The sequence below is a fragment of the Kitasatospora kazusensis genome (genome assembly GCF_039529945.1).
Classification (GTDB): Bacteria; Actinomycetota; Actinomycetes; order Streptomycetales; family Streptomycetaceae; genus Kitasatospora; species Kitasatospora kazusensis.
Genome location: NZ_BAAANT010000026.1, coordinates 55941 through 98611, shown reverse-complemented (window position 1 = coordinate 98611; position 42671 = coordinate 55941). Strand labels below are relative to the sequence as shown.

Here is a 42671-nt window from a genome sequence, read left to right as displayed (position 1 = left end):
AGCCGAACTCAGCTCCACAAAGCGAATCCGGCCGCAATCCGATAAACGCACACGGCAAATCAGGCCCCATGCGGGACGAGAAGAGAAGTGGTGGTCCAGAGGATTGGCCGCTCCGGGACCGTCCGCGCCGATGCGTGTCCGGTGCTCCCTGCCGAGCGACTAGGGAACACTACGCCCGCCGGACGCCGGATGCAAACCGGGGTACGGCCACCGGACCGGCGCACGCCTGAGGGCTGCCCGGTCGGTACGGCGTGTACCGACCGGGCAGCCCTCAGGGTCGAACAGGAACAGGGTCGCGCAGCGGGGCGGGCTCAGGCGTTGGTGGGGAAGCCCAGGTTGATCCCGCCGTGCGACGGGTCGAGCCAGCGCTGCGTCACGGCCTTGCCGCGGGTGAAGAACTGGACACCGTCGGCGCCGTAGGCGTGGGCGTCACCGAAGAGCGAGGCCTTCCAGCCGCCGAAGGAGTAGTAGGCGACCGGCACCGGGATCGGCACGTTGATGCCGACCATGCCGACCTCGACCTCGTGCTGGAAGCGGCGGGCCGCCCCGCCGTCGTTGGTGAAGATCGCGGTGCCGTTGCCGTACGGGTTGGCGTTGATCAGCGCGAGGCCGTCGTCGTACGAGGCGACCCGGACGACCGAGAGGACCGGGCCGAAGATCTCGTCGTTGTAGACGGACATACCCGGCTTGACGTGGTCGAAGAGGGTCGGGCCGAGCCAGAAGCCGTCGCTGGTGGGGGCGCCCGAGGCGTCCTCCGTCGTGACCGGGTGCTTGCGGCCGTCGACCGCGAGCTCGGCGCCGTCCGCCAGGCCGGACTCGACGTACGAGGTGACCTTGTCACGGTGCTGGCCGGTGACCAGCGGGCCCATCTCGGAGTCACCGTTGCAACCGGGGCCCACCTTGAGGGGGGCCATCCGCTGCTTGATCTTCTCGACCAGCTCGTCGCCGATCGGGTCGACCGCGACCAGGACGGAGATCGCCATGCAGCGCTCACCGGCCGAGCCGAAACCGGCGTTGATGGCGGCGTCGGCGGCGAGGTCGAGGTCCGCGTCCGGGAGGACCAGCATGTGGTTCTTCGCGCCGCCGAGCGCCTGCACCCGCTTGCCGTACCGGGTGCCGGTCTCGTAGACGTAGCGGGCGATCGGGGTGGAGCCGACGAAGCTGACCGACTTGACGTCGGGGTGCTCCAGCAGGCGGTCCACTGCCACCTTGTCGCCGTGGACGACGTTGAAGACGCCGTCCGGGAGGCCCGCGTCCTTCCACATCTGCGCCATCAGGTTGGCGGCCGTCGGGTCCTTCTCCGAGGGCTTGAGCACCACGGTGTTGCCCGCCGCGATGGCGATCGGGAAGAACCAGAGCGGGACCATCGCCGGGAAGTTGAACGGCGAGATGATCGCGACCGGGCCGAGCGGCTGACGGATCGAGTACACGTCGATGCCGGTGGAGGCCTGCTCCGTGAAGCCGCCCTTGATCAGCTGCGGGATGCCGCAGGCGTACTCGATGACCTCCTGGCCGCGGCCGATCTCGCCGAGCGCGTCCGAGTGCACCTTGCCGTGCTCGGAGACGATGATCGCGGCGAGCTCGTCCTTGCGGGCGTTGAAGATCTCACGGAAGGCGAAGAGCACCTGGGTGCGCTTGGCGATCGAGGCGTGGCGCCAGGACGAGAAGGCCGAGGCGGCGGCCGCGACGGCCTGGTCGACCTCGGCGATGTCCGCGAAGTCAACCTGGCCGGTGATCTGACCGGTGGCCGGGTCGAAGATGTCGCCCCGGCGCGGCGCGGCGCCGGCGGTGGCTACGGCGGCACCGTTGATCCAGTGGGTGGTGTGCTTGGTCTCGATGGGCTTGCTCAAGATCGTCTGCCTCCGAAGTCCGTGCGGCACACCGGCCGCCGGTCCCTGTCTGCGGCGCCACCCGACAACGGCCGGGCGGCGGGATCACGGGGCTACCGCGCTCGACTCCAGTCTGCGGACGGGCCGGGCCCGCCTCAACGAGCAGCATGACGGGGATCGGAGATTCAGCCTTACAGGTCGTCGGGTGGGCCATCCGGCGGGTGCCGTCCGTCGAGCTCCCTCAGGTAGAGCGAGGCCGCCGCTTCGTGCAGCGCCAGCTCCAGCAGGACCGGTTCGATCAGCGCTCCCGACCCGTCCGGCGGGAGCAGCCAGCGCACGCCACGACCGCCGTCCGGGCCGGCGTCCCGGGTGCGGCCGGCCGGGTGCGGGATGACGACCCAGGTGCCGTAGCCCGCGCCGCGCACACCGGTACCGATCCACCGGGCGGCCGTTCCGACCGGAACCAGGAACCCGATGTTCTCGTCCCCGAAGTCGGCGAACACCGGTCCCCCGCCGCCGGGCAGCCCGGCCAGGGCGGCGAGCGTGAGGTGTCCCAGAGCACCGGGCACCAGCAGGACGTCCCAGAGCCGCCCGGCCGGCAGCAGCGTGACGCCGCAGCCGGTGCGTTCCCACTCGCGTCGGCACGCCTCTGGGTCGGCGGCGGCCGCAGCCAGCCAGTCCGCCGCGTCGGCGCGTGGGGTGCGCTCCATGACTCGTCCTCCGCTCGTGGGCCTTCTCCTCTGGAGAGGACGGCGGCGGCACTCTCTTACACACTTTCCGCGAAGGGGTACGACCGGCTCACACCTCCGGCCCGACCAGCCGGAAGGCGGCACGGCGGTAAGGCGGTAAGGCGGTGGGCGGGGGTGGCGGGAAAGGCCGAAGGGGTGCACCCCGTCACGGAGTGCACCCCCACCTGGACAACGCGGACCGCCGCTTACCCGGACGACCCGGAGTACCGCGGTACCCGCCGGCGGTCAGCTGTCGAAGCCGAGCCCTGCCCGGTCCAGCGTCCGCAGCCACAGGTTCCGCCGGCCGCCGTTGCGGTCGGAGCGGTCCAGCGACCATTTGGTCATCTCGATGCCCGCCCACCGCACCGGTTCCGGCGGGAACGGCATCGGCTTGCTGCGCACCATCTCCAGCGATGTGCGCTCGGTGACCTCGCCGGCCAGCAGGTCGAGCATGACCTCGGCCCCGAACCGGGTCGCGCCGACCCCGAGACCGGTGAAGCCGGCCGCGTAGGCGACGCGGCCCCGGTAGGCGGTGTCGAAGAACGCCGAGAAGCGGCTGCAGGTGTCGATCGCCCCGCCCCACGCGTTGGTGAAGCGCACCCCCTCCAACTGCGGGAAGGTCTGGAAGAACTGCCGGGCGAGCGTCTGGAAGGTCTCCGGCCGCTGGTCGTACTCGGCCCGGACCTGGCCGCCGAAGTGGTAGATCGTGTCGTAGCCGCCCCAGAGGATGCGGTTGTCTGCGGAGAGCCGGAAGTAGTGGAACTTGTTGGCGCTGTCGCTGAGCCCCTGCCGGCCGCTCCAGCCGATGGCGGCCAGTTGCTCGTCGGTGAGCGGCTCGGTCATCAGGGCGTAGTCGTACACCGGGACGACGTACGGTCGCACCCGCTTGACCAGCGACGGGAAGACGTTGGTGCCGAGTGCGACCCGGCGGGCGTAGACCCGGCCGTAGGAGGTGCGGACGGCCATGCCGCTGCCGTGCTCGGCCAGGTCGGTGGCCTGGGTGCGCTCGAAGATCCGGACGCCCTGCGCGAGGCAGGCGGCCCGCAGGCCCCAGGCCAGCTTGGCCGGGTGGAGCATGGCCACGCCGTCCTTGTCCCAGACCCCGCCGAGGAAGGTCGGCGAGTCGACCTGCTTGCGCAGCTGGTCGGCGTCCAGGACGGTCAGTTCGAGGCCGTACTCGGCGACCGCCTCGGCGACCTCGTGCAGTTCGGCCAGCTGGTGCGGCTGGGTGGCGATGTCGATCTCGCCCGTGCGCTCCCACTCGCAGTCGAGGTCGTAGCGCTCGACCGCGTCCTCGATGGCCTGCAGGTTGGCCTGGCCCTGGCGCTCCAGCTCGCCGAGCTCGCCCGGCCAGCGTTGCAGCCCGTTGCCGAAACCGTGGGTCAGGCTGGCGGCGCAGAACCCGCCGTTGCGCCCGGAGGCCGCCCACCCCACCTCGTGGCCCTCGATCAGGACGACGTCCAGCGAGGGGTCGCGCTCCTTGGCGATCAGCGCGGTCCACAGGCCGGAGTAGCCGCCGCCGACCACCAGCAGGTCGCACTTGGTGTCGCCGACCAGGGCGGGGAGGGCCTCCGGCCGCCCCGGGTCTTCGAGCCAGAAGGGGGTGGGCCGAGCATCACTGAGCGCACGGGCAGAGTCCATGCTGTATCAGCTACTTTCTGATCCTTGGTGGTGATTTGAGCGTAACAAGAGAGCCCGGTCGAGCACCGGGTTCACCCGCGGGCCCGGTCAGGCCCGCGCCTTGCGACGGTTGGCGAGCCACTGGCCGGCCACCGTGAAGACCACCGCGGCGATGAACATCCCGGTACCGATCACGTTGACCTGGACCGGGATGCCGCGCTGCGAGGCGCCCCAGACGAACATCGGGAAGGTGACCGTAGTCGGGCCCGAGTTGAACTGGGTGATGATGAAGTCGTCGAAGGAGAGCGCGAAGCTGAGCAGCGCGCCGGCGGCGATGCCGGGGGCGACCAGCGGGAGGGTGATCCGCAGGAAGGTCTGGGTCGGGGTGGCGTAGAGGTCCTGGGCGGCCTGTTCCAGCCGGGGGTCCATGCTCATCACGCGCGCCTTGACCGCCGTCACCACGAAGCTGAGGCAGAACATGATGTGCGCGATCAGGATGGTCAGGAAGCCGAACTGGATCCGCATGTTGAGGAAGAGCGTGCCCAGCGAGGCCGCCATGACAACCTCGGGCATCGCCATCGGCAGGAAGATCAGCGCGGTGGTCGCGGCCCGTCCGCGGAAGCGGTAGCGGGCGAGGGCGAAGGCGACCATGGTGCCGAGCACGGTGGCGCCGAGGGTGGCGAGCAGGGCGATCTGCAGGCTGAGCGAGAGCGAGCCGCACATGTCGGCGACGCCGCAGGGGTTGGTCCAGGCGTCGGTGGAGAACTGGGACCACTCGTAGTTGAACTTGCCCGCGGGCTTGTTGAACGAGAAGGCCAGCACCACCAGGTTCGGCAGCACCAGGTAGGCGAGGGCGAGGATGCCGGCCACCACCACCAGGTGCGCACGCACCCACTTCAGAAGTCGGGACATCAGACCAGCTCCTCCGTCCCGGCCTTGCGCATGTAGACCGTCACCATGCCCAGGATCAGGGCCATCAGGATGAAACTCAGCGCGGCCGCCGTCGGGTAGGCGAGCACGTTCAGGAACTGCTTCTGGATGCCGTTGCCGACCATCTGCTCGCTCGGCGAGCCGAGCAGCTGGGCGTTGATGTAGTCGCCGGAGGCCGGGATGAAGGTGAGCAGCGTGCCCGCCACCACGCCCGGCAGCGAGATCGGGAAGGTGACCGTGCGGAAGGTGGTGAACGGCCTTGCGTACAGGTCGTTCGCCGCCTCGTGCAGCCTGGGGTCGATCCGCTCCAGCGAGGTGTAGAGCGGCAGGATCATGAACGGCAGGAAGTTGTACGTCAGGCCGCAGACCACCGCGAGCGGCGTGGCCAGGACCCGGTGGCCCGAGGTCAGGCCGACCGCGTCGGTGAGGGCCAGCAGGTGCAGGTGGTTCAGCAGGCCGACCACCGGGCCGCCGTCCGAGAGGATGGTCTTCCAGGCGAGGGTGCGGATCAGGAAGCTGGTGAAGAAGGGGGCGATCACCAGGATCAGGATGACGTTGCGCCAGCGCTGGTTGGCCTTGAAGGCGATGGTGTACGCGAGCGGGTAGCCGATCGCCAGGCAGAGCACGGTGGCGATCGCGGCGTACGAGAACGAGCGGACGAAGTGCCACTTGTACTCGACCAGCGCGTCCCAGTAGGTGGCGAAGTGCCAGGTGAGCCGGAAGCCCTGCTCCAGCGAGCCGGTCTGCAGGGAGGTGGAGCCCTGGTAGACCATCGGGATCGCGAAGAAGACGACCAGCCAGGCGATGCCGGGGAGCAGCAGCCAGTACGCGGTGAGCTTGCGGCGCTTGCGGCGCGCCGTTTCGAGCGGCACGGCCTGGGGAGGCGCGGCCTCGGTCACGGTGGTCACGCGGCCGCCTCCCCGGTGCCGGCGTCGATCGCCTGGGCGGCGTCGAGGCCGAAGGAGTGGGCCGGGTTCCAGTGCAGGACGACGGGGGCGCCGGCGGCTATCCGGGTGTCGCGGTCCATGTTCTGCTCGAAGACGGCGATCTCCTGGCCGGCCGCGGAGCGGACCACGTACTGGGTGGAGACGCCGATGAAGCTGGAGTCGACCACGGTGCCGGTGAGCCGGTTGCGGCCCTCCGCGATGCCGGCGGCGGCGGAGGCGTGCGCGAGGGTGATCTTCTCGGGGCGGACGCCGAGGTAGACCTTCTTGGCCTCGGTGGCGCAGCGGGCCTTCGGGACGGCGAGCCGGACGCCGTCGGCGCTGAGCAGCAGGTCGCCGTCGGCGCTGCCGGTGACCTCGGCGGCGATCAGGTTGGACTGGCCGAGGAAGTTGGCGACGAAGGTGGTGCCCGGGTTCTCGTACAGGTCGGCGGGGGCGCCGAGCTGCTCGACCCGTCCGGCGTTCATCACCGCGATGGTGTCGGCCATGGTCATGGCCTCCTCCTGGTCGTGGGTGACGTGGACGAAGGTGATGCCGACCTCGGTCTGGATGCGCTTGAGCTCCAGCTGCATCTGGCGGCGCAGCTTGAGGTCGAGGGCGCCGAGCGGCTCGTCGAGCAGCAGCACCTGCGGGTGGTTGATCAGGGCGCGGGCGACGGCGACGCGCTGCTGCTGGCCGCCCGAGAGCTGGTGCGGCTTGCGGCGGGCGTACTGGCCGAGCTCGACGAGTTCGAGCATGTCCTCGACCTGCTTCTTGACGTCCTTCTTGCCCCGGCGGCGCAGGCCGAAGGCGACGTTCTCGAAGATGTCGAGGTGCGGGAAGAGCGCGTAGCTCTGGAAGACGGTGTTCACCGGGCGCTTGTACGGGGGGAGGTCGGTGACGTCCTGGCCGCCGATCAGGACGGTGCCGCTGGTGGGCTCCTCCAGGCCGGCGATCATGCGCAGGGTGGTGGTCTTGCCGCAGCCGGAGGCGCCGAGCAGGGCGAAGAACGAGCCCTGGGGCACCGTCAGGTCGAGCGGTTGGACGGCGGTGAAGTCGCCGTAGGTCTTGCCGATGCCGGTGAGGCGGACGTCTCCACCGGCGGTCGCCGCTTCGGGCTGCTGCTCAGTCATGGTGTCTCTCTGTCAATGGCCGTACAGGTACCAGGGCCGTACGTGGGGGAGGTCGGAGGGTCCGGCAGTACGGGGAGCGGCCCCCTGCCGGCGGCCCTCCCAGGCGCCGGTCGGCGGGGTCAGGCGCCGATCAGTCTGGAGAACTTCTCCTCGAAGTCGCTCTCCTCTGCCTCGGTCAGGCTCCGGAAGACGTGGACCTTGGCGGCCATCTCCGGGGTGGGGATGACCAGCGGGTTCGACGCCGCGTCAGGGGCGAGCTTGACGAGCTCGTCCTTGACGCCGGTGACCGGGGACACGTAGCCGATACCCGCCGTCAGTTCGGCCGCGATCTTCGGCTGATAGTAGAAGTTGATCAGCAGCTCGGCGTTCTTCTTGTGCTGGGCCTTCGCCGGGATCATCAGGTTGTCGGTGGAGGCGACGTAGCCCTGGTCCGGGATGACGAACTCGATGTCGGGGTTGTCGGCCTTGAGCTGGATCAGGTCGCCGCCCCAGGCGAGGCAGGCCGCGATGTCGCCGGAGGAGAGCTCCTGGCCGTAGTCGTTGCCGGTGAACTTGCGGATCTGCTTGCTGTCCACACCCCGTTGCAGCCGGGCGATGGCGGCGTTGTAGTCGTCGGCGGTGAACTTCGCCGGGTCCTTGCCCAGGTCCAGCAGGGTCATCCCGACGGTGTCGCGCATCTCGGAGAGGAAGGTGACCCGGCCCTTCAGGTCCGGGTCGTCGAGCAGCTGGGAGACGCTGCTGACGACCTTCCCCTTGGTCGCCTTCTTGTTGTAGGCGACCACGACCTGGATCCCGGCCCACGGGTAGCTGTAGAGCCGGCCCGGGTCCCAGTCGGGGGCCCGGAACCGGTCCTCCAGGTTGGTGATGGCGTTGGTGACGTTGGCCATCTCCAGCTTCTGCGCCCAGCCGAGCCGGATCAGCTTCCCGGCCATCCAGTCGGTCAGCACCATCAGGTCGCGGCCGGTGTCCTGGCCGGCCGCGAGCTGGGGCTTGACCTTGCCGAAGAACTCGACGTTGTCGTTGATGTCCTCGTTGTAGCGGACCTTCACACCCGTGGCGGCGGTGAACTCGTCCAGGCTGGGGTGCTTGTCCTTGTTCTTGTCGTCCACGTCGATGTAGAGCGGCCAGTTGGAGAAGTCGACCACCTTCTCCGTGTCGGAGAGGTCCTTGGCCGAGTTCGCCGGGGCGTCACCGGTCGCGGACACCGTCCTGGCCGGCGGGATGCCGCAGGCGGCGAGCGATCCCGCGCCGGCCAGCAGGGTGGTGGCGCGCAGCAGAGCGCGCCGGGTCATCGCGGCCCGGCCGCTGGTCAGACTGCGTTCCCACGCCTTGCGGACCGGCTCCGGCAGACCGCCGGCTATCTCGTGGAGCTCCATGCGGGGACACCCTCCTGGGGGAAGAGGCTGGGAGACGACGGGGGTTATCTGTCTCCGAAGATCGTGCGGTGCCAGTCCTTGCGGGCGACCGCCGTGGTGTCGAACATGACGTGCTTGACCTGCGTGTACTCGTCCAGCGAGTACTGCGACATGTCCTTGCCGTAGCCGGAGGACTTGTAGCCGCCGTGCGGCATCTCGCTGAGGATCGGGATGTGGTCGTTGACCCACACACAGCCGGCCGCGATCTCGCGGGTGGCGCGCAGCGAGCGGTGGATGTCCCGGGTCCAGGCGGAGGCGGCCAGGCCGTAGGGGGTGTCGTTGGCCAGCCGCAGGCCCTCGTCGTCGGAGTCGAAGGGCAGCGCGACGAGCACCGGGCCGAAGATCTCGCCCTGCACCACCTCGCTGTCCTGGGCGACCCCGGTGATCAGGGTGGGGAGGTAGTACGCGCCGCGGGTGAGGTCGGTGCCGTCGTGGCCCGTGCCGGGCGCCCGGCCGCCGGTCACGACGGTGGCGCCGTAGCCGCGGGCCCGCTCGACGAAGCCGGCCACCCGGTCCCGGTGGGTGTACGAGACCAGCGGGCCGAGGTCGGTCTGCGGGTTCACCGGATCGCCGAGGCGGATCGCGGCGAACAGCTCGGCGACGCCCGCGACGAACGCGTCGTACAGCGGGCGCTGGACGTACGCGCGGGTCGCGGCGGTGCAGTCCTGGCCGCTGTTGATCAGCGAGGCGGCGACCGCGCCGTGCACGGCGGCGTCCAGGTCCGCGTCGTCGAAGACCACGAACGGAGCCTTGCCGCCGAGTTCGAGGTGGGTGCGCTTGACGGTCGCGGTGGCGAGCTCGGCGACACGCTTGCCGACGGGGGTGGAGCCGGTGAAGGAGACCATCGCGACGTCGGGGTGCGAGACCAGGCGCTCGCCGGCGGTGCGTCCGGCGCCGGTGACGACGTTGACCACGCCGTCGGGGATGCCCGCCTCGGTGCAGGCCCGGGCGAACATCAGCGAGGTCAGCGGGGTGAGCTCCGCGGGCTTGAGCACGATGGTGTTGCCGGCCGCGATCGCCGGGAGGATCTTCCAGGCCGCCATCTGCAGCGGGTAGTTCCACGGCGAGATCGAACCGACCACGCCGATCGCCTCGCGGCGGACGTACGAGGTGTGGTCGCCGGAGTACTCCCCCGCCGCCTTGCCCTCCAGGTTGCGGGCCGCGCCGGCGAAGAACGCGGTGTTGTCGACGGTGCCGGGCACGTCGAACTCGGTCGAGAGCTTGATCGGCTTGCCGGTCTGCGCGGTCTCGACCCGGGCGAACTCCTCGGCCCGGTCGGCGAGGATGCCGGCCAGCTTGAGAAGCGCTGCCGAGCGGGCGCCGGGGGTGGCGGACGCCCACTCGGGCAGCGCCGACTTTGCGGCCGCGACGGCCGTGTCGACGTCGGCGGTGGAGGCCAGCAGGACCTGCTGGACCACGCTGCCGTCGGCGGGGTTGACGACCTGGAAGGGCTCGGTTCCGGTGCCTTCGGTCAGCCGGCCCGCGATGTACTGCGCGCCTGCGCTGAAGTCGGTCAGGTCCATCAGGTTTCCTCCATGTGCCCGGGTGGTCCGGTGCCTCTACCGCTGCCGAGTGCTGACGGCGGGGATGAATGCGAGGGTGACTGTTCGTCATGCTGCACGCATCGGTCGGCGTGACGGCGCACCGCGGGCGGTCGTCCTGGTTCGGGTCGCGGCGGTGCGGGCATCCGGCGGATAGCCGGGGTTTTGCGCGATCCTGGCAGCCTCAGGCGGGGCCCACAAGGGATTCCGCTGTTGCTTTCTGGTGACGCAACGAATTCCGACGGACACGCCCGCACTTCGCTGCGCCTGACTCGCTGACGATGCCCCGCGCGGCCTACAGGTGACAAGGGTCACTGCGGCAAGCCACCCGGCAAGGGCCTTACACAGTGCAAGGGGCCGGCGGAGGCGACAGACCGTCGCCACCAGGGATGATTCTCCTGACAGTCTGAACCCCCATGGAGGCCCGCCGTGCTCCCCACCGTCGCCCGTGTGCTCGAACTGGACGCGATGCGGCGCGGCCTGCCCCAGGTGGTGGCGGGCGCCGACCACCTGGAACGCCCGATCCGCTGGGTGCACGTCAGCGAGCTGCCCGACGTCGCCGGGATGCTGCAGGGCGGCGAGCTGGTGCTGACCACCGGCATCGCGCTGCCCGAGGACCGCGAAGGGCTGGCCCGCTACGTCCGGGAGCTGGACGAGATCGGCGTGGCCGGGCTGGTGGTGGAGTTCGGGCGGCGCTACTTCGACAACCTGCCCCGGGCCCTGGTGCACGCCGCCGAGCAGCGCGGGCTGCCCCTGATCGCGCTCCGCCGCGAGGTGCGCTTCGTCGCCGTCACCGAAGCCGTGCACGCGCTGGTGGTCAACGCGCAGCTGGAGCAGCTGCGCAGCTCGGAGGCGGTGCACCAGGTCTTCAACGAGCTGGCCGTGGAGGGCGCCGAACCGGGCGAGGTGGTCCGCCAGGTGGCGATGATGGCCGGTGCACCGGTGGTGCTGGAGAACCTGGCGCACCAGGTGCTCGCCCACGACTCCGCCGGCCGCCCGGAGGCCGAGCTGCTGGAGGGCTGGGAGCGCCGCTCACGCGGGGTCCGGCCGCCGGGGCGGACGGGCCACGACCCGCGCAGCGGCTGGCTGGTCACCACGGTGGGGGCGCGCGGCCAGGACTGGGGGCGCCTGGTACTCGTCCACGATCCCGGCCCGCTGCCGGCCGACACGCCCCACCCGCACGCGATGCTGCTGGAACGCGGCGCGGCCACCCTGGCGCTGAACCGGCTGGTGGTCCGCGACCGGGAGAGCCTGGAGCGGCAGACCCACCGGACCCTGCTCGCGGGCATCCTCACGCACGCGCTGACGGTCTCGGAGGTGGCGCTGCGGGCCCAGGCGCTCGGGGTCCCGCTGGAGAGCCGCCGCCTGGTCGGCGTGATGCTCCGGGAGCGCCGGGGGCCGATCCCGGCCGCGCTGGAGGCGCAGGCCCGGCTGCGCGACTTCACCGAGCTGGCCGCCACCGCGATCCGGACCTGCCGGCTCTCCGCGCTGGTCGGCGCGCTCGACGACGAGGGTGTCGGCCTGCTGATCGCGCTCGGCTCCCAGCAGGACGAGCACTCCGCGCTGGAGGCGTTCGCCGCGGCGCTGCGCAAGCTGGCCGCCGACAGCGCGCGGGGCGGCACGGCGGCGGAGCCGGTGATCGCGGTCGGCTCCTCCGTCGGCTCGGTCCGCGACGCCCGGCGCACCCTGCTGGAGGCGACCCAGGTCGCCGACGCGGCGTTGCACGACGCGCCCGGCGGCCGGGCCGCCGCGTACTACCGGCTGCCGGACGTCCGGCTGCGCGGACTGCTGCACCTGCTGCGGGACGACGCCCGGCTCCAGACGTACGTGGAGCGCGAACTGGGTCCGCTGCTCGCCTACGACGCCGAGCACGGCAGCCAGCTGGTGCAGATGCTGCGGGTCTACCTGGAACAGGGGCGGAACAAGTCGGCTGCGGCGGACGCGGCGCACCTGTCCCGGCCGTCCTTCTACGACCGGCTGCACAAGGTCGAGCGGATCCTCGCGGTGGACCTGGACCAGGTGGAGTCCTGCCTCTCGCTGCACGTCGCACTGCTCGCACTCGACGCGGTTCGCCGCTGAGCGGCAACCACAGCATGGGCGCGGGGAACTGCGCGCGCAACCGTGCACCTTCGTCGTGCCCTGGTCGCGCAGTTCCCCGCGCCCCTTGGGGGGAACCCGTCCTGAACGGTCACACTCCCGCGACCTGGCCCCAGATCTGGTGGAAGTCGGGGCGCTCGGCCGCCGTGACGTCGCGCATGGTCTGGAGCTTGGCGCGGATCTCGGCGGTGGGGAAGATCAGCGGTTCGTCGGCGAGTGCCGCGGTGTCGGCGTCGGTGCTCCGGGCGAGGACCTCGCGGGCGGCCGGCACCGGGCAGATGTACTGGACGAAGGCGGCGAGCTGGGCGGCCACCTCGGGCTGGTAGTAGTAGTCCATCAGCTTCTCGGCGTTGCTCTTGTGGTCGGCCCGGTTGGGGATCATCAGGCTCTCCGCCCAGAGTTCGGCGCCCTCCTCCGGCACGACGAACTCGATGTCGGGGTTCTGCGCCCGCAGCTGGATCACGTCGCCCGAGTACGCCTGGCACGCCACGGCCGCGCCCGAGGCCAGGTCGCTGGTGTAGTCGTTGCCGGTGAAACGGCGGATGTGCTTGGTGTCGACCAGCTTCTGCACCTGGTTCATCGCCTTGTGCGCGTCGTCGGCGGTGAACTTGGCGATGTCGGCGCCGTTGGCCAGCATCAGCAGCCCGAGTGCCTCGTCCATCCCGGCGAACAGCGTGATCCGGCCCTTGAGGTCGGGCGCCCAGAGGTCCGAGGTGCGCTTGATCTCGCGGCCGAGCGCCTTCCGGTTGTAGGCGATCCCGGTGATGCCGGACTGCCACGGCACGCTGTGCGAGCGGTCGGGGTCGAACGCGGGGTGGCTGAGCTGCGGGTCGAGGTACTTGGTGACGTTCGGCAGGTTCGCCTTGTCCAGCGTCTCCACCCACCCGAGCGCCACGTACCGGCCGGCCATCCAGTCACTGATCACCATCAGGTCCCGCCCCGGATCGCCACCCTGGGCGAGGACCGGGCTGATCTTGCCGAAGAACTCGTCGTTGTCGTTGATGTCCTCGGTGTACGTGACGGCTATCCCGGTGCGCTTCTGGAACTCCTCCAGGGTCGGGCGCTTGCCGGCCTTGTCCACGTCGATGTACTGCGTCCAGTTGGAGAACTGGAGCGACCTGTCCCGGTCCGACCGGTCGGCCGCCGTGCGCTGCTCCTCCGGTACGTACGCGGCGGGGATGCCGCAGGCGGACAGGCCGCCCAGGCCGAGCAGACCGAGGGCGCCGAGGGCGGAGCGGCGGGACAGCGGGGCACTGCGCATGGGGGATCGTCTCCGGGCACGGGAAGGAACGGCCCCGGGCGGCGGGTGCCCGGGGCCGTACATCGGATGGTCAGAGCGTCGGACGGTGTGCGCGTCGGACGGTGTGCTTGTCAGACGGTGTGCGCGTCCGCCAACGAGAGCACCTCGTCCAGGATCGCGAGGCCGGCCTTGGCGTCCTCCTCGGTGACGTTGCACGGCGGGACCACGTGGAGGCGGTTCATGTTGACGAACGGCCACAGCCCGCGCTGCTTGCAGGCGGCGGCCAGCTCGGCCATCGGCGCGTTGGCGGCGCCGGCGGCGTTGTACGGCACCAGCGGCTCCCGGGTCTCACGGTTCTTCACCAGGTCGAGGGCCCAGAAGACGCCGAGGCCGCGCACCTCCCCGATGACGGGGTGACGCTCCGCCAGCTCGCGCAGGCCGGGGCCGAGGACGGTCTCGCCGATGTGCTTGGCGTTCTCGACGATGCCCTCCTCGGCCATCGCATTGATGGTCGCCACGGCGGAGGCGCAGGCCAGCGGGTGGCCCGAGTAGGTGAGGCCGCCGGGGAACGGGCGCTCGGCGAAGGTCGCCGCGATCGCGTTGTTGATCGCCACGCCGCCCAGCGGCACGTACCCGGAGTTGACGCCCTTGGCGAAGGTCAGCAGGTCCGGGACGACACCCCAGTGGTCGGCGGCGAACCACTCGCCCGTACGGCCGAACCCGGCCATCACCTCGTCCAGGATGAAGACGATCCCGTAGCGGTCGCAGATCTCCCGGACCCCGGCGAGGTAGCCGGCCGGCGGAATCAGGATGCCGGCGGTGCCGACCACGCTTTCCAGGATGATCGCCGCGACGGTGCCGGGGCCCTCGAAGGCGACGGTCTCCTCCAGGTGGCGGAGCGCGCGCTCGCACTCCTGCGCCTCGTTCTCGGCGTGGAAGTTGGAGCGGTAGGCGTACGGGCCCCAGAAGTGCACGACGCCGGAGATGCCGATCTCGCTGGCCCAGCGGCGCGGGTCACCCGTGAGGGCGATCGCGTTGGCGGTGGCGCCGTGGTACGAGCGGTAGGTGGACATCACCTTCTGACGGCCGGTGTGCAGCCGGGCCATCCGGATCGCGTTCTCGACGGCCTCGGCGCCGCCGTTGGTGAAGAAGACCTTGTCCAGGTCACCGGGGGTCCGCTCGGCGATCAGCCGGGCGGCCTCGCTGCGGGACTCGACCGCGAAGCCGGGCGCCATGGTGCACATCTTCGCCGCCTGCTCCTGGATGGCGGCGACCACCTTCGGGTGCTGGTGCCCGATGTTGGTGTTGACCAGCTGGGAGGAGAAGTCGAGGTATCGGTTGCCGTCGTAGTCCCAGAAGTAGGAGCCCTCGGCGCCGGCCACCGCGAGGGGGTCGATCAGTGCCTGGGCGGACCACGAGTGGAAGACGTGCGCGCGGTCGGCGGCCTTGACTGCCTGCCCGGCGGCTGAGTCAGCGGTGGGGATGCTCATAGCCGTAAGGGTAGGGAACCGCCCGGCTGACGTGCAGTTGCATCTTGTCAGGCGGTCACCGCGTCGGCCGACACCCTGAAAGGGCCGCGGCAGCGCAGGACGGAACAAGCTCAGGGCAACCACAACAGGGACGCGTGGGAGTGACCCCCACGCGCCCCTGTGGGTTGCCCAGGTGCGTACGGCTACCCGCGCCCCTGGAGGGTCAGCCCGCTCAGATGGCCGTCATGACGTGCTTGACGCGGGTGTAGTCCTCGAAGCCGTACGAGGAGAGGTCCTTGCCGTAGCCGGACTTCTTGAAACCGCCGTGCGGCATCTCGGCGACCAGCGGGATGTGGGTGTTGATCCAGACGCAGCCGAAGTCGAGCCGACGGGACATCCGCATCGCGCGGGCGTGGTCCTTCGTCCAGACGGAGGAGGCCAGGGCGAACTCCACCCCGTTGGCGTAGTCGACGGCCTGGTCCTCGTCGGTGAACTTCTGCACGGTGATGACCGGGCCGAAGACCTCGTTCTGGATGATCTCGTCGTCCTGGTTCAGGCCCGAGACGACGGTCGGCGCGTAGAAGTAGCCGACCTCGCCGACCCGGTGGCCGCCGGCCTCGACCTTGGCGTGCGCGGGGAGGCGCTCGATGAAGCCGGCCACCTGCTTGAGCTGGTTGGCGTTGTTCAGCGGGCCGTAGAGGACGTCCTCGTCGTCGACGCCGCCGGTCTTGGTGTCGGCGGCGGCCTTGGCCAGCGCGGTCACGAAGTCGTCGTGGATGGACTCGTGCACCAGGACGCGGGTAGCGGCGGTGCAGTCCTGGCCGGCGTTGAAGAAGCCCGCCACCGAGATGCCCTCGACCGCCTCGGCGATGTCGGCGTCCTCGAAGACCACGACCGGGGCCTTGCCGCCCAGCTCCAGGTGGACGCGCTTGACGTCCTTGGAGGCGGACTCGGCGACCTGGATGCCGGCCCGGACGGAGCCGGTGATGGAGGCCATCGCCGGGGTGCGGTGCTCGACCATCAGCTTGCCGGTCTCGCGGTCGCCGCAGATCACGTTGAAGATGCCGGCCGGCAGCTCCAGGTCCGCCAGGATGCCGCCGATGATCTCGGCGAGCAGCACGGTGGAGGCCGGGGTGGTGTCGGAGGGCTTGAGGACGACGGCGTTGCCGGCGGCGATCGCCGGGGCGAACTTCCAGACGGCCATCATCATCGGGTAGTTCCACGGCGCGACCTGGGCGCAGACGCCGACCGGCTCGCGGCGGACGATCGAGGTCATGCCGTCCATGTACTCGCCCGCGGCCTTGCCCTCCAGCAGGCGGGCGGCGCCGGCGAAGAAGCGGATCTGGTCGGCCATCGGGCCGATCTCCTCGGACTTGGTCAGCCCGCGCGGCTTGCCGGTGTTGCGACACTCGGCGTCCACCAGCTCGTCGGCCCGCGCCTCGACCGCGTCCGCGATCTTCAGCAGCAGCTTCTGCCGGGTGCTCGGGGTGGAGTCGCGCCAGATCGGGAAGGCGGCGGCGGCCGAGGCCATGGCCGCGTCCACGTCGGCGGAGCCGGACAGCGGCGAGGTCGCGTACGCCTGGCCGGTGGTCGGGTCGACGATCTCCAGCGTGCGGCCGTCAGCCGCATCGACGAACTCACCGTTGATGTAGTTGCGCAGCGTACGAAGCTCGCTCACGGGTCTCTCCTCGGTCTGGGCCTGCCACGTTGCAGAACCGGCGCCAGGGTACCGGGCGCCGAGTGGCCGGGCCATGGAAGCCGCGGTCCACTGGTCTGGTGTGGACGCCTACACGTACACCTGGACAGGGTACCCCGCACCCTGTCGTTATCGACCGGTCCTCATTGGGAACTCAACGCAATCCGTATGCAATTTTCAAAACGACGACGAAATCAGCAGCCGAACGGCTTGCAACCGACAGGGCGATCAGGCACAGTGGCGTCGTGGCCAACCGCGACCGGAACGCCAGCGTTCCCCTTGATGCCGCCTCCAAGGCGATCATCGAGCAGCTCCAGGAGGACGGGCGCCGCCCGTACGCCGCCATCGGCAAGGCCGTCGGCCTGTCCGAGGCAGCCGTACGGCAGCGGGTCCAGAAGCTGCTCGACCAAGGCGTGATGCAGATCGTCGCCGTCACCGATCCCCTCACCGTCGGGTTCACCCGCCAGGCGATGGTGGGGATCCGGGTGGAAGGCGACATCGAGCCCGTCGCCGACGCACTGGCCGCCCTCGACGAGGTCGACTACGTCGTCTGCACCGCAGGCTCGTTCGACCTGCTGGCCGAGCTGGTCTGCGAGGACGACGAGCATCTGCTCGAAATGATCAACAAGCGCATCCGTGCCCTTCCCGGCGTGCGGAGCACCGAGAGCTTCGTTTACCTGAAGCTCCGGAAACAGACCTACACCTGGGGCACCCGATGACAGCCGACCCGGCGCAGAAGGACCTTTCCAAGACCGCCTACGACCACCTGTGGATGCACTTCACCCGCATGTCGTCGTACGAGAACTCCCCCGTGCCGACCATCGTCAAGGGCCAAGGCACCTACGTCTGGGACGACAAGGGGAAGAAGTACCTCGACGGCCTCGCCGGCCTGTTCGTCGTCCAGGCGGGCCACGGCCGCGAGGAGCTGGCCGAGGCCGCCGCCAAGCAGGCCAAGGAGCTCGCCTTCTTCCCGGTGTGGAGCTACGCCCACCCGAAGGCCATCGAGCTGGCCGAGCGCCTCGCCAACTACGCCCCCGGCGACCTGAACAAGGTCTTCTTCTCCACCGGTGGCGGCGAGGCCGTCGAGACCGCCTGGAAGCTCGCCAAGCAGTACTTCAAGCTGGTCGGCAAGCCGACCAAGTACAAGGTCATCTCGCGCGCGGTCGCCTACCACGGCACCCCGCAGGGCGCGCTCTCGATCACCGGCCTGCCGGGCCTGAAGGCCCCGTTCGAGCCCCTGGTGCCGGGCACCCACAAGGCTCCGAACACCAACATCTACCGCGCCCCCGCCTTCCTGGAGCGCGACGGTGTGATCGACCCCGAGGCCTACGGCCGCTGGTGCGCCGACGAGATCGAGCAGGCCATCCTGTTCGAGGGCGCCGACACCGTCGCCGCCGTCTTCGTCGAGCCGGTCCAGAACGCCGGCGGCTGCTTCCCGCCGCCGCCCGGGTACTTCCAGCGCCTGCGCGAGATCTGCGACCGCCACGACGTGCTGCTCGTGTCGGACGAGGTCATCTGCGCCTTCGGCCGCCTGGGCACCATGTTCGGCGCCGACAAGTTCGGCTACCAGCCCGACATGATCACCTGCGCCAAGGGCATGACCTCGGGCTACTCCCCGATCGGCGCCACGATCATCTCGGACCGCCTGGCCGAGCCGTTCTACAAGGGCGACAACACCTTCCTGCACGGCTACACCTTCGGTGGCCACCCGGTCTCCTCCGCGGTGGCGCTGGCCAACCTCGACATCTTCGAGCGCGAGGGCCTGAACCAGCACGTCCTGGACAACGAGGCGAACTTCCTCGGCACCCTGGACAAGCTGCGCGACCTCCCGATCGTCGGCGACGTCCGCGGCAACGGGTTCTTCTACGGCATCGAGCTGGTGAAGGACAAGGTCACCAAGGAGTCGTTCAACGACGACGAGGTCGAGCGCGTGCTCTACGGCTTCCTGTCGAAGGCGCTCTTCGACAACGGCCTGTACTGCCGCGCCGACGACCGTGGCGACCCGGTCATCCAGCTGGCCCCGCCGCTGATCTCCGACCAGTCGACCTTCGACGAGATCGAGCAGATCCTGCGGGTCAGCCTGACCGACGCCTGGGCCAAGATCTGATCAGCTGATCCTGCTGTCCCACCCTCCACCGCTGGGCGGTCCCACACGGGACCGCCCAGCGGTGTTTTTTCCGCACCCAACACGCCGGATTCGCGGCATTTTGCCCCCTGATGGGTCAGTGTGCCGCAACCACAGGGCGGCTCCGTCGTTCTAATCTGACGACTGTCATATCCCTCCAGCCATCAGGATGGAACCTCATGTCAGCGGCCCCGCCCGACAACGACGTGCTGTGGGCCCGAGGGATCGTCAAGTCCCACCACGGCACCCCCGCCCTGCGCGGCGTCTCGCTCGGCATCCGGGTCGGCGAGGTGCTCGCCGTGACCGGCCCGCGCGGCTCCGGCAAGAGCACCCTGCTCGGCTGCCTCTCCGCGCTGCTGCCGGTGGACGAGGGTGAGGTCTGGTTCAACAGCGCCCCCGTCCACACCCTCAGCCGGGCCGGCCGCGAGCGGCTGCGCCGTGACCGCTTCGGCTTCGTCGGCTCGGAACCGCACCTCGTGCCGGAGCTGACGGCCCGGGAGAACGTCGCCCTCCCGCTGCTGCTGGCCGGCGCCGGGCACAAGGCCGCCTACGCGGCCGCCGCCGAGTGGCTGGAGCGCCTGGACGTCGCCGACTGCGCCACCCGCAGGCCCGCAGAACTGATCCAGAGCCAGCGCCAGCGGATCGCCGTCGCCCGGGCGCTCGCCCCGCTGCCGCCCGTGGTCTTCGCCGACGACCCGACCGCACCGCTGCACCGGGACACCCAGGACCAGGTCCTGCGGATACTCGCCAGCGCCGCCCGCTCGCACCAACTCACCCTGGTGCTCGCCACCCACGACCCGGAACTGGCCCGCTACGCCGACCGCACGGTGGCCCTGGTGGACGGCCGGCTGGCCGCACCGGTCGCGCCCGTGGTGCACGGCGCCTCCGCCGCGTCGGCCGGGCGCTGAGAGGGACACCCGTGCTCTACCTCCGCCTGGCCCGGGGCTACCGGATCACCGACCTCGGCCGCTGGCTGCTCACCGCGACCGCCGCCGCCGTAGTGGCCGGCTTCCTGCTGCGCGCCCTCGGCCGCGCCCTGAGCCAGCCGGCCGGCGGTTCGCTCGTCCGGCTGCTCTGGTGCCTGCCGCCGCTCGCGGCGGTCGGCTGGTTCGCCGCCGTCGCGGCCCGCGCCGTCCCGGCCGGACGCCCCGAACGGATCACCGGACTGACCGCCGCCGGAGCCGGGCCGATCAGGATCCGGGTGCTGATCGCGGGTGAGATCGCGCTCGCCTGCATCCTCGGCAGCCTGCTGACCCTGCTGGTCTTCCTGGTGCTGCGCAACAACATCGCCGGCGCCTCACTCGCCCCCGAACTCGGCATGGGCGTCCCCCTGCCGCCGGCCGCCCCCGTCACCCTGCTGGCCCTGGTCCCCCTGGTCGCCGGCCTCTCGGCGGCCGCCGCCGTCCCGGCCGGCGAGACCCTGCCGGGCCGCACCGCACCGGCCGCGCACCCCGCGTTCGGCCCGCTGCGGCTCGCCCTCCCGCCCGGCCTGCTGCTGGTCGGCCTGGCCCTGGAGCTGTACGGGCTGCGCCCGGGGGCGGCCGAGGACGGCCGCCCGATCCGGCTCCCCGCCGGACTCGGCACCACCAGCCCCGCCGCCCTGACCGGCTGGGCGATCGCCGCACTCGGCCTCGCCCTGCTCACCGCTCCCCTGCTCACCTGGACCGGTCGGCTGCTGGCCGCCGGCCGCCCCGCGCCACTGCGGCTGCTGGCCGGACGCGGGCTGACCGCCGAGGCCGGCCGGCTCGGCACTCCGCTGGCCGTGTTCGCGTTCACCCTCGCGGTGCTGCTCACCGCCGTCCGCTACTGGGTCGACAAGCCGGGGACGGCGCAGGCGCTGCCCGCCGTCGAAGTCACCCTGATCGCCGGCTGCGTGGTGGGCGCGGTGCTCACCCGGGTGAGCGAGGTCCGCAACGCCCGCCGCGAGGTCACCGCGGCGCTGCTCCGGCTCGGGACGGCGCCCCGGCTGCTGTTCGGCGCGGTGCTGCTGCGCACGGCAGCCGCCGGCACCACCCTGCTGCTGACGGGCGGGCTGACCGCCGCACTGGCAGCGGGGGCGCTGCGCTGACTTTCCGCGCCGGGGGAGCACAGCAGGGGCGCGGGGAACTGCGCGCAACCGTGCACCAACGTCGTGCCCTGCGCGCGCAGTTCCCCGCGCCCCTGGAGGTACCCGGCTATCTCGAACCGTCAGCCCGCAGCGGCGAGCTGACCGCAGGCGCCGTCGATCTCCTGACCGCGGGTGTCGCGGACGGTGGTGGGCACGCCGTGCGCCTGGAGGCGGCGGACGAACTCGCGCTCGTCCTCGGGGCGCGAGGCCGTCCACTTCGAACCCGGGGTCGGGTTCAGCGGGATCAGGTTGACGTGCACCCGGTGGTTCTTGATCAGGCGGCCGAGCAGGTCGGCCCGCCACGCCTGGTCGTTGATGTCCTTGATCAGCGCGTACTCGATGGAGATCCGGCGGCCGGACTTCTCCGCGTAGTTCCAGGCCGCGTCGAGGACCTCGGAGACCTTCCAGCGGGTGTTCACCGGCACGAGCTCGTCGCGCAGCTCGTCGTCGGGCGCGTGCAGCGAGAGCGCCAGCCGGACGGAGAGCTCCTCGTCCGCGAGGCGGTTCATCGCGGGCACCAGGCCGACGGTGGAGACGGTGATGCCGCGCTGCGACATGCCGAAGCCGTCCGGCGCCGGGTCGGTCAGGCGGCGGATCGCGGCCAGCACCCGGTTGAAGTTGGCGAGCGGCTCGCCCATGCCCATGAAGACGACGTTCGAGAGCCGTGCCTCGCCGCCCGGGATCTCGCCGGACTTCAGCGCCCGCATGCCGGCGCCGATCTGCTCGACGATCTCGGCGGTGGACAGGTTCCTGGTCAGCCCCGCCTGGCCGGTGGCGCAGAACGGGCAGTTCATGCCGCAGCCGGCCTGCGAGCTGATGCACATGGTGACCCGGTCCGGGTACCGCATCAGGACGGACTCGACCAGCACGCCGTCGAAGAGCTTCCAGAGCGTCTTGCGCGTGGTGTCGTCGTCGCAGGAGACGTGCCGGACGACCGACATCAGCTCGGGCAGCAGCGCCTCGGTCAGCTTGTCGCGGCTGGCGGCGGGGATGTCCGTCCACTCGCTCGGGTCGTTGGACATCCGGCCGAAGTAGTGGTTCGACAGCTGCTTGGCGCGGAACGGCTGCTCGCCCAGCTCGGCGACGGCCTCCTTGCGCTGGGCAGGGCTGAGGTCGGCAAGGTGTCGCGGGGGCTTGGCGCCACGCGGCGCGACAAAGGTCAGTTCTCCGGGTGCAGGCATGGTTCATCCAGTGTCGCAGATGGCGGAAGGGTTCTCTGATGCCGGAAGCCCCGGACGCGGGCGTCCGGGGCTTCGCTGGCTTCGTGGTGTGCCGGGTCAGGTCCCGACGAAGGCCGCCAGCAGCAGCCAGACCACCGGGGCGGTCGGCAGCAGCGAGTCCAGCCGGTCCATGATGCCGCCGTGGCCGGGCAGCAGCGTGCCCATGTCCTTGATGCCGAGGTCGCGCTTGATCATCGACTCGGCGAGGTCGCCGAGGGTCGCCGTGACGGCCGCGCAGCCGCCCAGGACCAGACCCTGCCACCAGGTGCCGTCGTCGATCATGTACTGCATCAGCAGCGCACCCGCCAGCATCGACAGACCGATGCCGCCGGCCAGGCCCTCGCGGGTCTTGCCGGGACTGATCGTCGGCGCCAGCTTGTTCTTCCCGAACTTGTACCCGACCGCGTACGCCCCGGTGTCACTGCAGATGGTGACGATCAGGAAGAGCACGATCCGGCGCGGGCCGTCGTCGGCAGCCAGCATCAGGGCCACGAAGGTGGCCAGGAACGGCACGTAGAACGCGGTGAAGATCCCTGCCGTTATGTCGCGCAGGTAGTTCTCCGGCGGCTGGCCCATCCGCCAGACCATCACCGCGAGCCCGGTCAGGGCCAGCGCGGCGGCGGTCCACTGGGCACCGGCCCAGTAGCCGGCGGCGAGCATCGCCACGCTGCCGACGGCCAGCGGGACGAGCGGGACGTTGATCCCCTTGCGCTCCGTCAGCCGGCTCGTCAGCTCCCAGACGCCCACCACGACAGCCGCCGCCACGACGAACAGGAACAGCACCTTCACCACGAAGAGCGAGGCGATGATCACTGCGCCTAGGCCGACCCCGACCCCTATCGCGGCCTGCAGGTTGCGGCCACCGCGTTGCTTGCGGGGCGGCTGGTCGGGCTGGGCCACGGGTGTCTCCTGCCCTGAGGCGGACGGTGGTGCGGGGTGCTGCCCGTGCTGGTCGGGCTGGGTCTCCTGGACGGAAGGCATGAACTGAGTCTGTGCCGCCGAGGCACCCCGGTACACCGGAGGCCGCTGCGAGTGACCCGTTTGGTGTCTGCTCCCGGAAGCCGGGAGCCGGGGGTCACCCGCAGCGCGGGGTGCCGGGGTGAGGTGCTGAGCGGTGCCCCCGATGCCAGGGGCGTCAGGGGCGTCGTTCATCAGACCTCGAGCAGCTCGGCTTCCTTGTGCTTCAGCAGCTCGTCCACCATCGCGGCGTACTTCGCGGTGGTGTCGTCGAGCTCCTTCTCGGCGCGACGGGCCTCGTCCTCGCCGACCTCCTTGTCCTTCACCAGCTTGTCCAGCGCGTCCTTGGCCTTGCGGCGGACAGCGCGGATCGAGATCTTGGAGTCCTCGCCCTTGCCACGGGCGACCTTGACGTACTCCCGGCGACGCTGCTCGGTCAGCTCGGGGAAGGTCACCCGGATGATGCGGCCGTCGTTGGACGGGTTGACGCCGAGGTCGGAGTCACGGATCGCCTGCTCGATGTTGCGCAGCGCGCTCGCGTCGAACGGCGTGACGACAGCCATCCGCGGCTCCGGCACGGCGAACGAGGCGAGCTGGTTGATCGGCGTGATGGCGCCGTAGTAGTCCGCGACGATCTTGGCGAACATGGCCGGATGCGCCCGCCCGGTGCGGATGGCCGCGAAGTCCTCCTTGGCGACGACGACGGCCTTCTCCATCTTCTCCTCGGCCTCGAGGAGGATCTCTTCGATCGCTTCGCTCACTGTCTGCTCCCTGTCCGGTGCATCTGCTGTTGTCCCGTTCCGGTGCCCCGGACGGCTGATTTCTGCCCCGCCGACGACCTCGGGGCTGATGGCTGGTCAGGCCCGGGCGGAATCCTGGCTGATGAGTGTGCCGATCTTCTCACCCTTCACCGCACGGGCGATATTGCCCTCGGCCAGCAGCTCGAAGACCAGCATCGGCAGGCTGTTGTCCTTGCACAGCGTGATCGCGGTCAGGTCGGCCACCTTGAGGTCGCGCGAGATCACCTCGGTGTAGTCGAGCGCGTCGAACTTCACCGCACCGGGGTTGGTCTTCGGGTCCGAGTCGTACACCCCGTCCACGCCGTTCTTGCCCATCAGCAGCACCTCGGCGTGGATCTCCAGGGCGCGCTGGACGGCGGTGGTGTCGGTGGAGAAGTACGGCATTCCCATACCCGCACCGAAGATGACCACGCGCCCCTTCTCCAGGTGGCGGACGGCGCGCAGCGGCAGGTACGGCTCGGCGACCTGGCCCATGGTGATGGCGGTCTGGACCCGGGTCTCGATGCCTTCCTTGATCAGGAAGTCCTGCAGCGCCAGGCAGTTCATCACGGTGCCGAGCATGCCCATGTAGTCGGAGCGGGCCCGGTCCATGCCGCGGACCTGGAGTTCGGCGCCACGGAAGAAGTTGCCGCCACCGATCACGATCGCGACCTCGGTGCCGTCGCGGACGACCGTGGCGATCTCCCGGGCGATCTTGTGCACGACGTCCGGGTCGACGCCGAGCCCGCCACCACCGGCGAACGCCTCACCGGACAGCTTGAGCAGAACGCGGCGGCGCGTCACGTCCTCTGCGGTCTCCTGCGTCTCCTGCATGGACTTCTCCTTCTCCGCCTACTGGTTCACAGGCCGGGCGCCGACCGGGGGTGCCGGGCCTTCGACCTGCGCGTACACGCGAGGAGGCCACTGCCGCGGGAACCGGTGAAGGTGTCCTGCACGGCAATGGCCTCCTCGTCGTTCATGGTGCCGACGCGGCCCGCCCTTTGACAGAGTGGCGCTGGATGAGCCCGATCGGCGCGTTCCTGGCCATCCTCCTGGGAGGCCGGGCGATTCCTACCTTAGGCGGGAAGCGCGGTGGAACGTGGGTCAGGCGCCGACGCGGAAGCGGGCGAAACGCTTGAGGGCGACGCCGTTCTCCTCGAGAACCTTGGCGACCGTCTTCTTGCTGTCCTTCGCGAAGGCCTGCTCCAGGACGGAGTTCTCCTTGACGAAGCCGGTGATGCGGCCCTCGACGATGCGCTCCAGGGCAGCCTCGGGCTTGCCCTCCTCGCGCGCGGTGGCCTCGGCGACGCGGCGCTCGTTCGCCAGGTCCTCGGCCGGGATGTCCTCGCGGGAGAGGTACTTCGGGGCGAAGGCGGCGATGTGCTGCGCGACGTCCTTGGCGACCGTGGCGTTCTCCTGGTCGAGCTCGACCAGGACGCCGATGGCCGGCGGGAGGTCCGGGTCGGTCTTGTGCAGGTAGACCGCGACGAAGCCGTCACCGTCGAACTGGGCGAAGCGGCGCAGGACGATCTTCTCGCCCAGGGTCGCGTTGGCCTCGTCCACGAACTGCTGGACGGTCTTGCCGGCCTCGATCTCGGAAGCCAGCGCGGCGTCCAGGTCGGCCGGGGAGGTGGCGGCGACGTGGGCGGCGATCGCGTCGGCGACCTCGACGAACTTGCCGCCCTTGGCGACGAAGTCGGTCTCACAGTTCAGCTCGACCAGGACGCCGGACTTGGCGCCCTCGGCGATCAGCGCGGAGACGGCGCCGTTGGAGGCGTCACGACCCTCGCGCTTGGCAACGCCCTTCTGGCCCTTGATGCGGAGCAGCTCGACGGCCTTCTGGACGTCGCCCTCGGCCTCGTCGAGCGCCTTCTTGCAGTCCATCATGCCGGCGCCGGTGAGCTCACGGAGCTTCTTGACGTCCGCGGCGGAGATGTTCGCCATGGTGTGAATCTCTTCTCGCGTCTCGCGTGTCTGCGTGGGGTTGTGCCAGGGCCGCTGGTTCAGTCCTGGCACGGGAGAGAGGGGCACTCACCGGTGTCGTACCGGCGAGCGCCCCTCACCCTTGGTACGTCAGGCCTGGTCGGCCTCGGCGGCCGGCGCCTCGACGGCGGGGGCCTCGACGACCTCGGCCTCGGCCTCAGCGGCGGGGGCCTCGACGACGGGGGCCTCGACGACGGGGGCCTCGGCCTCAACGGCGGGGGCCTCGGCCTCGGCGGCCGGCTGGCCTTCGAGGATGTCCTTCTCCCAGTCGGCCAGCGGCTGGTCGGCGCCCGGCTCAGCCTTGACGTCGCCCTTCGCAACACCGGCGCGGGACTTGAGGCCCTCGGCGACGGCGTCGGCGATCACGCGGGTCAGCAGGGTGACGGAGCGGATCGCGTCGTCGTTGCCCGGGATCTTGTAGTCGACCTCGTCGGGGTCACAGTTGGTGTCGAGGATCGCGACGACCGGGATGTTCAGCTTGCGAGCCTCGCCGACGGCGATGTGCTCCTTCTTGGTGTCGACGATCCAGACAGCGCTGGGAACGCGCTGCATGTCACGGATACCGCCAAGGGTCTTCTCGAGCTTGGTGTGCTCGCGCTCCAGAACGAGGAGCTCCTTCTTGGTGAGGCCCGAACCGGCCACATCCGTGAAGTCGATCTCGCCGAGCTCCTTCATCCGCTGAAGGCGCTTGTAGACGGTCTGGAAGTTGGTCAGCATGCCGCCGAGCCAGCGCTGGTTCACGTAGGGCATGCCCACGCGGGTGGCCTGCTCGGCGATGGCCTCCTGGGCCTGCTTCTTGGTGCCGACGAAGAGGACGCTGCCGCCGTGGGCAACCGTCTCCTTGACGAACTCGAAGGCGCGGTCGATGTAGTTCAGCGACTGCAGGAGGTCGATGATGTAGATGCCGTTGCGCTCCGTGAAGATGAAGCGCTTCATCTTCGGGTTCCAACGACGGGTCTGGTGACCGAAGTGGACGCCGCTCTCAAGCAGCTCCCGCATCGTGACGACGGCCATGGCCGTGCTCCTCGTGTTACGCCTGGCCGCACACCCTGAAGGCGGCTGCCAGGTCTGGCTCGGTTGATCCGCGGTGGTCGGGAGACCGCCGCGCCTGACGCCCCGGTCGTGCCGAGCTGCCTCTGCCCGAGCGGCCGAAACCGTGACGGGCTCGGCGGACCGAGCGGCACTCGCACCGGGCGGGGGCGGTTCAGGGTCGTGGTGGACCTTGGCCTTCCCACCGGTGGCGGGGCGTGCGAAGTCGACCCGGCGGACCGGGTCGCGTGTGAAGTGTACGGGAAGCCCCGAGGAGCGAGCGACTTCAGCCGCCCGGCGGGGTCGTGCGTGGACCGGCTCTGGTTCCCGGACGGACCTGCTTTCACCCGTCCGGGGTACTCGGATTGTCCACAGGCGGGAGTTGTCCACAGGAATCCGGACCGGGCTGGGCGGGGCCGCACCGGGCGAGGACGCTCCCGACCATGACACCAGCTCTCATCTCCGCCGCTCCCACGACCCGGTCCGCGCCGTCCTGGCAGCGCACGTCACCCGCACCACCCTCGCTGTTCGCGCTCTCCGTGCCGTCCGCACTCTCGCTGCCGCCACCGGCGCCCGACCGGCGACGGCAGGTCCTGCTGCTGATGCTGCTGCTCACGGCGCTGCTGCTCGTGCTGCCCCGGCCGATCGCCCGGGCGGCGGACTCGGCTGCCGGCAGCGGCACCGGGCCGGGGCTCGGGCGGGCCTGGCCGGTGGGCGGACGGTCCGGGCTGCTGCGACGGTTCGAGGCGCCGCCCATGCGCTGGGCGGCGGGGCACCGGGGCGTCGACCTCGCGGCGGCGGAGGGGATGACGGTCCGCGCCGCCGCACCGGGGGTGGTCTCCTTCTCCGGCATGATCGTCGGGCGCCCGGTGGTGACCGTGACGCACCCGGGCTCCGGCGAGCCGCCGCTGCGGACCACCTACCTCCCCGTCGCGGGGACCGTCCCGGTCGGGACGGCGGTCGCGGGCGGCGAGCCGATCGGAACAGTGGCCGCGGGCTCCGGGCACTGTGCCGCCGGATGCCTGCACTGGGGCCTGCTGCGCGGGCACCGCTACCTCGACCCCTTGGCACTGCTGGGTGCCGGGCAGTCCCGGCTGCTGCCGCTGCACGACCGGGCGGGCCCGAGCGCCGCCGAGGGCTGCGACCGCCTGCCTGACCTCCCGGCCCCCGACGACGCCCCTGCCCGCACGAACGTGGCTCAGGCCGGGCCCGGGGCTCCGAGCCCGTGCAGCGCCATGGCGACGGCGGCATCGGCGATCGCCGCCGACCCGGCGTCCGGGACGTGCTCCGCTTGGCGGACGGCGGCTTCCACCACTCCCTGGAGCAGTGCGGCCGCCAGTCGAGGCTGCTGGTGGCCCAGCTCCGAGAGCGCCCGCACCACCAGGTCGACGAGCGCGACGTGCGCCGCCCGGATCCGCGCCCGGGCCGCCTCGTCGAGTTCGAGCGCCGAGACTGCCGCGACCGCCCGGTGCCGGGGGTCGCCGGCCAGCGCGAGCTGGCCGCGCACATACGCCGCCACCTGGGCCTGCGGGCTGTCGCAGGCGGCCATACCCGCCTCGATCTCGGCCGCCCAGAGCGGGAAGTCCACCGCACACAGCTCTTCCACCACCGCGGCCCGCGAGCGGAAGTACTCGTAGACCGACGAACGCGCCAGACCCGTCCTCGCCGCCAGCGCCGGGAAGGTCAGGGCCTCGATGCCGCCTTCGGCGAGCAGCGTGCGAGCAGCATCGAGGAGGGCTGCGTGCTGCAGCTGGCGATGCTCGGCCACCGTGGCCGCCCGGATCTTCGGCACGCCCCTACTGTACGGAGCCCGCCCCGCGCGTGGGACGGTGCCGTGCGAACTCGGCGGACCGTCGGCGCGGGAGCGCCTCAGCGGATGTCGGAGAGCTTGGCCCTGAGCTGGAGCACCGACTTGGTGTGGATCTGGCTGACCCTGCTCTCGGTGACGCCCAGCACCTGGCCGATCTCCGCGAGCGTCAAACCCTCGTAGTAGTAGAGGGTCACGACGGTCTTCTCGCGCTCCGGCAGGGTGTTCACCGCGGTGGCGAGCAGCCGGCGCAGCTCCCGGTCCTCGGCGATCTCGACCGGGTTGTCGGCGCCGATGTCCTCCAGCGTGTCCATCAGGCTCAGGCGGTCGCCGCCCTCCCCCGCGGGGTGCATCAGCTCGTCGAGCGCCACCACGTTGGCCAGCGAGAGCTGGCTGAAGATGGCGTGCAGATCCTCGATCGCGATGCCCATCTCGGCCGCCACCTCGGGCTCGTGCGGCGTGCGGCGCAGCCGGGCCTCCAAGGTGGCGTAGGTGCGCTCGACGGCCTTGGCCTTCTGCCTGACCGAGCGCGGGATCCAGTCCAGGGCCCGGAGCTCGTCGATGATGGCACCGCGGATCCGGCTGATGGCGTAGGTCTCGAACTTGATCGCGCGGTCGATGTCGAACTTCTCGATGGCGTCGATCAGCCCGAAGATCCCGGAGGAGACGAAGTCCGCCTGCTCCACGTTGGCCGGCAACCCCACACCTACCCGCCCTGCCACGTACTTGACGAGCGGTGAGTAGTGCAGGATCAGCTGCTCGCGCAGGCGTGCGTCGGCGGTCTCCTTGTACGAGCGCCAGAGGGAATCCAGTGCCGTGCGGTCGACAGGCACGCGGTCGGCGGACAGGGCGTCGGCGGAGGCCCGGGGAACGCCGGGGGGCGCGCCGGGGGCCGCACCGGTGCCCGCCTCGCGCCGGGCCGCCGGTGGGCGCACCCCTAGTGCGGCCGGGAGCTCGTCCTTCGTGCCCTGGCCGGGCCGGCCGGTCTGGCGTGCCAGGCCCAGCACGCGGGGCGTCTTCGGCTGGAGATCGGCGGCGGGGCGAGCCTCGGCCCCTGGCCCTCCCGAGGACCGGACGCCACCGGTCACCCTGTGTCCGGGAATGTGTGTGGGCATACGTTGGTCTGCGCCGTTCTGCCGAGTCACGTGCTGATAGGAAGCCTATGCGAGCGTAGCGTGACCAGGTCACTGCATTGTGCTACCGCCACTCGGTCGTCGCCCGATCCGGTGGAGCGGGGCGCGCGCCGCCTCGCGTGCGCCGTCCCCGACGACCTCAGGCTCCCCGGACCAACCGCCAGTGCGCCCCGAAGCGCTCGACGAATCCGAGCGAGCCCAATTCGTAGAGCCGCTGCAGGACTTCGTCCGGCGGGAGGCCGGAGCGCTGGGCCAGCCGCTCGACCGGCGCCCCTTCGGCCGTCGCCGGAACGGCTTCGAGCACCCGGGCCACCCCCGGCTCCAACAAGTCCCTGGGCAGCACCGGCCCGGAGTGTCGCGGCGCCAGGTCGTCCCCGATGGCACCGATCAGCTCGCCGATCTCGGCGGCGTCGGTGACCAATGTCGCCGCTCCGCTGCGGATCAGGGCGTGCACTCCCGCCGACAGCTCCGACGTCACCGGGCCCGCCACGCCCATGGTGTGGCGGTTGAGGTCCCTGGCCCGCCGTGCGGTGCTCAGCGCGCCGCTGCGCAGCGCGGCCTCCACGACGACGGTGCCCCGGGTGAGCGCGGCGATGACCCGGTTACGGAGGACGAAGCGGAAGCGGTTCGGGTGTTCGCCGGGCGGCAGTTCGCTGATCAGCAGGCCCTGCCCGGCGATCCGGGAGATCAGCTCCGCGTTGCCGGGCGGGTAGGCCATGTCGACCCCGCAGGCGAGCACCCCGAGGGTGAGGCCGCCCACCGCCAGCGCACCCCGGTGCGCGGCCGCGTCGATCCCGTAGGCCGCCCCCGAGACCACCACCCAGCCCCGTTCCGCCAGCTGCGCGGTGAGCTCCCCGGCGACGTGCGCGCCGTAGGCGGTGCAGGCGCGGGCGCCCACCACGGCGACCGAGCGCAAGGCGAGCAGGCGCAGCGATCCGGTGCCCCTGACCCACAGCCCGACCGGCCTGCCGTCACCGAGGTCGTCCAGCTGGGACGGCCACTCGGTGTCGCCCGGAATGATGAACCGTCCACTGTGGAGACGGACCCGCTCCAGGTCCGCGTCCGGGTCCAGCAGCGGCAGTCTGGCCCGGTAGGCGGCCAGCCGGGCAGCGTCCAGATCGAGGTAGCCGGGAACCGTGTGGTCGCGGACGGCCTCGATCAGCGTCGTCGCGCTCACCCGGGTGAGCCACCGGCCGATCACGGCGTCTCCGGGCTCGATCAGCCGGGAGAGCGCGGCGCGTGCCCGCCGCTCGGCCTCGCGGACGGGGTCGGGCGGGCGGTCCTCGGGTGCGGGGGGATCCGATCCGAGCCGGGCGAATACGGGCCGTGCGTGGTTCACCTGCGCCTCCATGAGTGGCGGTGGGTCAACGCGTGAGGGTGGGTCCGGCGGGTGAGGGTGGGTCCGGCGGGTGACGGGCTCTGCCGGCGAGTGCGCCCGGCCGACCTGTCGGCGGAGCCTGCGAGAGACAGGCACCGGGGCAGGGTCGAGGGACCGCGCTCCGGCGGACAGGTCCGGCGAGCAGGTGCAACTAACAGCCGCAGCGAGCGGCTCCGGCGCGCTACGGGTCCGGCCCCGGGGCGGTGGCCGGGCCGTGACGAGGGCGGGCCGTCCAGGCGGCGGCGGGCAACCCGCGCTGCACGCCGGTCCGCAGGACCAGTGCCGTCCGTACGTCGAGCCGTCCGGGCTGGTCACGGCCGGCCAGGTCGGCCACCGTCCAGGCGACTCTGAGCACCCGGTCGAGCCCCCGGGCCGTCAGGAGGCCGCGTTCGAGCTCGCACTCGGCGTCGGCGAGCGCCCCCGGCCCGAGGCGCCAACGCGTCCGCAGGGCGTGGCCCGGCACCTCCGCGTTGGTGCGCCACGGGGTGTCCGCGAAGCGGGCGGCCGCCCGCTCGCGAGCCGCCAGGACGCGGGCCGCCACCACGGCGGTGCTCTCCGCCGAGCACTCGGGCCCCATCAGTTCGGCCCGGGTCACCGGCGCCACCTGCACCTGGAGGTCGACCCGGTCCAGCAGCGGTCCGGACAGCCGCGCCTGGTACCGGTTCACCATGCTCGGGGTGCACTCGCACCCCTCGCCCCTCCTGGAGTGCCGGCCACAGGGGCACGGGTTGGCGGCCAGGCAGAGCTGGAAACGGGCGGGCAGCCGCAGTGTCCCGGCCGAGCGGGCGATCATCACTTCGCCCGATTCGAGCGGCTGGCGGAGCGCGTCGAGGACCCGGACGGAGAACTCCGGGGCCTCGTCGAGGAACAGGACCCCCCGATGGGCCAGGCTGACCGCCCCCGGTCTGGGCAGTCCGCTGCCCCCGCCGACGATCGCGGGCATGGTGGCCGAGTGGTGCGGTGCGTAGTACGGCGGGCTGTCGATCAGCGGCCGGTCCACCGGCAGCAGCCCCGCGACCGAGTGGACGGCCGTCACCTCCAGCGCCTCCAGCTGGGTCAGCGGTGGGAGCAGGGCGGGGAGCCGCTCGGCCAGCATCGTCTTCCCGGCCCCCGGCGGACCCTTCAGGTAGAGGTGGTGGCCGCCGGCGGCGGCGATCTCCAGGGCGTGCCGGGCCTCGTACTGACCGGCGACGTCGGAGAGATCCAGTTGGGCCGCCTTCTCCGCCGCGAGGGCACGGATACCCGCCCCCGGCAGCCGGAGCCCAGCCATCGACGGATCGCGCCGCCCGCTGACCGGATCATCCGATTCGTCCGGCATCGGCGCGCCGGTCAGCATCGCGATCAGCTGTCGCAGGCTCCGCACGCCGAGGACGGAGACTCCGGGGACGAGGGCGGCCTCGGCGGCGGTCTGCTGCGCCACCACGATCTGCCGGTAGCCCGCGTCCGCGGCGGCGAGCACCGACGGCAGGACCCCGCGTACCGGGCGGACCCTGCCGTCCAGCCCCAGTTCGCCGATGATGAGCAGGTCGGCGATCCCGGCCGGATCCAGCCGCTCGGCTGCGGCCAGCACCGCGCAGGCGACGGCCAGGTCGAAACCGCTGCCGCTCTTGGGGACCGAGGCCGGGCTCAGGCCGACCGTCAGCTTCCGCTGGGGCCAGCTCTCGCCGCTGTTCACCACGGCGGCCCGCACACGGTCACGTGCCTCGGTGAGGGACTTGTCGGGGAGGCCGACCAGGGCGAAGGCCGCGACGCCCGGTTCGAGGTCCGCCTGGACCTCCACCACCACGCCGTCCACCCCGTTGAGGGCCACCGAACAGGTGCGGGCGAAGGCCATCTCAGACCGCCCCTCGCAGGTGCTCCACCTCGGCGGGGCCCTTGCGGCGGTTGACCACCCCGATCAGGTCGATCCGCACACCCCCGGGCGGCGTCGGCACCGTCCAGCCGGACGGCGTGCCGAGGTCCGGATCGGCGGCGCCAGGCCCGGCGGGGCCCGACGCACCGAGGTCCGGCCCGGCGGGAGTCGACCCGGCGGCGGCGGAGCCCGTGGCTCTCAACCCGGCGGGGCCGACCCGGCCGGCGTCCGCCAGTCCGGCGAGCCGGGCGAAGTGGGTGGGCCAGCGTTCGCCGAGCCAGCGCTCCGCCAGTCGGCGCAGCCGGTCCGCCTTCGCGCGGTCGATACCTTCACTGGGCTGCTGGAAGCCGCGCTCCGAACGGGTCTTCACCTCGCAGACGGCGAGCGTGTCGCCGTCCAGCGCGACGATGTCGAGTTCTCCCTCCGAGCAGCGCCAGTTGCGCTCCAGAACCCGTAGCCCGCCCGCGGCGAGCCAGCGGGCGGCAACCTCTTCGCCGTAGCGGCCCAGGCCGTTGTTGGAACTCTGCACGGTCATCACCTCCGTGCCAGGAGGCTGCCGTACCGGTACGGATCGGGCCAGACAGTTCTATTTCCTGTGGATAACCAGGCGCTGTGGATAACTTCCCTCACCCGAAAGGGTGGGAATCGGGCACGGCTCTGGACATTGCCCCGGGAGTCGGATCACTCTCAGCTACCGAAGGAGGCGTCGTCCGACGGCAGCTCCAAATCGCTCTTCGCCAGTTCCTCGATATTGACGTCCTTGAAGGTCAATACCCGCACTTTGCGGACAAACCGGGCGGGCCGGTACATGTCCCAGACCCAGGCATCCGCCATCGACACCTCGAAAAACACTTCCCCCTGCACCGAGTGCACCTGCAACTCGTAGTCATTGGTGAGATAGAAGCGTCGCTCGGTCTCGATCACGTATTTGAACAGGCCGACGACGTCCCGATACTCCCGGTAGAGCTTCAGCTCCATCTCGGTCTCGTACTTCTCGAGGTCTTCGGCACTCATTCAGGCGTCCCCTCAACTCGTCACGTCCACCCCATTGTGGACCACCCCGCCCGTCCGGAGAGCCTTACCGGCTGGACTGGCGGCCCGTCCACCAGCAGCCGGCCCAGGAAATCGGCCAGACCGATCGGGTACACCGTCTCCTCGGTGGCCCGCAATTGCACCACAGTCCACCACCGGGCGGTCAGCAGCAGGGCATGCTCCTGCGCGCCGCCCGAGCCGGCCCGCCCGACGAGGCCGCCCTCGGAAAGATCGACCTCGGAAAGATCGACCCCGGGAAGACCGGTCCCGGCGGGTCCCGTCTCCGGGAGGCCGCTCCCGGAGACGCTCGCCCCGTCCGCCCGGGTGCGGGCCAGAAGGAACCGCTGTTCCTGCTCGTAGCGCTGCCCCTGGAAGGAGAAGGACACCGTGTCGTACGCCACCACCGGACCCAGCTCGACGTCCAGCAGCCCGGTCTCCTCAGCGAGTTCGCGCATCGCGGCCTCGCGCGGCCCCTCGCCGGGTTCCAAGCCGCCGCCCGGGGTGATCCACCAGGTCACCTCGGGCACCGCCGGATCCGTCCCGCGTAGGAGGAGGATCCGATCCGATCCGTCCAGGAGCAGGACGCGCGCCGCCCGTCGCCGCTGGACTGCCATCCCCGTCACCTCCGTGTCCGGACCTTGCCACGTGCCCCGCACGAGGCAGCGCGCGCTGCCCCCGGCCCGGCCATGCGCGCACCCGGGCTCACCGGCCGGGTCAGGCGCGCCGCCGCGTTCGCAGCCAACGGCCCGCCGAGACCATCCCGCCGACCGCCGAGGCCAGCACGATCAGCACCGCTCCGCCGGCCATGCCGTACGCCGCGGGCTCCAGCGGTCCGGCCCCGGCCGCGACCGGGCCGCCGAGACCGTCGAAAGCCGCCGCACGCCGATTCGTACCCACCCGGCTGAACGGCCAGACGGTCCCCTCCACCCTGGCGACCACGTCCGTGGCGGCGACCGTGCCACCCGACAGGTCGAGATGGCGCCGGGAGTCCTGCGAGTTCGTCCGGTTGTCGCCCAGCAGGAAGATCCGGCCGGGCGGCACCGTGACGCTGTACCGGGTGCTGTCGACCAGCTGCGTGTGCACGTACGGCTCGTCGACCGGCGTGCCGTTCACCGTCAGCCGGTGCTGGGCGTCACAGCAGGCCACCGTGTCCCCGCCGACCGCGACGACCCGCTTGACCAGCGTGTCCGCACCCCAGAGCGGGTCGTGGAAGACCACGATGTCCCCCCGGCCGACCGCACCGCCGCTCACCTTGCGCCCCAGGACGGTGTCACCGGGGTTCAGCGTCGGGGTCATCGAGGCCGTCGGGATCCGGTACGGCCGGTAGTTCACGGCGATCACGCCGAAACCTCCGACCAGCATCACGAAGCCGAGCCCGATGACCAGGCCCTGCAGCAGGGCCGCCGCACTGCGGCGAGTTCTCACCTCGGCCGGCGCCGGGGCCGACCGCTCCACCACGCTGCTCATCGCCACCGTCCGTTCCTGATCTGCCCGCGCTCCGCACGAGTGCGCCGCGCCGAGGCCGGAAAAGCCGACGGGCCGTGGCACGTGCGAGCAGATTACTCGCCAGTACCACGACCCGCGCAAGAGCCGACGGCAGAGTCGGCCACGATCAGCGGCGAGACCTCCGGAGCCACCAGACCGCCGGCACCGCGAGAGCCGCCCCGGCGACCGGCGGCGCGACGGGCAGCGCGGCCGAGGCCAGGCCCTTCTGGCCGAAGGTGTCGGGCACCGGCAGCGTCGCCCAGTCACCGAGCGGCCAGGCGACCACGAAGGCCCGCCCGATCACGTTGCCCACCGGCACCGAGCCGCCACCGGGCTGGTCCTGGTGGAACCGGGAGTCCAACGAGTCGCCTCGGTGGTCGCCCATCACCCAGAGAGCGCCCTTCGGCACCTTGACCGGACCGAACGGCTTGTCACCGCAGGGGGTGTTGCCCGGAAAGATGTAGGGCTCGTTGAGCGCGACACCGTTGACCTTGACCGGCCCGGTGCCCTCGCACTCGACAGTGTCCCCGCCGACTCCGATGACCCGCTTGATCAGGTCCTTCTCGTTCACCGACGGCATCAGCCCGATGAAGCTGAGGACGTCCTGGACACCACGGACGAACGCGTTGTTGTTCGGCGGCGTGGACTCGCCGTCCAACCAGCCTCCCGGGTCGTGGAAGACCACCACGTCCCCGCGCTCCGGCTCGGCGCCGAACCAGGGCGTGAGCTTGTCCACCAGGACCCGGTCGCCGATCTGCAGCGTGTTCTGCATCGACCCCGACGGAATGGAGAACGCCTGGACGAAGAAAGTCTTGATCACCAAAGCCAGGATCAGAGCGATGCCGATCAGAATCGGCAGCTCCTTCCAGAAGGAGCGCTGCTTCTGCTCCTTCTTCGGCCGGCCTGTTCCGGCGTCACCCGCAGCCTCGCCCGAGGCCCCACCCAGTGGACCGCCCAGCTGACCGGAGCCTCCGTCGGAGCCGTCGGCCGCGTTCGCGGCCACGCCGTCCTCGGTAGGTTCCGAAAGCTGTGCGGACTCGGTGGACCGGACCGTACCGCCGCCGACGCCCTCGGGCTCAGGGCCCCCTGAGCGGGCGCCGATCACCAGATCCCCCACAACATCTCCTCCCTGCTGTGCGGACGCCTGAACGTCCGCTCTCACCAGTGCCGCACAGCGGGCACCACGCTCTGTGGCCGACCGTCAACCCGCCTCAGGACTGCCCGCCATGGGCACACCTGACACCAGCGCAGCCTTCGGAGGCAACCGGACGGTATACCGAGCACTCCAGCACTTCTCTATCACTCCCGGCCGTTCCGCCCCTGCTCCCACACGGGACAGCAGGTGGCGGGCCGGTGGACCGTCCGTGCCGGGCCCGGGCCGGCCTCGGTCGAACGACGAACGGAATGACGCCCAACACACCCATAACGAGCGGAGGTTCCGCAGGATCCGGGCTGACCGCGGCTGATCCGGAACCGGCTCCGAAGCGGCCCGCACCGGAGGTGCGAATCAGCGGAGCGCCCCCGGCGGACGCCACAGTACGCACCGGCAACGAGGAGAGTGAGGCGGGTACACCGAGTTGACGGATCCGCTGGACCGGCCAGGCGATCACGAACGCCCGGCCGACCACGTTCCCCATCGGGATCGTCCCCTCGCCGGGGTTCGCCATGTGGTAGCGGGAGTCGGCGGAGACGTCACGATGGTCTCCCATCACCCACAACCTCCCGGCCGGCACCGTCACCTTGAACGGCTGCCTCGACGGCACGTTGCCCGCCGCGAGGTAGCTCTCGTCCAGCGGCGTGCCGTTCACCGTGAGCCGCCCCTGGGCGTCGCAGCACACGACGGTGTCCCCGGGCACACCGATCACCCGCTTGATCAGATCCTGCTCGTCGTCGGAGGGCAGCAGCCCCACGGACGAGAACGCCGTCTTCAGCGCACCCAGCACCGGACCGTCCGAGGAGCGACCGTGATCCGACTCCAACCAGCCACCGGGATCCTTGAAGACCACCACGTCGCCCCGGACCGGCTCGCTGCCGAACCAGGGCGTGAGCTTGTCGACCAGTACCCGGTCGCCGATCTGGATCGTCTGCTCCATCGATCCGGACGGGATGACGAAGACCTGGACCATGAAGGTCTTCAGGACGAGCGCGACCAGCAGCGCGACCACCGCGATGACCGGCAGATCGCGCAGCAGCGAGTGCCGTCGCCGTCGCTGCGCCCTGCGCGCCGTCCGCCGCCGGTCCGCCCGCCCCCGGGCGGCGACCCGGTGCTCCGGCCCTCCCGGGCCCACCCCCGCCCGGGCCCCAGGTCCGGCTGCTTGTCCGGCCGCCTGTCCGGCGTCCGACTCCGTACCGGCGGACGCGAAGCGCCCCGCAGTGGTGTCAGCAGCACCCCGATCGGCTCCGGCGGGCTCGCCTATGGCGGGGTCGGCGGACCGGCCCCTACCGCGGCTCCCCATGGCCACCCGTCCCCTCTGCCGCGCCCACCGGACCCACTGCGGCAAATCCTGCGGGCCGGTCGAGCCCGCGCCAGCGGCCGAACGGGAAGACCAGCCAGTCCGCCCGCCCGATCACCTTGCCCTCCGGCACGAAGCCGCCCCCGGGCTCGCCCAGGTGGTCGCGGGAGTCCCGGGAGTTGCTCCGATGGTCGCCCATCATCCACAGCTTCCCCGCCGGGACCACGATGTCGAACGGCACCTGCGAAGGGACGTCACCGGGAAAGAGGTAGGCGGACTCGTCCAGCGGCACACCGTTGACCCGGATCCGCCCGTCCGTCCCGCAGCAGGTCACCCGGTCCCCACCGATACCGATCACGCGTTTCACGTAGACCGAGTTGTCGCCCCAGGCCAGCCCGAGGGCGCTCAGGAGGCGCTTCGGGGCCGACGGTTCGGCGGCGTACGGCAGGAAGGAGCCGGTGCCGTCGAAGACCACCACGTCCCCCCGGCGCACATGCCCGCCGAAGTCGTACGCGAGCTGGTTCACCAGCACACGGTCACCGGGGCGGAGGGTGTTCTCCATCGAGCCGGACGGCACGGCGAAAGGCCGGGCGACGAATGCGTTGACCAGCAGTAGTACCAGCAGGCAGATCCCGAGGAGCAGGAGGAGATCACGTGAGAACCGGCTCGGCCCTTCGACCCCAGGCTCTTCAACCCCAGACTCTTCAACCCCAGGCTGTCCAGCTGCGGGCTCTTCGACCTCGGGCGCATCCGCTCCGGGCACCTCCACGTCGGGCGAATCCCCCGCGGGCGCGCCGGGCGCGCCCGGCAGCGGGCCGCTCCGCGCCGGAGCCGCCGTCGGATCGCCGGACGGAACAGCAGACGGACCGCCGGACAAACCGCCGGACGGACCGACAAGCGCCCCGGACACGAACGCGGACCGCGACGGCGAGTCCGCACCCGAAGGTGCGGGACTGCCGTCGCGGTCCGCGAGTGGCTCGTGCGTGCTCATCGGGGCTGAGCTTATCCCTAAGGCGCTCAGCCCGGTCCGAGCGTACTGAACCCCCGGACAGGCCGGAGGTCAGCGGATCAGCGGTCGCGCTTCTCCTTGATCTTCGCGGCCTTGCCGCGAAGGTCACGCAGGTAGTACAGCTTGGCGCGGCGAACCGCACCACGGGTGACGACCTCGATCTTCTCGACGACCGGGGTGTGCACCGGGAAGGTACGCTCCACGCCGACGTTGAAGCTCACCTTGCGGACGGTGAAGGTCTCGCCGACACCCGAGCCGTGGCGACGGATGACAACGCCCTGGAAGAGCTGGACACGAGAGCGGTTGCCTTCGATGACCCGGACGTGGACCTTCAGGGTGTCACCGGCGCGGAAGGCCGGAATGTCGGTGCGCAGCGATGCCGCGTCGACAGCAGCGAGCTTGTTGCTCATGATGCTCTCCATCGCAGACGCCACGGGCCGCCTACGGAATTTCGTCACAATGGGGTGCGCTGCGGGCCGAATCGGCTGGCGGTGATCCCCCCGTGGCGGGGGCACCGGGCCACTGACCCCTACAGGAGGAGCCCAACGGCAGACAACAGTCGCCTATTCTTCCACAGCTTCGACCGCAGACCGAAATCGGCCGAGCTGCTCGTCCCAGAGCAGACCGAGGATGCTGAGCGCCTCACGGTCCTTCTTGTCGAAGGTGCCGTTCTGCCAGCGCTCGACCAGGTCGGGCCGGTTGGCGAGCGTGCGGGCGAAGGCCTGGTCGCGGCGCCACCGGGCGATCTTGCCGTGGTGACCGCTGAGCAGCACCTCCGGCACCTCTCGTCCGCGCCACTCGGCGGGCTTGGTGTAGACCGGGCCCTCCAGCAGATCGGCCATCGCGCCGGGGGCGAAGGAGTCGTCCCGGTGCGACTCCGCGTTGCCCAGCACGCCGGGGAGCAGCCGGGCGATCGCCTCGACCATCACCAGGACCGCGACCTCGCCGCCGGCCAGCACGTAGTCACCGATCGACGCCTCGACCACCGGCATCCGGTCGGCCGCCTCCTCGATCACCCGGCGGTCGATCCCCTCGTACCGGGCGGGGGCGAAGGCGAGCCAGGGCTGTCCGGCCAGCTCCTGGGCCAGCTCCTGGGTGAACGGCCGACCGCTCGGCGTCGGCACCACCAGGGTGGGCACGGTCCCCTCCGGGCCCTGGGCGAGCACGGCGTCCAGCGCGGCCCCCCACGGCTCGGGCTTCATCACCATGCCGGGCCCACCGCCGTACGGGGTGTCGTCGACGGTGCGGTGGATGTCGGTCGTCCAGCCGCGCAGGTCGTGCAGGTGCACGTCGAGCTGCCCCCGGGCGCGCGCCTTGCCGACCAGGGAGACGTTCAACGGCTCCAGGTACTCGGGGAAGATCGTGACGACGTCGATCCGCATCTCGCTCACGCGTCGCCCTTCACGTCACCGGCGGCGCCGTCGGCACCCTCTCCAACATCGGAACCGGAGCCGGTCCCGTCCCCGTCGCCGCGGTCGGTCTCGGCCTGGTCCGGGTCGATCAGCCCGGGCGGCGGGTCGATGACGGCGCGCTGGTTCTCCAGGTCGATGGTCGGCACGATCCGCTCGACGAAGGGCACCAGCACCTCGCTGTCGTCGGGCCGCCGGACGAGCAGCAGGTCCTGGTACGGGAGGTGGATGACCTCGGCGAGTTCGCCGACGAGGGTGCCGTCCAGCATGACCACGTCGAGGCCGATCAGCTGGTGGTCGTAGTACTCGTCCGGGTCGTCCGGGGTCTCCTCCGGGTCGACCTCGGCGATCAGAATCGTGCCGCGCAGCGCTTCGGCTGCGTTGCGGTCGTCGACCCCGGCGAAGTGGAGCAGCAGCCGGCCGCTGTGGACCTTGCCGGACGCGACGGTGAGCGGCCCGGCGGACGCGGGGTCGGTGAGCACCACCGCTCCCGGGCCGAGCCGGAGCTCCGGCTCGTCGGTGCGGACCTCGACGCTGACGTCACCCTTGATGCCGTGGGCGCGGCCGATCTTGCCGACGACGAGCTGCACGGTGATCGCTCTCCTGAAGTTGCGCTGTACCGGAACGGGACGCGGGACGGGACAAGGTACGGGCCATCGGAACGGGACGGCCCGGAAGGAACGGAGCTCCAGGGCCCGCCGCCTCTGAATCGGGCAGCGGGAGGACCGGCGGACCGGCGGACCCGGAAAACCGGAAAGATAAAAAGGCCGGCCAGGACGACAAGCGTCCCGACCGGCCCAAGACTGACGGCTGAGCGTCAGTGAATGCTGTCCACATCGACCAGGTCGACCCGGACGTTGCGACCGCCGAGAGCGCCGACCACCGTGCGCAGAGCGCGCGCGGTCCGGCCGCCCCGGCCGATCACCTTGCCGAGGTCATCGGGGTGCACGCGCACCTCGATGGTGTTACCCCGACGCAGGTTGCGCGAGCGCACCTGCACCTCGTCGGGGTGCTCGACGATGCCCTTCACCAAATGGTCCAGGGCGTCCTCGATCACGATCAGGCCTCGGTGGTCTCGGCGTCAGCCTCGACCTTGTCCGACTTCTTGGCCTTCGGGGTGATGGCAACACCGGTGGTGCTGTCCTCGAAGCCCGCGACGGCCTTCGCGAAGAGGTGGCTGAAGTCGGTGACCTTCGGCTCGGCGACCTTGAGCGGCGCCGGGGCCGGCAGGCCCTTGAACTTCTGCCAGTCGCCGGTCAGCTTGAGGATGGCGAGAACCGGCTCGGTCGGCTGGGCGCCGACGGACAGCCAGTACTGGGCGCGGTCGGAGTCGACCTCGATCTTCGAGGGGTCGTAGGTCGGCTGGTAGATGCCGATCTCCTCGATCGCGCGACCGTCACGCTTGGTGCGCGAGTCGGCGATGACGATGCGGTAGTGCGGGGCGCGAATCTTGCCGAGACGCTTGAGCTTGATCTTGACTGCCACGGGAGTGGGTTCTCCTGGTATTGACGTGGGTGAGCGGCCACTGCACCGCGTGGGGTTGCGGAGGCGGCTGCTCAAGGGACACGCCAGCCGTAGGAGAGAGGGGTCCTGTCTCGGCTGCCGAGTACTCAGCTGTCCATTCTGCCATACACACGCCGGACACCCTGACCGGGAGGCCGGACGACCCGGGAGTCGGTACACCGGGCGCCCCGGCGGGACCGGGTCAGCTCGACCGAGGGCTGACGCCCCCGGTTGAGCCAAGCCTCGGTCGAGCGGTGGAGCAGTGCAACATGGAGCGGTGACGAGCCGAGCGGTGAAGCGGTCGAACGTGGAGCGGTGACGAGCCGAGCGGTGAAGCGGTCGAACGTGGAGCGGTGACGAGCCGAGCGGTGGAGCAGCACCGGAGCCGGTGCGGGTGGAGCGGGTGGTATCGGAAACGCAGGCGGTACGGGCGGTGCGGGTGGAGCGGGTACCGACCGGGCCGCCGGGGCGGCCAGGATCAGGAGATCCGGAACGGCTGCTGGCAGGCGCCGCAGACGATCGACGCCTGGGCGAGCACCGAGGGCACCACCCGGACGTTGCGGCCGCAGCCGCAGACCGCCTTGACCCGGACCCCGCCGCCGGACGAACCGTGTCTGGCGGCCGGCCCCCGGAAGCTGCGGTGCGCGCCTTCGCCCGCGACCGCCAGCTGGTGTGCGCCGAGGGCGCGCTCCAGCCGCTCGATGGTCGGCGCGTAGCGCTCCTGCGTCTCGATGAGCATGGTCACCTGGGAGAAGCCGCTACTGGCATGCGGCTCGATCGGGTGGGCCA

The 42671-nt window shown here is 71.0% G+C and carries 39 protein-coding genes and 1 pseudogene (1 of these 40 only partly in view); 6 read left to right on the top strand and 34 right to left on the bottom strand.

Features of this window, described 5'->3' with window-relative positions; genetic code table 11:
* Nucleotides 1–311: 311 nt before the first annotated feature.
* From ABD330_RS21360 to ABD330_RS21325, 8 genes are all read right to left on the bottom strand, one after another.
* Nucleotides 312–1838 carry a CoA-acylating methylmalonate-semialdehyde dehydrogenase gene (locus ABD330_RS21360; protein WP_344467518.1) on the bottom strand — a complete coding sequence of 509 codons (1527 nt, stop codon included), beginning with the start codon at nt 1836–1838 and terminating at the stop codon, nt 312–314.
* 182 nt (nt 1839–2020) lie between these two features.
* The gene (locus tag ABD330_RS21355; RefSeq protein WP_344467506.1) at nt 2021–2539 is read right to left on the bottom strand and encodes a hypothetical protein; all 519 of its coding nucleotides are present in this window, start codon (nt 2537–2539) and stop codon (nt 2021–2023) included.
* 264 nt (nt 2540–2803) lie between these two features.
* Nucleotides 2804–4198 carry an NAD(P)/FAD-dependent oxidoreductase gene (locus ABD330_RS21350; protein WP_344467504.1) on the bottom strand — a complete coding sequence of 465 codons (1395 nt, stop codon included), beginning with the start codon at nt 4196–4198 and terminating at the stop codon, nt 2804–2806.
* A gap of 87 nt (nt 4199–4285) precedes the next feature.
* A complete protein-coding gene (locus ABD330_RS21345; protein WP_344467502.1) occupies nt 4286–5089 on the bottom strand; it encodes an ABC transporter permease in 804 nt (267 codons plus the stop codon).
* The gene (locus ABD330_RS21340; protein WP_425555600.1) at nt 5089–6015 is read right to left on the bottom strand and encodes an ABC transporter permease; all 927 of its coding nucleotides are present in this window, start codon (nt 6013–6015) and stop codon (nt 5089–5091) included. The genes ABD330_RS21345 and ABD330_RS21340 overlap by 1 nt, the downstream gene beginning before the upstream one ends.
* The gene (locus ABD330_RS21335; RefSeq protein ID WP_344467500.1) at nt 6012–7163 is read right to left on the bottom strand and encodes an ABC transporter ATP-binding protein; all 1152 of its coding nucleotides are present in this window, start codon (nt 7161–7163) and stop codon (nt 6012–6014) included. Before ABD330_RS21335 ends, ABD330_RS21340 begins: the two co-directional genes overlap by 4 nt.
* Nucleotides 7164–7282: 119 nt before the next feature.
* Complete coding sequence (locus ABD330_RS21330; protein ID WP_344467498.1) at nt 7283–8539, bottom strand: ABC transporter substrate-binding protein; 1257 nt, start codon at nt 8537–8539, stop codon at nt 7283–7285.
* Nucleotides 8540–8583: 44 nt separating this feature from the next.
* The gene (locus ABD330_RS21325; RefSeq protein WP_344467496.1) at nt 8584–10101 is read right to left on the bottom strand and encodes a gamma-aminobutyraldehyde dehydrogenase; all 1518 of its coding nucleotides are present in this window, start codon (nt 10099–10101) and stop codon (nt 8584–8586) included.
* 447 nt (nt 10102–10548) lie between these two features.
* Between ABD330_RS21325 and ABD330_RS21320 the strand changes: the two genes are divergently transcribed.
* Entirely contained in the window at nt 10549–12198 is a 1650-nt protein-coding gene (locus tag ABD330_RS21320) for a PucR family transcriptional regulator (RefSeq protein ID WP_344467494.1), read from the top strand.
* Nucleotides 12199–12307: 109 nt separating this feature from the next.
* Here ABD330_RS21320 and ABD330_RS21315 read toward each other — a convergent pair whose 3' ends face one another.
* From ABD330_RS21315 to ABD330_RS21305, 3 genes are all read right to left on the bottom strand, one after another.
* Nucleotides 12308–13477, bottom strand: a complete 1170-nt coding sequence (locus ABD330_RS21315) for a polyamine ABC transporter substrate-binding protein (RefSeq protein WP_344467492.1) — start codon at nt 13475–13477, stop codon at nt 12308–12310.
* 110 nt (nt 13478–13587) lie between these two features.
* Nucleotides 13588–14946: an aspartate aminotransferase family protein gene (locus tag ABD330_RS21310; protein ID WP_344467490.1), complete on the bottom strand. Its 1359-nt coding sequence runs from the start codon at nt 14944–14946 to the stop codon at nt 13588–13590.
* A 211-nt stretch (nt 14947–15157) separates the two neighbouring features.
* A complete protein-coding gene (locus ABD330_RS21305; RefSeq protein WP_344467488.1) occupies nt 15158–16603 on the bottom strand; it encodes a gamma-aminobutyraldehyde dehydrogenase in 1446 nt (481 codons plus the stop codon).
* Between the two features lie 263 nt (nt 16604–16866).
* Here ABD330_RS21305 and ABD330_RS21300 point away from each other — a divergent pair, with 263 nt between their 5' ends.
* From ABD330_RS21300 to ABD330_RS21285, 4 genes are all read left to right on the top strand, one after another.
* Nucleotides 16867–17340, top strand: coding sequence for an Lrp/AsnC family transcriptional regulator (locus ABD330_RS21300; RefSeq protein ID WP_030306695.1), 474 nt, complete (start codon nt 16867–16869; stop codon nt 17338–17340).
* Entirely contained in the window at nt 17337–18728 is a 1392-nt protein-coding gene (locus ABD330_RS21295; protein ID WP_344467484.1) for an aspartate aminotransferase family protein, read from the top strand. The genes ABD330_RS21300 and ABD330_RS21295 overlap by 4 nt, the downstream gene beginning before the upstream one ends.
* Nucleotides 18729–18925: 197 nt before the next feature.
* Entirely contained in the window at nt 18926–19654 is a 729-nt protein-coding gene (locus ABD330_RS21290; RefSeq protein WP_344467482.1) for an ABC transporter ATP-binding protein, read from the top strand.
* Between the two features lie 11 nt (nt 19655–19665).
* On the top strand, nt 19666–20814 hold the full coding sequence (locus ABD330_RS21285) for a hypothetical protein (RefSeq protein WP_344467480.1): 1149 nt from the start codon (nt 19666–19668) through the stop codon (nt 20812–20814).
* Nucleotides 20815–20933: 119 nt separating this feature from the next.
* Here the strand turns inward: ABD330_RS21285 and rlmN are convergent, their stop codons facing one another.
* The 6 genes from rlmN to rpsB form a co-directional block, all read right to left on the bottom strand.
* Nucleotides 20934–22034 carry a dual-specificity RNA methyltransferase RlmN gene (gene rlmN / locus ABD330_RS21280; protein WP_344467478.1) on the bottom strand — a complete coding sequence of 367 codons (1101 nt, stop codon included), beginning with the start codon at nt 22032–22034 and terminating at the stop codon, nt 20934–20936.
* A gap of 96 nt (nt 22035–22130) precedes the next feature.
* Nucleotides 22131–23225 carry a phosphatidate cytidylyltransferase gene (locus ABD330_RS21275; protein WP_425555599.1) on the bottom strand — a complete coding sequence of 365 codons (1095 nt, stop codon included), beginning with the start codon at nt 23223–23225 and terminating at the stop codon, nt 22131–22133.
* Nucleotides 23225–23746, bottom strand: coding sequence for a ribosome recycling factor (frr, locus tag ABD330_RS21270; RefSeq protein ID WP_344467516.1), 522 nt, complete (start codon nt 23744–23746; stop codon nt 23225–23227). The genes ABD330_RS21275 and frr overlap by 1 nt, the downstream gene beginning before the upstream one ends.
* Nucleotides 23747–23887: 141 nt before the next feature.
* Nucleotides 23888–24643, bottom strand: a complete 756-nt coding sequence (gene pyrH, locus ABD330_RS21265) for a UMP kinase (protein WP_344467474.1) — start codon at nt 24641–24643, stop codon at nt 23888–23890.
* Between the two features lie 270 nt (nt 24644–24913).
* Nucleotides 24914–25753 carry a translation elongation factor Ts gene (tsf, locus tag ABD330_RS21260; RefSeq protein ID WP_344467472.1) on the bottom strand — a complete coding sequence of 280 codons (840 nt, stop codon included), beginning with the start codon at nt 25751–25753 and terminating at the stop codon, nt 24914–24916.
* A 129-nt stretch (nt 25754–25882) separates the two neighbouring features.
* Nucleotides 25883–26806: a 30S ribosomal protein S2 gene (rpsB, locus tag ABD330_RS21255; RefSeq protein WP_344467470.1), complete on the bottom strand. Its 924-nt coding sequence runs from the start codon at nt 26804–26806 to the stop codon at nt 25883–25885.
* Between the two features lie 458 nt (nt 26807–27264).
* Between rpsB and ABD330_RS21250 the strand changes: the two are divergent.
* Nucleotides 27265–27825 (top strand): annotated as a pseudogene (locus ABD330_RS21250) (peptidoglycan DD-metalloendopeptidase family protein); the annotation flags it as partial.
* A gap of 194 nt (nt 27826–28019) precedes the next feature.
* On the opposite strand, the gene ABD330_RS21245 reads toward ABD330_RS21250, so the two are convergent.
* The 17 genes from ABD330_RS21245 to ABD330_RS21165 all read right to left on the bottom strand — a co-directional run.
* Nucleotides 28020–28589, bottom strand: a complete 570-nt coding sequence (locus ABD330_RS21245; RefSeq protein ID WP_344467515.1) for a TetR/AcrR family transcriptional regulator — start codon at nt 28587–28589, stop codon at nt 28020–28022.
* Nucleotides 28590–28690: 101 nt separating this feature from the next.
* The gene (gene whiG / locus ABD330_RS21240; RefSeq protein ID WP_344467514.1) at nt 28691–29476 is read right to left on the bottom strand and encodes an RNA polymerase sigma factor WhiG; all 786 of its coding nucleotides are present in this window, start codon (nt 29474–29476) and stop codon (nt 28691–28693) included.
* A 424-nt stretch (nt 29477–29900) separates the two neighbouring features.
* On the bottom strand, nt 29901–31100 hold the full coding sequence (dprA, locus tag ABD330_RS21235; RefSeq protein ID WP_425555598.1) for a DNA-processing protein DprA: 1200 nt from the start codon (nt 31098–31100) through the stop codon (nt 29901–29903).
* Nucleotides 31101–31320: 220 nt separating this feature from the next.
* On the bottom strand, nt 31321–32973 hold the full coding sequence (locus ABD330_RS21230) for a YifB family Mg chelatase-like AAA ATPase (protein WP_344467468.1): 1653 nt from the start codon (nt 32971–32973) through the stop codon (nt 31321–31323).
* 1 nt (nt 32974) lies between these two features.
* Entirely contained in the window at nt 32975–33526 is a 552-nt protein-coding gene (locus ABD330_RS21225; protein WP_344467466.1) for a YraN family protein, read from the bottom strand.
* 152 nt (nt 33527–33678) lie between these two features.
* A complete protein-coding gene (locus tag ABD330_RS21220) occupies nt 33679–34005 on the bottom strand; it encodes a DUF2469 domain-containing protein (protein WP_145793704.1) in 327 nt (108 codons plus the stop codon).
* 20 nt (nt 34006–34025) lie between these two features.
* Entirely contained in the window at nt 34026–34637 is a 612-nt protein-coding gene (locus ABD330_RS21215) for an NUDIX domain-containing protein (RefSeq protein WP_344467464.1), read from the bottom strand.
* Nucleotides 34638–34737: 100 nt separating this feature from the next.
* Nucleotides 34738–35490 (bottom strand): signal peptidase I, encoded by a 753-nt coding sequence (gene lepB, locus ABD330_RS21210; protein ID WP_344467462.1) that lies wholly within the window; start codon nt 35488–35490, stop codon nt 34738–34740.
* 145 nt (nt 35491–35635) lie between these two features.
* On the bottom strand, nt 35636–36625 hold the full coding sequence (gene lepB / locus ABD330_RS21205) for a signal peptidase I (protein ID WP_344467460.1): 990 nt from the start codon (nt 36623–36625) through the stop codon (nt 35636–35638).
* Between the two features lie 94 nt (nt 36626–36719).
* Nucleotides 36720–37796, bottom strand: coding sequence for a signal peptidase I (gene lepB / locus ABD330_RS21200; protein WP_344467458.1), 1077 nt, complete (start codon nt 37794–37796; stop codon nt 36720–36722).
* Nucleotides 37797–37947: 151 nt separating this feature from the next.
* Nucleotides 37948–38724 carry a signal peptidase I gene (gene lepB / locus ABD330_RS21195; RefSeq protein WP_425555602.1) on the bottom strand — a complete coding sequence of 259 codons (777 nt, stop codon included), beginning with the start codon at nt 38722–38724 and terminating at the stop codon, nt 37948–37950.
* A 305-nt stretch (nt 38725–39029) separates the two neighbouring features.
* Nucleotides 39030–39380: a 50S ribosomal protein L19 gene (gene rplS, locus ABD330_RS21190; RefSeq protein WP_280718426.1), complete on the bottom strand. Its 351-nt coding sequence runs from the start codon at nt 39378–39380 to the stop codon at nt 39030–39032.
* A gap of 153 nt (nt 39381–39533) precedes the next feature.
* On the bottom strand, nt 39534–40352 hold the full coding sequence (trmD, locus tag ABD330_RS21185) for a tRNA (guanosine(37)-N1)-methyltransferase TrmD (RefSeq protein WP_344467512.1): 819 nt from the start codon (nt 40350–40352) through the stop codon (nt 39534–39536).
* Between the two features lie 5 nt (nt 40353–40357).
* On the bottom strand, nt 40358–40969 hold the full coding sequence (rimM, locus tag ABD330_RS21180) for a ribosome maturation factor RimM (RefSeq protein ID WP_344467451.1): 612 nt from the start codon (nt 40967–40969) through the stop codon (nt 40358–40360).
* Between the two features lie 227 nt (nt 40970–41196).
* Nucleotides 41197–41436, bottom strand: a complete 240-nt coding sequence (locus tag ABD330_RS21175; RefSeq protein ID WP_344467448.1) for an RNA-binding protein — start codon at nt 41434–41436, stop codon at nt 41197–41199.
* Between the two features lie 2 nt (nt 41437–41438).
* Nucleotides 41439–41864, bottom strand: coding sequence for a 30S ribosomal protein S16 (rpsP, locus tag ABD330_RS21170; protein ID WP_344467446.1), 426 nt, complete (start codon nt 41862–41864; stop codon nt 41439–41441).
* 496 nt (nt 41865–42360) lie between these two features.
* Nucleotides 42361–42671, bottom strand: the 3' portion of a protein-coding gene (locus ABD330_RS21165) for a hypothetical protein (RefSeq protein ID WP_344467444.1). 268 nt of this gene lie beyond the right edge of the window; only the last 311 of its 579 coding nucleotides appear in the window; the start codon falls outside the window, past its right edge; its stop codon occupies nt 42361–42363.

Bases quoted from the DNA above. Each gene is read 5' to 3' on its own strand.
- ABD330_RS21355 (WP_344467506.1), bottom strand. From the start codon at position 2,539: ATGGAGCGCACCCCACGCGCCGACGCGGCGGACTGGCTGGCTGCGGCC.
- ABD330_RS21350 (WP_344467504.1), bottom strand. From the start codon at position 4,198: ATGGACTCTGCCCGTGCGCTCAGTGATGCTCGGCCCACCCCCTTCTGG.
- ABD330_RS21345 (WP_344467502.1), bottom strand. From the start codon at position 5,089: ATGTCCCGACTTCTGAAGTGGGTGCGTGCGCACCTGGTGGTGGTGGCC.
- ABD330_RS21335 (WP_344467500.1), bottom strand. From the start codon at position 7,163: ATGACTGAGCAGCAGCCCGAAGCGGCGACCGCCGGTGGAGACGTCCGC.
- ABD330_RS21330 (WP_344467498.1), bottom strand. From the start codon at position 8,539: ATGGAGCTCCACGAGATAGCCGGCGGTCTGCCGGAGCCGGTCCGCAAG.
- ABD330_RS21325 (WP_344467496.1), bottom strand. From the start codon at position 10,101: ATGGACCTGACCGACTTCAGCGCAGGCGCGCAGTACATCGCGGGCCGG.
- ABD330_RS21315 (WP_344467492.1), bottom strand. From the start codon at position 13,477: ATGCGCAGTGCCCCGCTGTCCCGCCGCTCCGCCCTCGGCGCCCTCGGT.
- ABD330_RS21310 (WP_344467490.1), bottom strand. From the start codon at position 14,946: ATGAGCATCCCCACCGCTGACTCAGCCGCCGGGCAGGCAGTCAAGGCC.
- ABD330_RS21295 (WP_344467484.1), top strand. From the start codon at position 17,337: ATGACAGCCGACCCGGCGCAGAAGGACCTTTCCAAGACCGCCTACGAC.
- ABD330_RS21290 (WP_344467482.1), top strand. From the start codon at position 18,926: ATGTCAGCGGCCCCGCCCGACAACGACGTGCTGTGGGCCCGAGGGATC.
- rlmN (WP_344467478.1), bottom strand. From the start codon at position 22,034: ATGCCTGCACCCGGAGAACTGACCTTTGTCGCGCCGCGTGGCGCCAAG.
- ABD330_RS21275 (WP_425555599.1), bottom strand. From the start codon at position 23,225: ATGAACGACGCCCCTGACGCCCCTGGCATCGGGGGCACCGCTCAGCAC.
- frr (WP_344467516.1), bottom strand. From the start codon at position 23,746: ATGGAGAAGGCCGTCGTCGTCGCCAAGGAGGACTTCGCGGCCATCCGC.
- pyrH (WP_344467474.1), bottom strand. From the start codon at position 24,643: ATGCAGGAGACGCAGGAGACCGCAGAGGACGTGACGCGCCGCCGCGTT.
- tsf (WP_344467472.1), bottom strand. From the start codon at position 25,753: ATGGCGAACATCTCCGCCGCGGACGTCAAGAAGCTCCGTGAGCTCACC.
- rpsB (WP_344467470.1), bottom strand. From the start codon at position 26,806: ATGGCCGTCGTCACGATGCGGGAGCTGCTTGAGAGCGGCGTCCACTTC.
- ABD330_RS21230 (WP_344467468.1), bottom strand. From the start codon at position 32,973: ATGGCCTTCGCCCGCACCTGTTCGGTGGCCCTCAACGGGGTGGACGGC.
- ABD330_RS21225 (WP_344467466.1), bottom strand. From the start codon at position 33,526: ATGACCGTGCAGAGTTCCAACAACGGCCTGGGCCGCTACGGCGAAGAG.
- ABD330_RS21220 (WP_145793704.1), bottom strand. From the start codon at position 34,005: ATGAGTGCCGAAGACCTCGAGAAGTACGAGACCGAGATGGAGCTGAAG.
- ABD330_RS21215 (WP_344467464.1), bottom strand. From the start codon at position 34,637: ATGGCAGTCCAGCGGCGACGGGCGGCGCGCGTCCTGCTCCTGGACGGA.
- lepB (WP_344467462.1), bottom strand. From the start codon at position 35,490: ATGAGCAGCGTGGTGGAGCGGTCGGCCCCGGCGCCGGCCGAGGTGAGA.
- rplS (WP_280718426.1), bottom strand. From the start codon at position 39,380: ATGAGCAACAAGCTCGCTGCTGTCGACGCGGCATCGCTGCGCACCGAC.
- trmD (WP_344467512.1), bottom strand. From the start codon at position 40,352: ATGCGGATCGACGTCGTCACGATCTTCCCCGAGTACCTGGAGCCGTTG.